Origin of the sequence: Nocardia otitidiscaviarum NBRC 14405 (genome assembly GCF_000308635.1) — a bacterium.
GTDB classification, from domain to species: Bacteria; Actinomycetota; Actinomycetes; order Mycobacteriales; family Mycobacteriaceae; genus Nocardia; species Nocardia otitidiscaviarum.
The window spans coordinates 1-57,671 of the sequence record NZ_BAGD01000037.1 but is presented as its reverse complement, the minus strand read 5'-3'; the positions used below and the strand labels follow the sequence as shown (position 1 = coordinate 57,671).

The 57,671-nt window shown below is 69.2% G+C and carries 51 protein-coding genes and 1 riboswitch (1 of these 52 running past the window's edge); of the genes, 19 read left to right on the top strand and 32 right to left on the bottom strand.

The window, feature by feature from the left end; translation table 11 throughout:
• Positions 1-663, bottom strand: the start of a protein-coding gene (locus tag ON31_RS06210; RefSeq protein WP_039810215.1) for a DHA2 family efflux MFS transporter permease subunit. It extends 849 nt beyond the left edge of the window; the window shows 663 of its 1,512 coding nt (coding positions 1-663); it begins with the start codon at positions 661-663; the stop codon falls past the left edge of the window.
• Between the two features lie 180 nt (positions 664-843).
• Between ON31_RS06210 and ON31_RS06205 the strand changes: the two genes are divergently transcribed.
• Both ON31_RS06205 and ON31_RS06200 read left to right on the top strand, forming a co-directional pair.
• Positions 844-1,518, top strand: coding sequence for a nuclear transport factor 2 family protein (locus ON31_RS06205; RefSeq protein ID WP_039810211.1), 675 nt, complete (start codon positions 844-846; stop codon positions 1,516-1,518).
• A gap of 144 nt (positions 1,519-1,662) precedes the next feature.
• Positions 1,663-3,042 carry a D-alanyl-D-alanine carboxypeptidase gene (locus tag ON31_RS06200; protein WP_081592259.1) on the top strand — a complete coding sequence of 460 codons (1,380 nt, stop codon included), beginning with the start codon at positions 1,663-1,665 and terminating at the stop codon, positions 3,040-3,042.
• A 30-nt stretch (positions 3,043-3,072) separates the two neighbouring features.
• Here ON31_RS06200 and yhjD read toward each other — a convergent pair whose 3' ends face one another.
• The 3 genes from yhjD to ON31_RS06185 all read right to left on the bottom strand — a co-directional run bounded on the left by yhjD (position 3,073) and on the right by ON31_RS06185 (position 6,203).
• Positions 3,073-4,092: an inner membrane protein YhjD gene (gene yhjD / locus ON31_RS06195; protein ID WP_029925552.1), complete on the bottom strand. Its 1,020-nt coding sequence runs from the start codon at positions 4,090-4,092 to the stop codon at positions 3,073-3,075.
• Positions 4,093-4,154: 62 nt separating this feature from the next.
• Positions 4,155-5,186 carry a tryptophan--tRNA ligase gene (trpS, locus tag ON31_RS06190; protein ID WP_029925550.1) on the bottom strand — a complete coding sequence of 344 codons (1,032 nt, stop codon included), beginning with the start codon at positions 5,184-5,186 and terminating at the stop codon, positions 4,155-4,157.
• 78 nt (positions 5,187-5,264) lie between these two features.
• Positions 5,265-6,203 (bottom strand): oxygenase MpaB family protein, encoded by a 939-nt coding sequence (locus ON31_RS06185; RefSeq protein ID WP_039810208.1) that lies wholly within the window; start codon positions 6,201-6,203, stop codon positions 5,265-5,267.
• A 107-nt stretch (positions 6,204-6,310) separates the two neighbouring features.
• Between ON31_RS06185 and ON31_RS06180 the strand changes: the two genes are divergently transcribed.
• Positions 6,311-6,946, top strand: coding sequence for a TetR/AcrR family transcriptional regulator (locus tag ON31_RS06180; protein ID WP_039810205.1), 636 nt, complete (start codon positions 6,311-6,313; stop codon positions 6,944-6,946).
• A 143-nt stretch (positions 6,947-7,089) separates the two neighbouring features.
• On the opposite strand, the gene ON31_RS06175 is transcribed toward ON31_RS06180, so the two are convergent.
• Genes ON31_RS06175 through ON31_RS06165 form a run of 3 tightly spaced genes read right to left on the bottom strand, consistent with a single transcriptional unit; the run spans position 7,090 to position 9,160 of the window.
• Positions 7,090-7,812 (bottom strand): barstar family protein, encoded by a 723-nt coding sequence (locus tag ON31_RS06175; RefSeq protein ID WP_081592258.1) that lies wholly within the window; start codon positions 7,810-7,812, stop codon positions 7,090-7,092.
• Positions 7,812-8,348 (bottom strand): guanyl-specific ribonuclease, encoded by a 537-nt coding sequence (locus ON31_RS06170; RefSeq protein WP_039810202.1) that lies wholly within the window; start codon positions 8,346-8,348, stop codon positions 7,812-7,814. The genes ON31_RS06175 and ON31_RS06170 overlap by 1 nt, the downstream gene beginning before the upstream one ends.
• Positions 8,345-9,160 (bottom strand): exodeoxyribonuclease III, encoded by an 816-nt coding sequence (locus ON31_RS06165; protein WP_039810296.1) that lies wholly within the window; start codon positions 9,158-9,160, stop codon positions 8,345-8,347. The genes ON31_RS06170 and ON31_RS06165 overlap by 4 nt, the downstream gene beginning before the upstream one ends.
• A 63-nt stretch (positions 9,161-9,223) precedes the next feature.
• Between ON31_RS06165 and ephH the strand changes: the two genes are divergently transcribed.
• On the top strand, positions 9,224-10,084 hold the full coding sequence (ephH, locus tag ON31_RS06160) for an epoxide hydrolase EphH (protein ID WP_255222000.1): 861 nt from the start codon (positions 9,224-9,226) through the stop codon (positions 10,082-10,084).
• 43 nt (positions 10,085-10,127) lie between these two features.
• Here the strand turns inward: ephH and ON31_RS06155 are convergent, their stop codons facing one another.
• The 7 genes from ON31_RS06155 to ON31_RS06125 all read right to left on the bottom strand — a co-directional run bounded on the left by ON31_RS06155 (position 10,128) and on the right by ON31_RS06125 (position 16,861).
• A complete protein-coding gene (locus ON31_RS06155) occupies positions 10,128-10,964 on the bottom strand; it encodes an SDR family oxidoreductase (protein WP_039810199.1) in 837 nt (278 codons plus the stop codon).
• 144 nt (positions 10,965-11,108) lie between these two features.
• Complete coding sequence (locus ON31_RS06150; RefSeq protein WP_051036915.1) at positions 11,109-11,984, bottom strand: alpha/beta fold hydrolase; 876 nt, start codon at positions 11,982-11,984, stop codon at positions 11,109-11,111.
• 88 nt (positions 11,985-12,072) lie between these two features.
• The gene (locus tag ON31_RS06145) at positions 12,073-13,335 is read right to left on the bottom strand and encodes an acyl-CoA dehydrogenase family protein (protein WP_039810196.1); all 1,263 of its coding nucleotides are present in this window, start codon (positions 13,333-13,335) and stop codon (positions 12,073-12,075) included.
• Positions 13,336-13,380: 45 nt separating this feature from the next.
• Positions 13,381-14,259 (bottom strand): SDR family oxidoreductase, encoded by an 879-nt coding sequence (locus ON31_RS06140; protein WP_039810193.1) that lies wholly within the window; start codon positions 14,257-14,259, stop codon positions 13,381-13,383.
• Positions 14,260-14,273: 14 nt separating this feature from the next.
• Positions 14,274-15,137: a MaoC/PaaZ C-terminal domain-containing protein gene (locus ON31_RS06135; protein WP_039810190.1), complete on the bottom strand. Its 864-nt coding sequence runs from the start codon at positions 15,135-15,137 to the stop codon at positions 14,274-14,276.
• A 1-nt stretch (position 15,138) separates the two neighbouring features.
• Positions 15,139-15,576, bottom strand: a complete 438-nt coding sequence (locus tag ON31_RS06130) for a type II toxin-antitoxin system Rv0910 family toxin (protein WP_039810187.1) — start codon at positions 15,574-15,576, stop codon at positions 15,139-15,141.
• A gap of 79 nt (positions 15,577-15,655) precedes the next feature.
• Positions 15,656-16,861 (bottom strand): lipid-transfer protein, encoded by a 1,206-nt coding sequence (locus ON31_RS06125; protein WP_039810183.1) that lies wholly within the window; start codon positions 16,859-16,861, stop codon positions 15,656-15,658.
• Positions 16,862-17,196: 335 nt separating this feature from the next.
• Between ON31_RS06125 and ON31_RS06120 the strand changes: the two genes are divergently transcribed.
• Positions 17,197-18,849, top strand: coding sequence for a purine-cytosine permease family protein (locus tag ON31_RS06120; protein WP_051036914.1), 1,653 nt, complete (start codon positions 17,197-17,199; stop codon positions 18,847-18,849).
• Between the two features lie 83 nt (positions 18,850-18,932).
• Here the strand turns inward: ON31_RS06120 and ON31_RS06115 are convergent, their stop codons facing one another.
• Both ON31_RS06115 and ON31_RS06110 read right to left on the bottom strand, forming a co-directional pair.
• Positions 18,933-19,577 (bottom strand): TetR/AcrR family transcriptional regulator, encoded by a 645-nt coding sequence (locus tag ON31_RS06115; protein WP_039810180.1) that lies wholly within the window; start codon positions 19,575-19,577, stop codon positions 18,933-18,935.
• Positions 19,578-19,849: 272 nt separating this feature from the next.
• On the bottom strand, positions 19,850-21,034 hold the full coding sequence (locus ON31_RS06110; RefSeq protein WP_255222003.1) for an MFS transporter: 1,185 nt from the start codon (positions 21,032-21,034) through the stop codon (positions 19,850-19,852).
• Between the two features lie 533 nt (positions 21,035-21,567).
• Between ON31_RS06110 and ON31_RS06105 the strand changes: the two genes are divergently transcribed.
• A complete protein-coding gene (locus ON31_RS06105; RefSeq protein WP_039810177.1) occupies positions 21,568-21,810 on the top strand; it encodes a hypothetical protein in 243 nt (80 codons plus the stop codon).
• 79 nt (positions 21,811-21,889) lie between these two features.
• On the opposite strand, the gene ON31_RS06100 is transcribed toward ON31_RS06105, so the two are convergent.
• The 3 genes from ON31_RS06100 to ON31_RS06090 all read right to left on the bottom strand — a co-directional run bounded on the left by ON31_RS06100 (position 21,890) and on the right by ON31_RS06090 (position 26,122).
• Positions 21,890-22,897, bottom strand: a complete 1,008-nt coding sequence (locus ON31_RS06100; protein WP_039810174.1) for a glycerophosphodiester phosphodiesterase family protein — start codon at positions 22,895-22,897, stop codon at positions 21,890-21,892.
• 239 nt (positions 22,898-23,136) lie between these two features.
• On the bottom strand, positions 23,137-24,354 hold the full coding sequence (locus ON31_RS06095; protein ID WP_039810171.1) for an NADP-dependent isocitrate dehydrogenase: 1,218 nt from the start codon (positions 24,352-24,354) through the stop codon (positions 23,137-23,139).
• A gap of 271 nt (positions 24,355-24,625) precedes the next feature.
• Positions 24,626-26,122 carry an MFS transporter gene (locus tag ON31_RS06090; RefSeq protein ID WP_039810168.1) on the bottom strand — a complete coding sequence of 499 codons (1,497 nt, stop codon included), beginning with the start codon at positions 26,120-26,122 and terminating at the stop codon, positions 24,626-24,628.
• 137 nt (positions 26,123-26,259) lie between these two features.
• Between ON31_RS06090 and ON31_RS06085 the strand changes: the two genes are divergently transcribed.
• The 3 genes from ON31_RS06085 to metX all read left to right on the top strand — a co-directional run bounded on the left by ON31_RS06085 (position 26,260) and on the right by metX (position 29,649).
• Positions 26,260-26,958, top strand: coding sequence for a TetR/AcrR family transcriptional regulator (locus ON31_RS06085; RefSeq protein ID WP_051036913.1), 699 nt, complete (start codon positions 26,260-26,262; stop codon positions 26,956-26,958).
• A gap of 12 nt (positions 26,959-26,970) precedes the next feature.
• A riboswitch (SAM riboswitch) is annotated at positions 26,971-27,081 on the top strand.
• Positions 27,082-27,175: 94 nt separating this feature from the next.
• Positions 27,176-28,501, top strand: coding sequence for a bifunctional o-acetylhomoserine/o-acetylserine sulfhydrylase (locus ON31_RS06080; RefSeq protein WP_039810165.1), 1,326 nt, complete (start codon positions 27,176-27,178; stop codon positions 28,499-28,501).
• Positions 28,498-29,649, top strand: coding sequence for a homoserine O-acetyltransferase MetX (gene metX / locus ON31_RS06075; RefSeq protein WP_172544794.1), 1,152 nt, complete (start codon positions 28,498-28,500; stop codon positions 29,647-29,649). Before ON31_RS06080 ends, metX begins: the two co-directional genes overlap by 4 nt.
• 96 nt (positions 29,650-29,745) lie before the next feature.
• On the opposite strand, the gene ON31_RS06070 is transcribed toward metX, so the two are convergent.
• The gene (locus ON31_RS06070; RefSeq protein ID WP_255221999.1) at positions 29,746-30,060 is read right to left on the bottom strand and encodes a DUF3017 domain-containing protein; all 315 of its coding nucleotides are present in this window, start codon (positions 30,058-30,060) and stop codon (positions 29,746-29,748) included.
• A 194-nt stretch (positions 30,061-30,254) separates the two neighbouring features.
• Here ON31_RS06070 and ON31_RS06065 point away from each other — a divergent pair, with 194 nt between their 5' ends.
• Positions 30,255-30,719 carry a tRNA (cytidine(34)-2'-O)-methyltransferase gene (locus ON31_RS06065; protein ID WP_029923806.1) on the top strand — a complete coding sequence of 155 codons (465 nt, stop codon included), beginning with the start codon at positions 30,255-30,257 and terminating at the stop codon, positions 30,717-30,719.
• Positions 30,720-30,836: 117 nt separating this feature from the next.
• Complete coding sequence (locus ON31_RS06060; RefSeq protein WP_039810277.1) at positions 30,837-31,493, top strand: Uma2 family endonuclease; 657 nt, start codon at positions 30,837-30,839, stop codon at positions 31,491-31,493.
• Positions 31,494-31,511: 18 nt separating this feature from the next.
• On the opposite strand, the gene ON31_RS06055 is transcribed toward ON31_RS06060, so the two are convergent.
• Both ON31_RS06055 and ON31_RS06050 read right to left on the bottom strand, forming a co-directional pair.
• Positions 31,512-31,742, bottom strand: a complete 231-nt coding sequence (locus ON31_RS06055) for a DUF167 domain-containing protein (protein WP_039810162.1) — start codon at positions 31,740-31,742, stop codon at positions 31,512-31,514.
• A gap of 236 nt (positions 31,743-31,978) precedes the next feature.
• Positions 31,979-35,380: an error-prone DNA polymerase gene (locus tag ON31_RS06050; RefSeq protein ID WP_039810160.1), complete on the bottom strand. Its 3,402-nt coding sequence runs from the start codon at positions 35,378-35,380 to the stop codon at positions 31,979-31,981.
• Positions 35,381-35,562: 182 nt separating this feature from the next.
• Here ON31_RS06050 and ON31_RS06045 point away from each other — a divergent pair, with 182 nt between their 5' ends.
• The gene (locus ON31_RS06045) at positions 35,563-36,531 is read left to right on the top strand and encodes an SDR family NAD(P)-dependent oxidoreductase (protein ID WP_039810158.1); all 969 of its coding nucleotides are present in this window, start codon (positions 35,563-35,565) and stop codon (positions 36,529-36,531) included.
• 68 nt (positions 36,532-36,599) lie between these two features.
• On the opposite strand, the gene ON31_RS06040 is transcribed toward ON31_RS06045, so the two are convergent.
• Both ON31_RS06040 and ON31_RS06035 read right to left on the bottom strand, forming a co-directional pair.
• On the bottom strand, positions 36,600-37,565 hold the full coding sequence (locus tag ON31_RS06040; RefSeq protein WP_039810156.1) for a ferredoxin family protein: 966 nt from the start codon (positions 37,563-37,565) through the stop codon (positions 36,600-36,602).
• The gene (locus ON31_RS06035; protein ID WP_029923801.1) at positions 37,562-38,122 is read right to left on the bottom strand and encodes a YdeI/OmpD-associated family protein; all 561 of its coding nucleotides are present in this window, start codon (positions 38,120-38,122) and stop codon (positions 37,562-37,564) included. Before ON31_RS06035 ends, ON31_RS06040 begins: the two co-directional genes overlap by 4 nt.
• A 107-nt stretch (positions 38,123-38,229) precedes the next feature.
• On the opposite strand from ON31_RS06035, the gene ON31_RS06030 reads away from it, so the two are divergent.
• The gene (locus ON31_RS06030) at positions 38,230-38,604 is read left to right on the top strand and encodes a nuclear transport factor 2 family protein (RefSeq protein ID WP_039810154.1); all 375 of its coding nucleotides are present in this window, start codon (positions 38,230-38,232) and stop codon (positions 38,602-38,604) included.
• A gap of 56 nt (positions 38,605-38,660) precedes the next feature.
• On the opposite strand, the gene ON31_RS06025 is transcribed toward ON31_RS06030, so the two are convergent.
• From ON31_RS06025 to imuA', 3 genes are all read right to left on the bottom strand, one after another.
• Positions 38,661-39,419 carry an alpha/beta fold hydrolase gene (locus ON31_RS06025; protein ID WP_039810274.1) on the bottom strand — a complete coding sequence of 253 codons (759 nt, stop codon included), beginning with the start codon at positions 39,417-39,419 and terminating at the stop codon, positions 38,661-38,663.
• A 170-nt stretch (positions 39,420-39,589) separates the two neighbouring features.
• Positions 39,590-41,176 carry a DNA polymerase Y family protein gene (locus tag ON31_RS06020; protein ID WP_039810271.1) on the bottom strand — a complete coding sequence of 529 codons (1,587 nt, stop codon included), beginning with the start codon at positions 41,174-41,176 and terminating at the stop codon, positions 39,590-39,592.
• 282 nt (positions 41,177-41,458) lie between these two features.
• Positions 41,459-42,247, bottom strand: a complete 789-nt coding sequence (imuA', locus tag ON31_RS06015; protein ID WP_370450403.1) for a DnaE2-dependent mutagenesis accessory factor ImuA' — start codon at positions 42,245-42,247, stop codon at positions 41,459-41,461.
• Positions 42,248-42,421: 174 nt separating this feature from the next.
• On the opposite strand from imuA', the gene ON31_RS06010 reads away from it, so the two are divergent.
• Complete coding sequence (locus ON31_RS06010) at positions 42,422-43,576, top strand: serine/threonine-protein kinase (RefSeq protein ID WP_029923796.1); 1,155 nt, start codon at positions 42,422-42,424, stop codon at positions 43,574-43,576.
• 82 nt (positions 43,577-43,658) lie between these two features.
• Here ON31_RS06010 and ON31_RS06005 read toward each other — a convergent pair whose 3' ends face one another.
• From ON31_RS06005 to ON31_RS05995, 3 genes are read right to left on the bottom strand one after another with little or no spacing between them, the layout of a single operon-like run.
• The gene (locus ON31_RS06005) at positions 43,659-44,663 is read right to left on the bottom strand and encodes a Rossmann-fold NAD(P)-binding domain-containing protein (RefSeq protein WP_039810152.1); all 1,005 of its coding nucleotides are present in this window, start codon (positions 44,661-44,663) and stop codon (positions 43,659-43,661) included.
• Positions 44,660-46,072, bottom strand: a complete 1,413-nt coding sequence (locus ON31_RS06000) for an aminotransferase class I/II-fold pyridoxal phosphate-dependent enzyme (protein ID WP_039810150.1) — start codon at positions 46,070-46,072, stop codon at positions 44,660-44,662. The genes ON31_RS06005 and ON31_RS06000 overlap by 4 nt, the downstream gene beginning before the upstream one ends.
• Positions 46,069-47,103 carry a helix-turn-helix domain-containing protein gene (locus tag ON31_RS05995; protein ID WP_039810148.1) on the bottom strand — a complete coding sequence of 345 codons (1,035 nt, stop codon included), beginning with the start codon at positions 47,101-47,103 and terminating at the stop codon, positions 46,069-46,071. The genes ON31_RS06000 and ON31_RS05995 overlap by 4 nt, the downstream gene beginning before the upstream one ends.
• A 426-nt stretch (positions 47,104-47,529) precedes the next feature.
• On the opposite strand from ON31_RS05995, the gene ON31_RS05990 reads away from it, so the two are divergent.
• Positions 47,530-47,973 (top strand): hypothetical protein, encoded by a 444-nt coding sequence (locus ON31_RS05990; protein WP_051036912.1) that lies wholly within the window; start codon positions 47,530-47,532, stop codon positions 47,971-47,973.
• On the opposite strand, the gene ON31_RS05985 is transcribed toward ON31_RS05990, so the two are convergent.
• Both ON31_RS05985 and ON31_RS05980 read right to left on the bottom strand, forming a co-directional pair.
• A complete protein-coding gene (locus tag ON31_RS05985) occupies positions 47,923-48,564 on the bottom strand; it encodes a response regulator (protein WP_039810146.1) in 642 nt (213 codons plus the stop codon). The genes ON31_RS05990 and ON31_RS05985 overlap by 51 nt on opposite strands.
• 70 nt (positions 48,565-48,634) lie before the next feature.
• The gene (locus ON31_RS05980; RefSeq protein WP_081592262.1) at positions 48,635-49,987 is read right to left on the bottom strand and encodes an ATP-binding protein; all 1,353 of its coding nucleotides are present in this window, start codon (positions 49,985-49,987) and stop codon (positions 48,635-48,637) included.
• 251 nt (positions 49,988-50,238) lie between these two features.
• Here ON31_RS05980 and ON31_RS05975 point away from each other — a divergent pair, with 251 nt between their 5' ends.
• From ON31_RS05975 to ON31_RS36515, 4 genes are all read left to right on the top strand, one after another.
• Positions 50,239-51,531 (top strand): lipase family protein, encoded by a 1,293-nt coding sequence (locus ON31_RS05975; protein ID WP_438804749.1) that lies wholly within the window; start codon positions 50,239-50,241, stop codon positions 51,529-51,531.
• A gap of 253 nt (positions 51,532-51,784) precedes the next feature.
• Entirely contained in the window at positions 51,785-52,435 is a 651-nt protein-coding gene (locus ON31_RS34505; protein WP_051036910.1) for an MspA family porin, read from the top strand.
• 81 nt (positions 52,436-52,516) lie between these two features.
• Positions 52,517-56,506, top strand: coding sequence for a WD40 repeat domain-containing protein (locus ON31_RS34500; protein ID WP_051036909.1), 3,990 nt, complete (start codon positions 52,517-52,519; stop codon positions 56,504-56,506).
• A gap of 72 nt (positions 56,507-56,578) precedes the next feature.
• Positions 56,579-57,671: PspC domain-containing protein (locus ON31_RS36515; protein ID WP_157533602.1), on the top strand; the 1,093-nt coding region annotated here is incomplete at its 3' end.

The following is a 57,671-nucleotide window of genomic DNA, read 5'->3' as shown; positions in this document are numbered from 1 at the left end:
GTCGCCGCAGCGGATGAAGCCGTAGGTGAGGCCGAGCATGCCGAGCACCGACAGCACCACACCGGGCAGGTCCATCCGAAACGCGTTGTCGCCGCGGGATTCCGGCAGCAGCAGCGGCACCGCGATCGCGCCCACGATCACCAGCGGCACATTGATCAGGAAGACCGAGCCCCACCAGAAGTGCTGGAGCAGCCAGCCGCCCACGATGGGGCCGAGCGGCAGGCCGATGGCGGTGGCCGTGATCCAGATGGTCAGGGCACGCTGCCGCTCGTCGGGGTCCGGGAACAGGCCGGGCAGCACCGCCATGGACAGCGGCATCATGGCCGCCGCGCCGACCCCGAGGGCGGCGCGGGCGGCGATGAGCTGGCCCGTGGTGGCCGCGAAGGCGCACGCCACCGAGGCGACGCCGAACAACAGCAGCGCGCCGAGCAGGAATCTGCGGCGGCCGTAGCGGTCGCCGAGCGCACCGGCGGGCAGCATGAGCGCGGCCAGCGCGAGGGTGTAGGCGCTGGTGAACCACTGCAGCGCGGCGGTGTCGGCGTGCAGGTCGACGGCCACGGTGGGCAGCGCCACGGTCAGCGCGGTGACATCGAGTCCGATGGTGAGCATGGCCACCGAGAGCGCGCCGAGGGCCAGCCAGCGGCGGGTGTCCGCAGCCTTCATGACAGCTCCGATCATTTACTAGTTACTATATTTTGATAGAGTCTCTCATTTGCTAGTTACTGTCAATAGCTGCCTCGTCGGCCGCGTTCGACGCGACGCCGCCCGCGTTCGCTGTTAGGTTCAACCGGTCCGAAACGAGATCGACTGACCCACATCGGGTCTGGACACAAGAGGCACGAAATGACGGTTGATACAACAGAATCCGAAGCCACCGAGACCCCGCTCCACCTGCAGGGCCGCGATGCCGTGATCGCCGCTGCGGCAGCGGAGGATTGGCGCGCGGAGGCTCCGGACTACCACCTGAGCAAGGAGGTCATGCCCAAGGAGCGCACCACCGACCACGCCCCCGGTTCCCTGGAGGCCATCGTCGAGGAGCTGGTGAAGGTCTTCGAGATGGAGGTGTCGCACAAGAAGGACCCGGCCACCTGGGTCTCCCTGGTCGCCGAGCACTACCGCGGCCGGGTCAACGGCGGTCCCTGGCAGAACGCCGAGGAGTTCGCCCGCATCGGCAGCTACAACATCCTGATCGGCGACAACCCCTACTACCCGGCGGGTGAGGACTTCGAGTCCTCGCACCACATCTTCCACACCGCCTTCCCGGGCGGATTCTTCTGGGAGGTGCTCGAAGTGCTGGCGGGACCACCCACCGTCACCTTCAAATGGCGGCACTGGGGCCGCTACACCGGTGCGTACCAGGGCCACGAGCCCACCGGTGAGCTCATCGAGATGACCGGCATCACCATCGCCAAGGTCAGCGAGGATCTGCGCATCCTCGAACTCGAGCACTTCTACGACAACAACAAGCTGCTCGGCCCGCTCGCGCACGGCTGCCCCGTGCGGAACAGCGCCGAATAGCGCCCTCCCCCAAGCGGTTTCGGCCGCTACGCCGACGTACGGGCTCGTCACCCGGTGGCGGCGACCACTCCGGGGGGAGATCTTCACGCGTCGTCGGCCTCCGCGCGGTCGGCGACGCGCCGGCCCCGGTTAAGCTCATCCGCGATGAGTATTCGCCGCGGGCCCGCACCCCACGATCACGCCGCCGGACCGTCCCAGCGCCGCTCGGACGCGCGCCGGGGCATTCGCGCCACCCGGCACCGCGCCCTCATCGCGACCCTGCTCACGGCCGGGCTCACGGCGCTGTCCACCACCGGACCGGCGTCCGATGCCGCCGCGCAGCCCGCCCCGACCGATCCGTCCGTCACCACGACGCCGTTCACCACTCCCAATACCGACTCCTGCCCGAACAAGAGCCAGCCGCCGCCACCCGTCGACACCTCGGAGGTGCCCGCCCCGGGACAGTCCACGCCCGCCGCGCTACCGATTCCGGCGAAACCCGTGGGCGGCGACAAGCTCGGCGGCTGCGGACTGGTGCTACCCCGGAACGCTCCGGCGGTGCCGGAGGGCATCTCCGCCACCGCGTGGGTGGTGTCGGACCTCGACACCGGCGCGGTACTCGCCGCCAAGGATCCACACGGCCGCTACCGCCCCGCCTCCACCATCAAGGTGCTGCTGGCGGCCGTGGCGCTGCGCACGCTCGACCTCGACACGGTAGTGATCGGCACCCAGGAGGACGCGAATATGGAGGGCACCCGGGTCGGCATCGGGCCGGGTGGCCGCTACACCAATCGGCAACTGTTCCAGGCGCTCATCATGGCCTCGGGCAATGACGCCGCGCACGCCATCGCCGCGCAACTCGGCGGCGACGAGGCGGCGGTGGCGAAGATGAACGCGCGAGCGAAGCAGTTGCGCGCCTTGGACACTCGTGCCGCCACCCCGTCGGGTCTGGACGGTCCGGGCATGAGCACCTCGGCCTACGACCTGGCGGTGCTGTTCCGCGACGCCATGGAGATCCCGCTGTTCGCCGAACTCATTCGCACCGAACAGGTGGACTTTCCGGGCTTCCCGGCGAATCCGCTGGTACCCGGCGACGAGGACCATCCCGGCTTCGCCATCGGAAACGACAACCACCTGCTCTTCAACTACGAGGGCGCGCTGGGCGGCAAGACCGGTTTCACCGACGATGCCCGGCAGACGTTCGTGGCCGCCGCCGAACGGGGCGGCCGCCGACTGGTGGTGACCCTGTTGCAGGCCGAGGTGCGCCCGCTGCGGCCGTGGGAACAGGCGGCCGGGCTGCTGGACTACGGTTTCGCCCTGCCGGACGGGGCGAGCGTCGGAGCACTGACGGGCACCGGATCCGAACCTTCCGAGAGCACCGATTCCGCTGTGGCCGTGGCAAGTCCACCGCTGGACGACGCCGGGGCGCTGTCGGCGCGCGGCCGGGATCACGACAACCTGCGGATCACCCTCATGGTCGGCGGCACCGTCCTGGTGCTCGTGCTGCTGGCCGGGGCGCGCCGCATCAGCCGCCGCCGCTACTGAAGCCGCCCCGCCACCGGTCGAGGCGGCGCTTCATCGTCGGCGGCGCAGCGTCGACAGCAGCCCGGCGGCAAGGGCTCCCGCGCCGAACAGGGCCGCCCCCGCCCCGGCGGTGAGCCCCGGACCGCTCACCCGCGGTTCGATGACCACCGGTCCCGGCGCCGGGATATCCGCCGGGACGTCGTTTTCCGAGGCGGTGGCCGCCCACGCGGTGGCGAACAGGATGATGCGCGCGGTGATGTAACTGAACACCATCAAGCCGAGGATCGGACCGAAGGCGACGCCGGCCGGACTGGTCGCCACCCGCTTGAGAACGAATGTGGCCAACTGCTTGAAGATCTCGAAGGCGATCGCCGCCATGAGGGCCGCGCGGGCCGCACTGCGCAGGGTCACCGCGTGTCTGGGCATGCGGGCGATGATCCAGACGAACAGCGCCCAGGTGGCCAACACCGCCAGCAGCAGCGACAGTGCGGTCAACACGGCGGTCGCGCCCGGAACATGGCCGAGGCCCACGGTTTCGAGCAGTTCCCCCGCGAGTCCGCTGCCCGCCAGCACCGACAGGCCCAGCGACACCACCGAGGCGAGTCCGAGACCGACGAGCGCGAGCAGGTCGGACCCCTTGGTCACGAACCAGTTCCGCTCCTCGGCCTTCTGCTCCCACTGCTCGGTGAGCGCCGCGCGCAGATTCGCCACCCACCCCAGTCCGGAGTAGAGGCCCGCCGCCAAGCCGATGATGCCGACCCCGGCGCGGGATTCGACGGCCTGGTCGATGAGGTCGTTGAGCTGCTCCCCCGCCGAGCCCGGAATGTTCTCGACGATCTTCTCCTGGATCTGGGTGAGCAGCTCCGGATTGTTGGCCAGCACGAAGCCCGCCACCGCGAAACCCACCATGAGCAGCGGAAACAGCGACAGCACAGTGAAATACGTAATGCCCGCCGCGTAGTAGTCGCCGCGCTGCCGCTGATATCGGCCGCCCGCGCGCACCATATGGTCCAGCCACGGGCGGGCCTGGATCCACCCCTCGATTCGCGCTTTGACCTTGTCGAGCACCATTCACCTCCGCCACGGCCCCGCGCGGGTGCGGCGGATATCGGCGCTGCGCCGACCCGGCCGAATCAGCTCGGCCGAGCCAGGAAGCCGACCCGGTCGTACACCTGCGCGAGGGTCTTGCCGGCGACCTCACGCGCCCGCTCCGCGCCCGCGGCGAGAATGCGGTCGAGTTCGCCCTGGTCAGCCATATACTCTCCCACCTTCGCCTGGAAGGGAGTGACAAATTCGATCAGCGCGTCGGCGGTATCGGCCTTGAGATCGCCGTAGCCCTTACCCGCGTAATCCTGCTCGAGGGTGACGATCGGGGTCTCGGTGAGCGCGCTGAGAATGGCCAGCAGGTTCGAGACGCCGGGCTTGTGCTCGGGGTCGTAGCGGATCTCGCGTTCGGTGTCGGTGACGGCCGAGCGGATCTTCTTGGCCGAGACCTTGGGATCGTCGAGCAGGTTGATCAGCCCGGAATCGCTGGCGGCCGACTTGCTCATCTTCGAGGTCGGATCCTGCAGGTCGTAGATCTTGGCGGTGCCGGACACGATATGCGCCTCGGGCACCACGAAGGTCTTCTTGAAGCGAGTGTTGAAGCGCTGCGCCAGATTTCGGGTGAGTTCCAGATGCTGGCGCTGATCCTCGCCGACCGGCACCTGATGCGCGCGGTAGAGCAGGATGTCGGCGGCCATGAGCACCGGATAGGTGAACAGACCCACGGTGGCGTTCTCCGCGCCCTGTTTGGCCGACTTGTCCTTGAACTGGGTCATCCGGCTGGCCTCGCCGAAACCGGTGATGCAGTTCAGCACCCAGGTCAGTTCGGCGTGCTCGGGTACGTGCGACTGCACGAACAGCGTCGACTTCTTGGGGTCGACGCCCACGGCGAGCAGCTGGGCGGCCGAGATCTTGGTGCGCTCGCGCAGCTGCTTGGGATCCTGCGTCACCGTGATGGCGTGCATATCCGGGATGAAGTAGAAGGCGTCGTAGTCCTCCTGCATGCCCACCCAATACTGCACCGCGCCAAGGTAGTTGCCGAGGTGGAAGGAACCGCTGGTCGGCTGGATCCCGGACAGGACCCGCTGCTTGCGATCGGGGGTGGGTGCAGGACTGGACATGCCCCGATCTTCCCATGCCGCGTCCAGCGGAATTTCGGGCCACCCCGCCCGGCCGCGCGCGGCTGCCCGCACCGCCCGTCAGGCGCCGAGCCGCGCCGCCAGCGGACGCGGATCCACCCCCGGCATGCTGGGCCGACCGGAGTTCACCAGCTGCTGTTCCCGGCGGGTGAGCAGGCGGTAGAGCGGATGGCTGGGACCGGAGAGCGGGCCGCGCAGCGGGGCGGGCACCAGCGGCGGGGCGATATGGGCGGTGCGGACGGCCCGGGCCAGGCCGCGGAAGGCGACCTCCTCGGGCAGGCCCCACCTCACCTCGTACATCTCCCGGATGCGGGGCGGCAGGCTGCCCTGCACGAGCAGCGAGAATCCCGACGCGGCCGACTGGAACGGCAGCGGCAGCGGGTAGGCGACCCGCTGCCCCATGAGATAGGAGCCGACCAGTTTGGCCTCGTCGGTGAGGTACAGCTCGTCGGAGGCCAGGTAGGCGTCGAAGGAGCGGCGGAACTCCCGGTAGTCGGCGGGGGCGGCCGAACGCGGCATGCCGAACAGTTCGCCCCAGCGCACGTAGTCCTGGTAGAGGCCCTCGCGCTCGGTCGCGGTCAGGCGGCGGACCAGCAGATCGTGCATGACCTCGGCGGAGTCGAAGGTGAACGCCATGGTCATGTACATCAGATGCGGATCGCGGGCGGAGTAGCGGGCTCCGGCCGGATGCTTGTCCCCCGCGGCCTCCGGCAGGCCGCCGCTCACCGGGGCGTGCCGCTTGCGGGTGAACGACAGCGCCCGGTCGGCCTCGGCCTTGCTGCCCAGGAAGACCGCCTCGAACAGACGTCCGGTCAGGGCGAGCCGGGTGTAGGGGGTGGTCCGGTGCTGGGTGTTCTCGGCGGTGCCGACGTACAGCAGCGGATTGACCGCGCCGATCACCAGCGCTCGCTGGCCGTAGGTGAGACCCACCGCCCGCTTGCGCATGACGCGGCGAATCATCGAATCGTCGGAGAAGTATCCGGGCTCGCGTGCGGGCATCGTTGCCTCCAGTCAGGGGACGCACGTCCATCTGGCAAGAGCATCCCCCAGAATCGCGATTCTGGCAAGGAGCCCTACCAAAAACGCGACCGTGCCAGAATCGATTCGTGACCGGGCAGCGAACCTACGGTGGCGTCTCCGCGGAACAACGACGCGCGGGACGCCGAGCGGCCCTGCTCGACGCCGCCCTGGACATCCTCGGCAGCGAGGGCCTGGAACGGCTCACCGTCGCCGGACTCTGCGCCCGCGCCGGACTCAACGAGCGCTACTACTACGAACAGTTCGACAGCCGCGACGCCGTACTCACCGCGCTGTTCGACGGCATCGCCGAGGAGTTGGCGGCGGCGGTGCTGCGCGCATTGCTCACCGCCCCCGGCGACACCCACGGCAAGGCGCACGCCGCCGTATCCGCCGGAATCGGCGTGCTCGCCGACGACCCACGCAAGACCCGGGTGGCGCTGCTGGTCAGCGCGGCCACCCCGGAACTGCGCTCCCGCACCCTGCACACCATCCGCACCTTCGCGAACCTGGTCGCCGCCGAGGGCATCGACTTCTACGGCCTCACCGAGGCCGACCCCGACCCGGCGATCGCCTTCCGCGCCACCTACCTGGTCGGCGGCCTGGTGCAGATCCTGGCCAGCTGGGCCGAAGGCGACCTCGCCATGACCCGCGACGAACTCATCGACCAGACCACCGACGTATTCGTGCTGCTGGCCGAGGACCTGGCGCAGCGCCTGCGCTGAACCTCGGTACGGCTCTCACGGCTCCGGCAACTCCACGGACAGGACACAGCACACGCCAACCCCGGCCAGGAACAGCAGGCGCGGGATTCGCTGCCGCATGCGATCCAGACCTCGGCGATGGCGCTACCCGGGTGCGCAGGAAGTCAGTCGTCGTCTCGCGTATCGAGTACCAGCGACACCATCGCGGAGCCGGTCGGCGCGGCACCCTGCAACACCACCCTGAAGACCACCCCGCGTCGTGCCCAGTAGTCCGCCGCATCGGTCATGGCGGATTCGAACCAGGACCACTGCCCGGGTTCGGCGGCGAGCAGTTCGTCCGCGTCGCGCACGGCGATCACGTAACCCCGCGCGGGGGCGAGGCAGTCGTCCAGGTCGCGCAGGCTGTCGTCGAAGGCGTCGAGGTTGCCGCCGAAGTAGTACGGGAACTGCAGTGCGGCGGCGAATTCGTCGAGCACACCGGCCACCGTGCGCATGCGGCGTCCCCGCACCTCGCGTGCGGTGTAGCCGTCCGGCACCGCGTAGCGGACACCGCCGAAGTCGGGGGCGCTCACATTCAGCGCGCCGAGCACGGGCGTTGGCGCTGCCGCGTCGCCTGTACGGGTCCGGTCGATCGGCCTCACCGGAGCGGTTGGACCCGGCTCGACCGCGCCTGTCCCCTCGGCCTTTTCGGCTCGCCCGGCCCCTGCCGCAGCCGATTCGGCCGCGCCCGACGCCCCGGCCGCGTCGCCGACCGACTCCGTCACACCCGGGTCGCGGGCAGAGTCGGCGGTCGAGTCGGTAACGCCCGACGTCGGGTCCGGGGCGGCCGATTCCGTCCGAGCGAAGTCGGCGGACAGGAAGCGGGACAGCGGGATCGGCCGGGGCATCAGCGCATCCTCGTGAAGGTGTCGTAGTGGTCGCCGGTGTAGTAGGCGGAGCCGTCGCTGCCGGTGACGATGCGTTCGGCGTCGCGGCCGCGGCCTCGCTGTTTGGGGTTGACGTCCCACTCCCGGTAGGTGATCGGAGCACCCGCGGCATCCTTGGTGGGGAGGGCTCGGGAGCGGTTGAAATACGTGTCGCCGCCGTGGGTTCCGGGGGCATTGGCGGAGTCCGGCCAGCGGCCCGCGTCGATCTCGACGAGGGTGCGGTAGGCGCGGTCGGGGACACCGGGGACGCGGCTCAGCGATGCCGCTGTCGACGGCGTGCCGCCGGTTCCGGTAGCGGGTCCGGGCTTCGGCGCGGTGGTCGCGGGCACCGCGTCGCGGTCGGCCGCGCTGGCCGAGGTGGCCGCGGGGCGAGTTCCGTTGGGCGAGCCCGCCTCTCGGTCGGAGTCGCCGCCGCGCGAGCCGAGCACCGCCACCGCCAGCGCCACCAGGGCGACTCCCAGCAGCAGCCAGGCGCGCAGCCGCGGCGAGATGGTCACCGGTACTGCACCGTGACGGGGGCGTGGTCGGACCAGCGCAGCGCGTAGGTCGGCGCCTTCTCCACCACCGCCTGCTTGGCCCGCCCGGAGATGTCACCGCGCGCCAGGTGGTAATCGATTCGCCAGCCAGCGTCATTGTCGTAGGCGCGGCCGCGGTAGGACCACCAGCTGTAGGGGCCGGGCACGCCCGGATGCAGTTCGCGCACCACGTCCACGTATCCGGCGGCCAGCATGCTCGACACCCAGGCCCGCTCCCCCGGCAGGAATCCCGCGTTCTTGACGTTGCCCTTCCAGTTCTTGATGTCGAGTTCGGTGTGGCCGATATTCCAGTCGCCGCAGATGACGAAATCGCCGGTGTGCGCGAGCATGCGGGCGCCCACCGCGTCCAGGAAGCGGTACTTCTCGTCCTGCATGGGCGTATCCGCCTCGCCGGTGTGGACGTACACGCTCGCCACGGTCACCTCATCGAAGTCGACCTCGATGTAGCGGCCGGTACCACCGAATTCGGTACTGGGAACCCAGGTTCCGTTGTCGTCGTGGCCGATGCCGACGCGCACCGCCCGCGGTTCCCGCCGCGACAGCACACCCACGCCCGCCCGACCCTTCACCCCCGGTTCGGCGTGGCTCAGGAACCATCCGGCGTCCAGGGCGGGAGCCAGCGCCTTACGCGTCTGCTCCTCGGTTGCTCGCGTCTCCTGCAGGCAGATGATGTCGGCCTCGGTGACGTTCAGCCACTCGAGCATCCCCTTCCCGGTCTTGCCGGTGGCCGCGCGGATCCCGTTGACGTTGATCGTTGAGATGATTGTCGCCACGGTACGACCGTACAATGCGGCTATCCCACTCTTCTCGTGGACATCGAGGTCCAGGAAGGGGTGATGACGATGACGTCAGGCACCACCCAGCCCACCACCCCGCTCGCGCCGATGAAGGCCCTCCACATGGGTTCCGGCGAACCGCTGCTCCTGCTGCACGGCTTCATGCTCTCCCCGCACTGCTGGGAGCAGGTGGCACAGCGGATGGCCGGCCACTGCGAGGTCTTCGCCCCCGCCTTCACCGGGCATTGGGGCGGACCGGATTTCGACGGCTGGTACCTGGACGTCAGCGCCCTGGCCGATCGGATCGAGGACCAGCTCGACGAGATGGGCTGGCGCTCCTGCCATATAGCCGGGAATTCGCTGGGCGGCTGGGTCGGTTTCGAACTGGCGCGGCGCGGCCGGGCCCGCACGCTCACCGCCATCGCTCCGGCGGGCGGCTGGCAAACCCCGTCCAGCCTGCAGATCCGGGTGGGTCTGAAATTCCTGTCCCTGGTGCCGGTGGTGGAGCTCGGCAAACGCCTGCCCGAGGTCGTCGCGTTCAGCACGCCGATCCGCCAGCTGGTCGCGGCCCTGCTCACCAAGAACTTCTCGGCCGCGCACCGGCGCGGTGTGGAGGCGGCCATCACCTCGGCCTTGAACTGCAAGGCCATGATCCCCATGCTGGTCAGCGGCCTGCGCGCGCCCTGCCTCGAGCATCTTGGCGATCTACCCACCCCGGTGCGCCTGCTGATGTGCGAGCACGACCACATCATCCCCAACCGGGTCTACGCCCGCCGCTTCCTGAAGGAGCTACCCGATACCGCGGACCGCATCATGATCCACGGCGTCGGCCACGTCCCCATGCTGGAAGCGCCGGACCGGATCGCGACCCTCATCGCCGAGCACGTCTACGCCAGCCGCACCCGCCTGCGCGCGGTGTGATCGCCGCCCCGAGCGGGTGCGTGGGCGGTGACCGCCGCCCGGGTCAGTTCTCGCCGCGGGCGCGCTGTTCGTAGGCGCGGCGCGCGTCCTGGTCGACCTCGTCGGTGAACACGTGCTCGAGCCCGAAGGCGCGGCCCAGGAACTCCTTGGCCGTGCGGGGCAGGAAGTACTGGAGGTGGACCAGTGCGCCCGCCACGCGGGTCACCGAGACCCGGTGGCGCGGTTTGGCGATGAGTCCGGCGACCGCGTCGGCGATATCCCGCGGCTCCGCGTTGCGCAATCCCTTCGCGCCCTGGGTACCGGCGATGAGTTCGGTATTGGTGAAGGTCGGAGCCACGGCGGAGAAGTGCACGCCGGAATCGCGATTCTCGAGCCGCAGCGCCTCGGTGAGCTGGAGTACCGCGGCCTTGCTGGCGCAGTAGGTGACCAGTCCCGGGGTCGGCGCTTCACCCGCCAGGGAGGCGATATTGATGATGTGGCCGCGCCCGCGCGGCAGCATGCGCTGAGCGGCGAGCTTGCTGCCCAGCACCACGCCGTACACATTGATGTCGAGAATGCGCCGGGTGACCCGGTCCGGTTCGTCCGCGAAGCGGCCCGCGGGCATGATCCCGGCGTTGTTGACCAGGACGTCGAGCGGGCCCAACCGCCGCTCGACCTCGTCCAGGAATGCGGTGAAGCTGTCGGGGTCGGTGACGTCGAGCGTGCCGTAGACCTCCAGGCCCAGGTCCGCACCCGACTCCTTCACCTTGGCCTCGTCCACATCACCGATGGCCACCAGGGCCCCGAGATCCCGGAGCGTGCGCGCGGTCGCGTACCCGATACCGCGCGCTCCTCCCGTAATCACCACGACCTTGCCCGCGATTGTCGCCGCCGTACTCATCTCGCCTCCAAGTCGGCATGAGGGAAACCGTCCGGCTCCATCCCCCACTCGGCCGGGAAATCGGCCGGATCACTGGTTCGATAATTCATCGCCCGCCGCTATCGCGCAGGCATTCGGACGAATCGTCCACACGGACTCGGGCGGTCATCCGGCGCGCTCCGCCGCGTGCGCCCGTTCCACCAGACCGAGCAGCAGGCGGGTCACGGTGTCGGGCTCGTCGAGTTGCGGGCAGTGCCCGGCGTGTGGCAGCACCACGAGTTCGCTGCCCGGCAGCAGGGCGTGCAGGGCGCGGCTGGCGGCGACCGGAATGATGCGGTCGCGTGCGCCGTGCACGATCAGCGCCGGACACGTCACCGCGAGATCGCCGTGGGTGAACCGGTTTTCGCGGGCGTAGCGTACCGCGTCACGGCCGCGCGCGGCGGCGGCCGCCATGGTCGGAACCGACCTGATGGCCGACTCGACGAAGGCCGGGTCGGGGCGCACCCCGGGCGCGTAGACGAATCGGGCGACACCGCGGCGCACGAACCAGTGCACCATCCGGTCCGGTACCGGCAGCGCGGCGGCCAGCTCAAACAGACGCGCGTACTCCCGCCACCGGGCCACCCGCGCCAGCCAGTGCCGGGCCAGAATCGGTTCGTCCAGGGTCATCACCCCGGCGACCCGGCCCGAACGGTCGCGTCCGGCGGCGCGCACCGCGGTGGCCGCGCCGAGCGAATTACCCACCAGCACAACGGGTCCGTGCGCCGTGACCAGCGCGTCGGCGAACACGTCGAACTGCGGACTCAACGGACCGGGCAGCCGGGTATCGGCCAGGCCGAAGCCCGGCAGATCCACCGCGACGGCCCGCCGCCCGGCCGCCGCCAGCCGCACCAGGACTCCGCGCCAGGTGTCGGCGCTGTCGCAGTAGCCGTGCAACAGCACGATGGTCGGCCCCGTCCCGCCGACCGCGAGTTCGCGGGTACGCACTCCGGCGTACTCGCGGGTGGATACCGTCACCGCACCGTGATCGGATGGCGTCATCGCCGGACTCCCTGCTGTCGCGCGGCAGCGCTGCCGCGTACCCACCGGAGCCGCCCGCCGCGCGCGGGCGACTCCGGACCGCCGCCCGCTACTGCGCGAGCAGCCCCTTGGCCACGTGGGTCACCTGAATCTCATTGCTACCGGCGTAGATCATGAGCGACTTGGCGTCCCGCGCCAACTGCTCCACCCGGTACTCGGTCATGTAGCCGTTGCCGCCGAACAGCTGCACCGCCTCCATGGCCACCTCGGTGGCGGCCTCCGATGCGTACAGTTTCATGGCCGAGGCTTCGGCGAGGGTGGGCTGCTTTCCGGCCCGGCCTCGCTCCAGCGCGCTGAACACCATGTTCTGCACATTGATTCGCGCCACCTCCATCTTGGCCAGCTTGAGCTGCACCAGCTGGAAGCGGCCGATCTCCTGGCCCCACAGCTTGCGGTTCTTGGCGTAATCGATACAGAGCCGGTGACATTCGTTGATGATGCCCAGCGCCATGAAGGCGACGCCGACCCGCTCGGCGGTGAAACTCGAACGGGCGCTGTCGCGTCCGTCGCCGCCCTTGTGCTCCTCGGTCTCGCCGAGCAGCCGATCCTTCGACAGCCGCACGTTGTCGAAGAACAGTTCGCCGGTGGGCGAGGAGTGCAGGCCCATCTTCTTGAACGGCTTGCCCTGGGTGAAGCCCTCCATGCCCTTGTCCAGCACGAAGGTCAACACCTTGCGATCCCGCTTCTCCGCACCGTCGCCCTCGTCGAGCTTGGCGTAGACCACCACCACATCGGCGTACGGGCCATTGGTGATGAAGGTCTTCTGCCCGTTGAGGATGTAGTCCTCACCGTCGCGCTTGACGTAGGTCTTCATGCCGCCGAAAGCGTCCGAACCCGAATCGGGTTCGGTGATCGCCCAGGCCGCGACCTTCTTCATGGTCACGATATCGGGCAGCCACCGCTCCTTCTGGGCGAGCGTGCCCCGCGACATGATGGTGGTGGCCCCGAGACCGATGGAGACGCCCATGGCGCTCACCAAACCCATGCAGACACCGGACAGTTCGCCGATGAGCACGGCCATCAGCGATTCCTGACCGCTGAACGGGCTGCCGCCGGACTCCTTCTTCGGCTTCTCCGGCAGCGGCTCCCCGGCGGCGAGCGCCTCCTCCCGCGCCCGCTGCTTGGCCAGCATCTTGGTGACCATCTCGCCGGTCATGACGTCGATGCCGAACTCGCTGAACAGCTTGCGAATCACCGGGTACGGCGACATCTCGCCGCTGTCCAGGGCGTCCAGGTTGGGACGGACCTCCTTGTCGATGAACGCGCGGACCGCGCCGCGGATCATCTCATCGGTCTCGGACCACTCGAACATCGTTGTTCTCCTCGATCTTTCGCCAGATCTATCGGGTCGGTAGGGTCAGGGCAGCCGGTTGGCGATATCGTCTACGGCCCACGGACCTTCGGTCTCGATGGTCTTCACGTCGTGCCAGCCCGCCAGCTCGGAGATGGCACCGCCCTGCACCGCGAACACCTTGCCGGTGATCGGGCACTTCTCGGTGGCCAGGTAGGCCACCAGCGGCGAGATGTTGGCGGGGCTGAAGGCGTCGAATCCACCCTCCTCCACCGCATCCGCCTCGGCCGCCATCATCGCGCCCATACCCGGGGTGGCCAGGGTGAGGCGGGTGCGGGCGATCGGGGCGATGGCGTTCACGCGCACGCCGTAGCGGGCCAGCTCGTCGGCGGCCACCAGGGTGAGCGCGGCGATACCCGCCTTGGCCGCACCGTAATTCGCCTGACCGGCGTTCGGCACCGTGGTGCCCGAGGCCGAGGCGGTGTTGATGACCGCGGCGGCGGGCTGGTTGCCCGCCTTGGACTGGTCCTTCCAGTACGCGGCGGCATGGCGCAGTACCGCGGCATGGCCCTTGAGATGGACGGCGATGACCGCGTCCCACTGCGATTCATCCATGCCCGCGATGAAGCTGTCGCGCAGGATGCCCGCGTTGTTGACCACGACATCGAGGCGGCCGAACTCCGAAACCGCCTGATCGACCAGATTTTTCGCGCCCTGCCAGTCGGCGACGCTGTCGGTGTTCGCTACCGCTCGCCCCCCTGCGGCGACGATCTCGTTCACGACCTCCTGTGCCGGGCCCGCATCGGAGCCCTCACCGGCATTGCTGCCGCCCAGATCGTTCACGACGACGGCCGCGCCCTCGCGGGCGAACAGCAGCGCGTGTTCCCGGCCGATGCCGCGACCGGCGCCGGTGATGACGGCCACCCGGCCCTCGAGTGCACCCATGGAAATCTTTCCTTTCAGTCGGCGACCACGGCCAGGCCGTCGGTCAGCACCAGGTCGTCACCGCGCGCGGTCACGAATGCGTAGGTGGTGAGCCCGTTCTCACTGTCGGCCTGCCAGATCCGGGTCTCCAGATCGTCATCGGGGAAGACCATCTTCGAGAAGCGCACCGCGAACCGCTTCAGCCGGTGCACATCCGAGCCCGCCACCGCGGTGAGCACACCCCACGACGACATGGCCATGGTGCACAGGCCGTGCGCGATGATGCCCGGCAGTCCGGCGTCCTTGGCGACCTGCTCGTCCAGGTGGATCGGCACCGGATCACCGGAGGCCGGTGCGTAGCGGTAGGTCTGGTCGGCGTCGACGTGCGCGGCGACCGTGGCCAGCGGCTCCCGCTCCGCCAGCGCCGGATCGAACTTGTGTGCCGGGGCGGTGTCGCCCACGCGCGGCCCGGCGTCGAGGTTGCGGAAGAACGCGGTCAGGTACTGCTCGTTGACCAGCTCGCCGTCCTCGGCGCGGCATTCGATGAGCACGGTGATGGTGGAGCCGTTGTCTCGGCCCTCGTAGCCGATGACCTTGGCGCGTGACGACAGCTTGTCACCGGGGCGGATGGGCCGATGGAAGTGGAAGTCCTGCTCGCCGTGCACGACCCGGCCGAAGACGTCCATCGGAACCACGTCGATGATCGGCACCATCATGGCGTCGAACACCGGCACGATCCCGAAGATCGGCGGCGCGACATCGCCGCTGCGATGCGCTTCGATGGGATCGTTGGTGGCGGCGGCATATTCGGCGATCCGCTCCCGCGTGACCTCGAAGGGCTCCTCGTCGCTCCAGACGTCGAGCCCTTTGGGGTCGAATTCGACTGCGGTACTCGGCATCTCAGGCCGCCGTGGCGAGGGTGTCGAGCTGCGCGAGAGTCTTGTCCAGCTGGGTCAGGCCGTCCTTCTCGACCGCCTTGCCGAGTGCGCCCTTGATGAGCGCGCCCTCGAAGTCACCGGAGACGGCGAACTTGGTGCCGTCGCCCTCGGCCGTGATGTCGAAGGTGAACTGCACCTTCACCCCGGCCATGCCGGTGCCGCTGAGCACCATCTTGTTGGGCGCCTCGACGCTCTCCACCACCCACTCGATCTTGTTCGCCATACCGAGCATGACGATCTTGGCGACCAGCTTGGCGCCGGGGGCCAGGGTGGCGGGCGGCTCCTCCATCCACCGCTCGTGGATGGAGAACCACTTGTCCCAGGTCTGCGGGTCGGAGACGACCGCCCACAGGGCGTCCGGGGTGGCGTTGAGGGTCTTGCTGGCTTCGATGTGGCCCATGATGAAACTCCTGTGCTGTTGCCCGCTCCCCCGGCGTTGCCGAGCGCGGGACCTGGGTGAAATGGGAAGGTCGGCTGCCTCAGCGCTCGGCGCGCTGGTAGGCGGTGACGACGGCCGCGCCGCCCAAGCCGATGTTGTGCTGGAGTGCGGCGGTCACGTTGTCCACCTGGCGCTTGTCGGCTGTGCCGCGCAGCTGCCAGGTCAGTTCCGAGCACTGCGCCAGACCGGTCGCGCCCAGCGGGTGCCCCTTGGAGATGAGCCCGCCGGAGGGGTTCACCACCCACTTGCCGCCGTAGGTGGTCTGGTTCGCGTCGATGAGCTTCCCGGCCTCGCCCTCGCCGCACAGGCCCAGGGCCTCGTACAGCAGTAGCTCATTGGCGGAGAAGCAGTCGTGCAGTTCGATGACCTGGAAGTCCTCCGGGCCCAGCCCGGCCTGGTCGTACACGCTGCGCGCGGCCTGGACGTTCATGTCGTAGCCGATGATGTTCTTGGCGGTGCCGTCGAAGGTGGAGGCGAAGTCGGTGGTCATGGCCTGCCCGACGATCTCCACCGCCTGTCCGGCGAGGCCGTGCTTGTCCACGAACGCCTCACTGGCCAGGATGACCGCGCCGGAACCGTCGGAGGTGGGCGAGCACTGGAGTTTGGTCAGCGGGTCGTAGATCATGCGCGCGCCCAGGATGTCGTCGAGCGAATACTCGTCCTGGAACTGCGAATACGGGTTGTTGACCGAGTGCTTGTGGTTCTTGTAGCCGATCTTGGCGAAGTGTTCGGCGGTGGTGCCGTACTGCTTCATATGCTCCCGCCCGGCCGCGCCGAACATCCACGGGGCCACCGGGAACAGCACCTCGGAGATCTCGGCGAGCGCGAGAATGTGCTTGCCCATGGGCTGTTCGCGGTCGTCCCAGGTGGACTCCAGCGACCCCGGCTTCATACGCTCGAAGCCCAGGGCAAGGGTGCAGTCCGCGAGACCGCCCCGAATCGCCTGCGCCGCAAGGTAGAGCGCTGTCGAACCGGTCGAGCAGTTGTTGTTCACATTGACGATCGGGATGCCGGTCATGCCGAGTTCGTAGACGGCGCGCTGGCCCGAGGTGGACTCGCCGTACACGTAGCCGACGTACGCCTGCTGCACTTCCCGATAGTCGATCCCGGCGTCCGCGAGAGCCTTGGTACCGGACTCCCGCGCCATATCGGGGTAATCCCAGTCGCTGCCGTCCTCGTTCTTGCGGCGGCCCGGCTTCTCGAACTTCGTCATGCCGACGCCGACGACGTAGACCCTGTTCGTCATCGAACTCCTCACATTCGCGATCCGTGCGGATCGAACTGGCCACAAACATACAGCTCTGTACGTAACTAGACAAGAGTCATCTGACCCAGCGAGGAATCCAGGACGAAAACAGCAGTTGAAACGCCGGATATCACACATACAGCCAGAGGTGTATGTGCACTGCTTCGCGGGCACACGCGTAGCCGATATGCCAGCCGATAGCCAAACTCTGTGATCCACGCCACCGGTGAGGATGACGTAACGGCCGCGTAATGGATCGGAAATTGCCCGTGCACATCCCTGTACGAAGTTCACATGGTTGCTGTGCACGCTGAGAGGTTTGACGGGAGTAGCACGTGGTCGATATCGATACCCGCGCGACCGATTCGGATGGAATAGCCGCCGCCAAGGAGACCTTGGAGGACTACACCCTCCGATTCGCCCCGCGCAGCTATCGCAAATGGAGTCCGGCGGTGGTCGGCGTCTCCGCCCTCGGCGGCATCGCCTACCTGGCCGACTTCGCCATCGGAGCGAATATCGGAATCGCGCACGGAACCGGAAACGCGCTGCTGGGCATCGGTATTTTCGCGATCGTGGTGATGCTCACCGGATTTCCGCTGGCCTACTACGCCGCGCGGTACAACCTCGATCTCGATCTCATCACGCGCGGTAGCGGATTCGGTTATTACGGCTCGATCGTGACGAATGTGGTGTTCGCGTCGTTCACCTTCATCTTCTTCGCGCTCGAGGGCTCCATCATGGCGCAGGGCCTGGAATTGGGCCTGGGCGTACCGCTCTGGCTGGGTTATCTGGTGTCCACGCTCATCATCTTCCCGCTGGTCATCTACGGCATGAACACGCTCGCGAAATTGCAGGTGTGGACGACGCCGCTGTGGTTGCTGCTGATGGTGCTGCCCTTCGGATTCCTGCTGGTGCGCCATCCGGATTCGGTGTCGGCGTTCTTCGCCTACGGCGGCGAGGACGGTGCGGGCGTGAGCCTGTCGGGCACCCTGCTGGCCGCGGGCGTCTGCCTGTCGCTCATCGCGCAGATCGCCGAGCAGATCGACTATCTGCGCTTCATGCCGCCGCGGACGCCGGAGAACGCGCGCCGCTGGTGGACGTGGATGCTGCTGGCCGGACCGGGCTGGGTGGTCTTCGGCGCGCTCAAGCAGGTGGTCGGCCTGTTCCTGGCGGTCTACCTGATCGCGAATCTGCCTGCCGCGCAGGGCATCGCGAATCAGCCGGTGCACCAGTTCCTGGAGATCTACAAGGATATGGTGCCGGGCTGGCTGGCCATGACCCTGGCGGTGGTGCTGGTGGTCATCTCGCAGATCAAGATCAACGTGACCAATGCCTACTCGGGCTCGCTGGCTTGGACCAACTCCTACACCCGGGTCACCAAGACCTACCCGGGCCGCCTGGTCTTCCTGGTGGTGAACCTGGCCATCGCGCTGGTGCTCATGGAAGCCAACATGTTCGACTTCCTGAACAACATCCTGGGCTTCTACGCCAACTGCGGTATCGCCTGGATCGTCACCGTGGCAACGGATATCGCGATCAACAAGTACGTGCTGAAGCTCTCGCCCAAGGTGCCGGAGTTCCGCCGCGGCATGCTCTACGACTTCAACCCGGTGGGCCTGGTGGGCTTCGGCCTCTCGACGGTGCTGTCCATCGCCACCTTCTTCGGCCTCTTCGGCGACCTGCTGAAGCCGTATTCGCCGCTGGTCGCCATCGTGGTCGCCTTCGTCGCGACGCCGGTCATGGCCCTCGCCACGAAGGGCCGGTACTACCTGCGCCGCGACGACGACGGCATCGACGCGCCGATGTTCGACGAGCACGGCAACCCATCGGGTGAAACGCTGCCGTGCGTGGTCACCGGCATGGAGTTCGAGCGGCCCGACATGATCGCCTCGGCGGTGCCGGGTCCGGAAGGCGAGATCCAGTACATCAGCTCACTGGCGCTGTCCACGGACAAGGCGGGCATCCACCTGCTACCGCGTCAGCACTGAGTTCGGTCGGGGCCGTCGCGGCCCGAAAGCGACCGCGGCCCGGCACCTTCGGGTGCCGGGCCGCGCCGTGCGACACAGCGGATCTAGTCGGTGAGCCGGATGCCCGGCAGTGCCACCTGGGCGGCGGTGCGCAGGTGTTCGGAGGCGCGCTGCCAGCGCCGGTGCGCGCGTTCGGTGCCCGGGTCCACGAAGCTGGAGACCAGGATGCCGCGCAGCGCGTCCATGGCCGTGTACACGAAATCGCGGGCGTCCTTGCGCTCCACCTCGTCCGGCACGTACCGGCTCAGCGCCATGAGCACCGCGTTGTTGACGAACGGCTCCACCTTGCGCACCTCGGCCGCCAACTCCGGATCGGTGCGCCCCGCCACCCACAGCTCCATGGCCGCGATGAACAGCGGCCCCTGATGCAGCTCCCACAGCGATTCCAGCACCGTGGCAATGGGATCCGGCCCCGACTTGATCTTCCCGAGCTCCTGCATGGCCGCCTCGGTCCGCCGCTGCGCCAGATGGTTCACCGCCGCGACCACCAGATCGTTCTTGGACCCGAAGTGGTGCACCTGCGCACCCCGCGTGACCCCGGCCCGCTCCGCCACCCGCGGCGTGGTGGTCCCCGCGTACCCGTACTCGACGAGGCAGTCGATGGTGGCGTCGAGTAACCTCGTCCGCATCTCACTACTGCGCTGCTCCTGCGTGCGGCGCGGCGGCTTCGAGACTGCGGAGCTGGTCATTCCGACGATTCTACACTTACATGCAGATCTGTACGTAACTGACCGCCGCGCGATCCGCCTTCCCCGCCACCGGCGGCCCGGCGCGACGACCTGCGATGATCACGCCGGACCCAGCACTCGAACCTGGTCCACCCCGACCACCCGCGATCGGTCAACAGTTCCGTCATACGACACACCGGCGCGGCGGCGTCCCGAGCGAGGCTGTCCCGGATGATCCGCGCGATCTCCGGGGGCATGGGTCACGACCAGCCCGTGATCGGCGTCGAGCCAGGTCATGGCGATGTCTGGGCGCGGCGGGCCAGCGCTACCGTCACCGCGAACAGCAGCACACCCAGCGTCGCCAATCCGGCTCCGACCGCAGCCGGCGCGGTGTAGCCCAAACCCGCCGCAATCACCACGCCGCCCAGCCAGGCTCCGGCGGCATTGGCGATATTCAGCGCGGCATGGTTCAGGGCGGCGGCCAGGGTTTGGGCTTCGTGGGCCACGTCCATGAGGCGGGTTTGCAGGGCCGGGGCCAGGGCCGCGCCCGAGGCGCCGACCAGGAAGGCGCCGAGGCCCGCGGTGACGGGGTTGTGAGCGGCCGCGATGAAGGCGGCGAGGATGACCACCATGGACAGCAGGGCGGCGAAGACGGCGCGGTTGACGCCGCGGTCGGTGAGGACGCCGCCGATGATATTGCCCGCGACCATGCCGAGGCCGAAGAGCATGAGCACGATGGGGACGAAGCCCAGGCGCATGCCCGCCACATCGGTGAGGGTGGTGGTGATGTAGGTGTAGACGGCGAACATGCCGCCGAAGCCGACCGCGCCGACCAGCAGCGTCAGCAACACCTGGGATTTGCCGAGCGCGCCGAGTTCGGTGCGCGGGTCGGTCATGCGAATGCCGGTGAGTTCCGGCACGAACCGCGCGATGGCGGCGACGGTGGCCACGCCGATCACGGCGACCACTACGTAGGCGTCCCGCCAGCCGAGGTGCTGGCCCATCCAGGTGGCGGCGGGAACGCCGACAACATTGGCGGCGCTCAAACCCAGCATAACCGCGGCAACCGCCTTGGCGCGCTGCCCCACCGGTGCGAGCGTCGCTGCCGCCAAGGAGGCCACACCGAAATACGCCCCGTGCGGCAGACCGGATACGAAGCGCGCCGCCACGAACGTCCCGAATGACGGTGCGAGCACCGACGCCGCATTGCCCAGCGTGAACGCCGCCATGAGCGCCATCAGCAAGCGCTTGCGCGGCACCCGCGCGCACAACGCCGCGATCACCGGAGCCCCGACCACCACACCCAGCGCGTACGCCGACACCGCATGACCCGCAGCGGGTTCGGAAACCTTCATGCCCCACGCGATATCCGGCAGCAAACCCATGGTGACGAATTCCGTGGTGCCGATGCCGAAACCGCCCAGCGCCAGCGCGAGCATGGCGGGGATATGCCAACCGCTCCCGGATGCCGCGGGCATATCCGCGCCGGGTTCGGGCCGGGCACGGCCGTCCGGTGCGCAGGCCCGCGCGTCACCGGCCGGTGTGGGCACGCCGGATGCCTGCGCGGGCACCGCGCTCACCTCGGTCGCGGTGGCGGGCGTCTGGGCGGCCATCCCGGATTCGGTCACAGTCCATGGCAACACCGCCGCGAACCCGACTGCCACCCGAAGCTCGGGTGATCTCGCTCACGGCCCGGTGCACATCACCACCGCCGATCGGAACATGTTGGCCCGCACAGGCTTCCGCTTAGCGCACGGCAGCCCCCCACGCCGCGTGATCCCACTCACGCAACGTCGCGGTTCCGGCCGGCATACGGCGGATATCGAGGCAACGCTGTTACGGATGGCGGCACACTCCCCCCACCACCGGGCAGACTTCCCGTCTCGACGATGCCGCACCGGACCGGAGAACTGGGGGCTCGCAAGCGCTGCCGCCCTCGTGCATTGTCGAAACTCCCTGAACCGCAAGCATTCACGGGAAACACGTTGCATTCGACCAGGAGGTATTGCGCATGAAGAACACTCTGCGGATCGGCATCGCGACCGCGGCCGTGGCCGCAGCACTCACCGCGACGACCGGCGGCGCCATGGCGGCGCCGCTGGAGTTGGAGCCGATGTCCACCGGCGACGCCCATTCGCCCGCGGCAGCTATCGACGGCGCCGTCGGCACGGGCAGCAGTGATCTGCTTGCGGTGCCGTTCTCGTTGATCCACACCCTCAGCGGCCCCCCTTGCGGGAACCCGATGTTCTGCTGATCACCGACCGCCGCGATGGTTCCGGCCGGGACGGTGGTCCCGGCCGCCATCGTTCGCCGCGGCGCGCTGTTCACGTGCGTCAGCGCAGCAGCGGCGCGACGACATCCACCCGGTTCGTCCACACCAGGCCGGTGAACCCGTCCGGAATCCGCTCCAGCGATTCCGGCGTGTCGAATCCCTCGGAGAATCCGCCGTCCCCGGCGACCAGCACCACGCGGGCGTCGGTGGCGGCCATCCGCTCCACGAACCGGTCGGGCCAGCCCCACAGGAAGCGGGTGTAGCCCTCGGGAATGTGCAGCTGGGTATTGCGGCAGGTGGCGGGGGCGGTGCCGGTCCAGCCGATGGCGGCGTACGCGCCGAGGCATTCCAGCATGATCTGCTTGGACATCACCCGCACCGCGGGCAGCGCCGCCCGGAGGGCCGCGATCGGCTTGTCACCGCCGTACACGGTGAGCGCGTTCAGTCGTTCGGCCGGTTCGGCGGCCAGCCGGGCGGCCAGGGCCTCACCTTCGGCCGGGTCATTGCTCTTGATGTGGATCAACAGCGACCGGGTGGGGAAGGCGGTCAGCACCTCCTCCAAGGTGGGCATGAGCCCGACGCCCTTACCTCGGAACGGATAGGTCTTGCCGCCGTCGGCGGTGTAGCCGTAGCCGATGTCGAGGCCGCGCAGTTCCGCCATGGTGTGGTCGCGGGTGGTGCCGGTGCCGTCGGTGCGGCAGTCCAGTTCCCAGTCGTGGAAGACGGCGAACTGGTCGTCGGCGGTCCAGTGCACGTCGAATTCGACCTGGTCGGCTCCGGCGTCGAAGGCGGCCCGCATCCCGGAGATCGTGTTCTCCAGATATCCGTGCTCGGGCGAGTGGATGCGCTCGGCGGTGCAGGTGTCGGCCTCGATCCCGTCCGGATCGAAGGTCTGACCCAGACCGCGATGTGCGAGCACCAGCGGCCCGGCCTCGGAATCGGCGGCGGCCGGAGCCGGATCGATGCAGCCGAATCCGGCGAGCAGCAGGGCGACCAGGAGCGGGACCGCCCAGCGGCGCTGCCGTCGACCGGATCCGAGGGAACGCGAAAGGCGTTGTGTCGCAGACATCGTCCTGCATCCTGACATGTCCACCGCGATTCGGGTAGACGCGTCCGTAAAACAGTTCGGGCACCCGCTCCACCGGTGAGTGGGGGCAGGTGCCCGGCATGTGTCGCGGCGATGGCTCCGGCCGGGACGGTGGTCCCGGCCGCCATCGTTCGCCGCGGCGCGCTGTTCACGTGCGTCAGCGCTGTGCCCATCCGCGCAACGCGGAGGAGCGGGTCGGGCGTGGGTACGCCCGGGATTGCTCAGCGCAGTTCGCGCGCCAGGTTGGCGTCCAGCACACCGAGGAATTCCTCGGTGGTCAGGTAGCCCTGATCCCCGCCGACCAGCAGCGCGAGGTCCTTGGTCATCTGGCCGTCCTCGACGGTCTTGATGACGACGTCCTCGAGGGCCTGGGCGAAGCCGATGACCTCGGGGGTGTTGTCCAGCTTGCCGCGGTGGGCCAGGCCACGGGTCCACGCGAAGATCGAGGCGATCGGGTTGGTGGAGGTGGGCTTGCCCTGCTGGTGCTGGCGGTAGTGCCGGGTGACGGTGCCGTGCGCGGCCTCCGCCTCACAGGTCCTGCCGTCCGGGGTGAGCAGCACCGAGGTCATCAGACCCAGCGAGCCGAAGCCCTGCGCCACGGTGTCGGACTGCACGTCGCCGTCGTAGTTCTTGCAGGCCCAGACGTAGCCGCCCTCCCACTTCAGCGCGGAGGCGACCATATCGTCGATGAGGCGGTGCTCGTAGGTGAGACCGGCCGCGTCGAACTCCTCCTTGAACTCGGTCTCGTACACCTCCTGGAAGGTGTCCTTGAACATGCCGTCGTACGCCTTGAGGATGGTGTTCTTGGTCGACATGTACACCGGGTAGTTCTGCTGCAGGCCGTAGTTCAGCGAGGCCCGCGCGAAGTCCCGGATGGACTCCTGGAAGTTGTACATGCCCATGATGACGCCGCCGTCCTCGGGCATCTTCACGACCTCGTGGACGATCGGCTCGGAGCCGTCCTCCGGGGTGAAGGTGAGGGTGACGGTGCCCGCCTGGTGCACCTTGAAGTCGGTGGCGCGGTACTGGTCACCGAAGGCGTGGCGGCCGATGATGATCGGCTTGGTCCAGCCCGGAACCAGGCGCGGGACGTTGGAGATGATGATCGGCGCGCGGAAGATGGTGCCGCCGAGGATGTTGCGGATGGTGCCGTTGGGCGACCGCCACATCTTCTTCAGACCGAATTCCTTGACGCGGGCCTCATCGGGGGTGATCGTCGCGCACTTGACGCCGACGCCGTGCTTCTTGATGGCGTTGGCCGCGTCGATCGTGACCTGATCGTCGGTCTTGTCGCGGTACTCGATGCCGAGGTCGTAGTACTCGAGGTTCACATCGAGATACGGATTGATCAGCTTGTCTTTGATGAACTGCCAGATAATCCGGGTCATCTCATCGCCGTCGAGCTCGACGACGGTGCCTTCAACCTTGATCTTGGACATGGATCTTCGTGTCCTCCTAGGAAGGTGGTGCTCCCATTGCACGGCCGGTGAGCACCGCTTGTAGCGGACCCCAGCTGTTCAACAGACAACGTATACGCATGGCGCGCGGCACGGGGCCTGTGGTGCCAGGTCCACGTACGCTGTGGCGTCAAGCAAGACAAGCGTACTGCTGCTATGAACCTCACCGCGCGGTTGCCCCCCGCTGTGCGGGAACAGCGGAGGGCTACTCGCAAGTAGGAAACACGCGGCCTATGAGTCGAGGATACGAGGATCAGACGCCCACGTGAACCGGCTTCTCCGCGCCCTCGAGCAGGTTCTCCGGCTTGTCGCGGATCATCAGCGCGATGATGGGCAGGGCGATGAGGAAGAAGCCCGCACCGATGTAGAACGCCACGTCGTAGCTGTGGATGGCGGCCCGGGCCATGACATTGTCGATGGTCGGATTGTCGGCCACGTACCGCTGCGCGACCTGCACCGAGATGGTGGTCAGCAGGGCCGTGCCGATGGAACCGCCGACCTGCTGCGCGGCATTGAGCAGCGCGCTGGCCACCCCGGAATCGGCCTCGTCCACCTGATGCAGCGCGGTGGTCTGCATGGCCACGAAGACGCCACCCATACCGAGTGCGATGAGCGTCATGGCGGGCAGCACCGACGCCGCGTAGCCGTCACCGAAATCGAGCTGGGCCAGATAGAGCAGCCCCAGCATGCCCAGCGCGGTCCCGGCCAGCAGCACCGGGCGCGGACCCAGCTTCGGCAGTACCGCGCTGGCGATACCCGCCGACACCACGATGCCGATGGGGAACGGCAGGAAGGCGACACCGGCCTTCAGCGCCGAGTACCCGAGGGTGATCTGCAGGTAGTAGCTGAGGTTCAGGAACATGGCGAACATGGCGATTGGGATGAGCAGCGCCACCAGGAACGAGCCGCCCCGGTTGATCTCCCCCGGGATGCGCAACGGCAGCAGCGGATTCGCGGACCGGTGTTCGATGACCACGAAGGCGACCAGCAGGGCCGCGCCCGCGGCCAGCAGCCCGAGGGTGGATGCCGCGCCCCAGCCGTTCTCGGCCGCGCGGGTGAAGCCGTAGACGATGGCGATGAGCCCGAGGGTGCCGGTGATCGCGCCCGGCAGGTCGTAGCCGCCGGTGCGCGGCGCGGGCTCGTCCCTGACGACGAAGGCGTACGCCCCGACCAGTGCCAGCAGTGCGACGGGGGTGTTGACCAGCAGGCACCAGCGCCAGTCGGCGTACTCGGTGAGCGCGCCGCCCGCGATCAGCCCGATGGCCGCGCCGCCCGCCGAGACGCCCGCGAAGACACCGAACGCCTTGGCCCGCTCGGTGACCTCGGTGAAGGTGATCGACACCAGTGACAGCGCCGCGGGTGCCAGCAGCGCCGCGAACGCACCCTGCAGGCCGCGCCCGGCGAACAGCTGTCCGGCGTTCTGCGCGAGCCCGGCCAGCGCGGAGGCGGCGGCGAAGCCGACCAGGCCGATCAGGAAGATGCGGCGTCGGCCGAGGTAGTCGGCGAGGCGGCCGCCGAGCAGCAGCAGGCCGCCGAAGATGAGGGTGTAGGCCGTCAGCATCCACTGCTTGTCGGCCTCGCTGATGTGCAGATCCTGCTGCGCGAAGGGCAGCGAGATCGTGACGATGGTGGCGTCCAGCACCACCATGAGCTGCGCCAGGGCGAGTGCGCCCAGGGCCAGCCAGCGCTTGGAAGCGCTTGTCTGTCTGGATATTTCGTCGGGTTCGCGAGTCGCGGTCGCAGTGGTCACGTCGTTCTCCTCAGGGCATTCCGAACAACCCGGACCATACTGGCACCCACCGACAAATGACGTCAAGCGAAAAATGTCGCACTCAGACAGATGGCTGTTAATGACACAATTCGGCCCGATAGCGATAGACTGAGGCAATGTCCGAGTCGTCAACGCCTGCCGATCTCCTGGAACGCCGTCGACCGGGACTGCGCGAACGCAAGAAGCAGCAGACCCGCGAACGCATCATCGATGTGGCACTCGAGCTGTGCGACGCCCAGGGTTTCGACGCCACCACCGTCGAACAGATCGCCGACGCGGCCGACGTCTCACCACGCACCGTGAACCGGTACTTCGAGAGCAAGGAAGAGATCGTCATCGCCCCCATCGAGGTATGGGGGCAGGCCATGGCCGAGTATCTGCGGGCGCAGCCGCCGCACGACAACGAGCTGCAGGCGATGCTGGACGGCTTCCTGGCCCTGACCGACCGCATCATCGAAGCCGATGAACCGGTGCCGTTCCGCTGGTTCCAGCAGATGCAGAACATCATCCGCGGCAGCGCCGCGGTGCGTGCCCGCAGTCTCGACGCGGGCGAGCACAAGACCCAGCAGATGTGCGACGTGCTCGCCGAGCGCATCGGCCAGCCCGCGGACAGCCTGCCGGTGCGTTTGCTGCTGGGTACCTGGCACACGATCATGCGGGTCGGCACCGAGGTCGAGGCCGTCGACGGCAACTGCGCCACCTCCGCCCGGGGCATGGCCGACGCCGTGGTCGCGGCCTATCGCGAATTCCTGCGTATCTGCGGAAACGTCTGTGTGTCCAGCCCCACTTCGGACTCCGACCCCTCCGCCCGCTAGAATCTCGCATCAGGTCAAGAGCATCAGCGTCAAGCCCCGGCTTGCTGATCGGCAACCCTCCAGCTGCGGTGGGGTGCTCCGGGTGAGGACCGGGCGCTCGAAGGCCGAGCGCAAGCGCACTGTAGGAGGTCTACCGAAATGTGTTGTTGTCGAAGCCCATTCGCCTTCCGATAACGTCAGACTTCCCGCCATTCGGCGACTTTTCTTGGAGCAGGACATGAGTGACTCGACCGCGCCCATCGAACCGGCCAACTGGTCTTTCGAGACCAAGCAGGTGCACGCCGGACAGGCTCCCGACGCCACCACCGGGGCCCGCGCGCTGCCGATCTACCAGACCACCTCGTACGCCTTCCGCGACACCGAACACGCCGCCGCACTGTTCGGACTGGCCGAGCCGGGCAATATCTACACCCGGATCATGAACCCCACCCAGGACGTGGTGGAGCAGCGCATCGCCGCCCTGGAGGGCGGCGTCGCGGCGCTGCTGCTGGCGTCCGGACAGGCCGCCGAAACTTTCGCCATCCTCAATCTGGCCGCCGCCGGGGATCACATCGTCGCCAGCCCGCACCTCTACGGCGGCACCTACAACCTCTTCCGCTACTCGCTGCCCAAGCTGGGCATCGAGGTCGGCTTCGTCGACGATCCCGACGACCTGGAGCAGTGGCGGGCGGCGGTGCGACCCAACACCAAGGCGTTCTACGGCGAGACCGTGGCCAACCCCAGCAGCGCGCTGCTGGACATCCCGGGCGTCGCCGAGATCGCCCACGCCGCCGGGGTGCCGCTCATCGTGGACAACACCGTGGCGACGCCGTACCTGATCCAGCCGCTGCGCCACGGGGCCGACATCGTGGTGCATTCGGCCACCAAATACCTTGGCGGACATGGCTCCGCGGTCGCGGGCGTGATCGTCGACGGCGGCGGATTCGACTGGACCGGGCGCGACGAATCCGGCGCGGCGCGGTTCCCGGGCTTCACCACCCCCGATCCGAGCTACCACGGCGTGGTGTACGCGGATCTGGGTGCGCCCGCCTTCGCACTCAAGGCGCGGGTGCAGCTGCTGCGCGACCTCGGCTCGGCCGTCTCGCCGTTCAACGCCTTCCTCATCGCCCAGGGCATCGAGACGCTGAGCCTGCGGGTGGAGCGGCACGTGGCCAACGCGCAGGCGGTCGCGGAGTTCCTGGCCCAGCGGCCGGAGGTGCTGTCGGTGTCCTACGCCGGGCTGCCGTCCTCCCCCTGGTATGAGCGTGGCAAACAGCTGGCACCGAAGGGTGTGGGCGCGATCGTGTCCTTCGAGCTCGCCGGGGGCGTCGATGCGGGCAAGAAGTTCGTGGACGCGCTGGAGCTGCACAGCCATGTCGCTAACATCGGGGATGTGCGTTCCCTCGTCATCCATCCGGCCTCCACCACGCATTCGCAGCTGACGCCGGAAGAGCAGCTGGCCTCCGGCGTCACACCGGGGCTGGTGCGGTTGGCCGTGGGTATCGAGGGTATCGACGACATCCTGGCCGATCTCACGGCCGGACTGACGGCGGCGGCACGTTGACCGTGAACATCGAATCGAGCACGTCCCGGGAGACGGTGGAGGCGCTGCTTCCACCGTCCGACGGGACGCTCGGCAGTATTGCCATCGGGGACGTCGAACTCGAGAACGGGGCGGTCGTCACCGACGTGACGCTGGCCGTACAACGCTGGGGCGAACTCTCGGCGAATCTGGACAACGTGGTGCTGGTCGAGCACGCGCTGACCGGTGACTCCCATGTGGTCGGGTCGGCGGGTTCGCCGCCCGGCTGGTGGGAGGGCACCGTCGGACCCGGTGCGCCCATCGACACCCGGGAGTGGTGTGTCATCGCCACCAATGTGCTCGGCGGCTGTCAGGGCTCGACCGGACCCGCCTCCCTGGCCCCCGACGGAAAGCCTTGGGGCTCACGATTTCCCGATATCTCCATCCGTGATCAGGTGACCGCCGAGGTGCGGCTGTTCGATCTGCTCGGGATCGAACGGCTGGCCGCGGTGGTCGGCGGCTCCATGGGCGGCATGCGGGTGCTGGAATGGATGATCGGCCATCCCGACCGCGTCGGCTCCGCCCTGGTGCTGGCCGTCGGCCCGCGCGCCACCGCCGACCAGATCGGCACCCAGACCACCCAGATCGCCGCCATCACCGCCGATCCGGACTGGCAGGGCGGCGACTACCACGGCACCGGGCGCGCGCCCATGACCGGCATGCGCATCGCCCGCCGTATCGCGCACCTGAGCTACCGCACCGAATTCGAACTCGACCACCGCTTCGAGAACCACGCCCAGGGTGACGAGAACCCTTGGGACGGTGGTCGTTACGCGGTGCAGAGCTACCTGGAATATCAGGCCGACAAACTCGTCTCCCGCTTCGACCCCGGCACCTACATCCTGCTCACCGAGGCCATGAACCGGCACGACGTGGGCCGCGGCCGCGGCGGGATCGCCACCGCCCTGACCTCCACCCCGGTCCCCTGCATCGTCGGCGGCGTCGACTCCGACCGCCTGTACCCGCTGCGCACCCAACAGGAACTGGCCGACCTGCTACCCGGCTGCAAGGGCCTGGAGATCGTCCGCTCCCGCGACGGCCACGACGGCTTCCTCACCGAAACCGAGGCGGTCGGCAAACTCCTCACCGAAACCATGGACCTGGCCCGCGCGGCCCGCGACAACCGCTGACGGCCGCGACGGCACCCGGCCTCCCGCACCACACGCGGCAACCACGGACGGCCGCGCCACGGCAGCCCGGCGGTCATACGCGGATCTCCGCCCGATCTAGGTGATGCCGAGCGGGTTGACCGTGGCGGCCAGCACGATGATGGCCGAGCCCAGCGCGGTCAGGGCGACCACGTCGAACCATTTGCCGCGCACCGCGAGCAGGCCGACCTGTTCGGCGGGCAGCAGCATGCGGAAGGCCGCGGCCAGCAGGGCCGCGCCGCCGATGAACACGGCACCGCGTCGCCAGCGGTCCCAGGCCAGGAAGACGACCGCCACCACCAGCACCGCGGCCACCAGGATGAGCGGCAGATGGGTGCGGACGGATGCGCCGATGCGGCTGCTGCGGCTCTCGGGGGCGGCGTGGGCACTCACGCGCCGCAGTCTAGCGGCGGGGCGGTTTCCACCGATACGGCCCGGTCGAATCCACCCGGCAACGCCACACCGCCCCGCAACGCCACCGCCACACCGGTCGGCTACCCCACCACCCAGCAACGCCACATGGCCCGGCAACGGCCGCGCCGCCGGTCCGGCACAGCGGCGCGACCCCCGTCTGGTTGACTGGCGGGGTGTTCCATCTGGTGTTCTACGAGCCCCGCATCCCGCCGAATACCGGCAACGCCATCCGGCTGGCCGCCGGGACCGGATGCCGACTACACCTGATCGAACCGCTCGGCTTCGACCTATCCGAGCCCAAGTTGCGGCGGGCCGGATTGGACTACCACGACCTCGCCTCGGTCACCGTGCACAAGGATCTGGCCGCCGCCTGGGACGCCATCCGCCCCGAACGCGTCTTCGCCTTCACCGCCCAGGCCACCACGCACAGCACCGCCGTCGCCTACCGCGAGCACGACACCTTGCTCTTCGGCCCCGAACCCACCGGCCTACCCGCCGAGGTCCTCGCCGACCCGCACGTCACCACCCAGGTGCGCATCCCCATGCTCCCGGGCCGTCGCTCCATGAACCTCTCCAACGCCGCCGCCGTCGCCGTCTACGAAGCCTGGCGACAACTGGGCTTCCCGGGCGCGGTGTAGTGACAGACGCGCGCCGACACGGTCTACTGGCACTGACAACACCTGACATCGCGGACGAAACCGTCTGCTTCTCGTGAATCCGGGAAGGCCGTGGACATGGCGAAATATCCTGAGGACATGTCCGTACCCCACCTCGAGCAGCCCGATATCCCCGAGTACATGACGTGGGAGGAGCTCGAGCGGCTACCGGAGGAGATCGCCGAGCAGATCGAGCTGTGGAACGGGCGGGTGATGTGGATGCGACGTGGCCCGGCCGAGCATCAGACGTTCACGAATCTGCTCTGGAGCGCACTGCGCCGATGCGCACGCTCGGATGTGACCCGCCATCCCGATCACTGCTGGCGCGTCACCACCGAGACGAACGTCTTCTTCGGCGCCAGCGGAAAATCCGACTTCGTGACACCGGACTTCCTGATCCACCGCTGCCTCGAAACCCCGTACCAGGATGTCCGCGCCGCCGATGTCCACCTCGTCGGCGAAGTGCTGTCTCCCGGCAACACCGCATCCGATATCGAGGCGAAGAAGGCACGCTACGCGCGGGCAGGTATTCCGCTGTACTGGGAGGTGACGCTCGCCCGCGAGGCCAGCGTCATCGAGAAGGTGCGCGCCTTCGCGCTGCAAACCGAACCCGGCCATCTGGTTCCGGCGGGCGTACACCTGCTGCACACCGCCAACTACCTCATGGCTGCCGAGTGGACCGCGGCCGACACCGACGGCATCGAGTTCGACTTCCCCTTCCCCATTCGCATTCCGTGGGAAGAGCTGGCGTTCTGATCTCGGTCGTCGGCTGCCTCAGTCGTCGATATCGAAGCGTTTGAAGCGGGAGGTCGCGCCCGCGGTGAGGCGGACGGCGGATTTGGGCACGCCGTAGTGGGCGGCGAGGAGTTCGCAGGCGGCCCTGTTGGCCTTGCCCTCCACGGCGGGGGCGCGGACGTAGAGCTGGAGGGTGCCGTCGGGAAGGGTTTCCACCAGCGGCCCCTTCTTGCTGTTCGGTTTGATCGTCGCGCGGACCACGGTCGGCACTGAGACTCCCTTCGACGCGCACCATTCTCCCCGCGAGCACTCCCGCACCGAACCCGGACCGCTCCGGCGGGTGGCTCTCGCGGGTGCCGCACCGGCGGCGGGCGCGACTGGCGATAGAACGGTCAGCGTTGCGGAGGCAGCGTGATGGAGCCGACCACCACGCCGTCCGAGGACGTCGGGGCGGCAGTCCGCTGCGAATCCAGTAGCCATCGCGGCGTGAGCAGTAGCGTCGGCGCTCAGCGGAAGTCGCGGGACTTCGCCTCGATGCGCAGGTCCATGCGTTGCAGGTGGTCGGCGACCACCGTGATCGCCCCCTCGGCGTTCTGTACGCGCCCGCGGATCAGCAGGGCGGGCGCGCTCTGGGCGAGGCGGCGGTAGCGGGCCCAGAGGCCCACCGAGCAGACCACGTTCACCATGCCGGTCTCGTCCTCCAGGTTGAGGAAGGTGACGCCGCCCGCCGTGGCGGGGCGCTGCCGGTGCGTGACCGCGCCGCCCACCAGCACCCGCGTGCCGTCGCGAATATCGGCGAGGTGGGCGGCGGGCACCACTCCCAGCGCATCCAGTCGCGGGCGCAGGAACTCGGTGGGATAGCTGCCGGGTGAGACGCCGGTGGCCCAGACGTCGGCGGCGGCCAACTCCAGCTCGCTCATACCTGGCAGGGCGGGCGCGGCGGTGGCCGCGCCCGTGCCGGGAAGGCGATCCGGACGTTCCCCCGCCGCGGCCCCGGCGGCCCACAGGGCTTGGCGGCGGGTGATGTCGAGACTGCCGAGCGCACCCGCCGTGGCCAGCGATTCCGCCTGCGGGACAGTCAGTTCCACGCGGTTGGTGAGGTCGAGGAAGGACCGGTAGGGGCCGACGGACAGGCGGGCGGCGACGATCCGCTCGGCCAGTTCGTCGCCGATGTGCCGCACCGCGGCCAGCCCCAGCCGGATCTCCATCCCCCGCCGTTCCAGCGTCGCTTCGGCGAGACTGTGATTGATATCCGGCCCGTGCACCACCACCCCGTGCCGCCGGGCGTCCGCCACCAGCGACTGCGGCGAGTAGAACCCCATCGGCTGCGCCCGCAGCAGGCCCGCGCAGAATGCCGCCGGATGATGCAGCTTGAACCACGCCGAATAGAACACCAGCGAGGCGAAGCTCTGCGAATGGCTTTCCGGGAAACCGAAATTCGCGAAGGCGTAGACCTTCTCGTAGATGCGGTCGGCCACCTCGCCGGTAATGCCGTGCAGTTCCCGCATACCCCGATAGAAGCGTTCCCGCAGCCGCTCCATCTTCTCCGGTGACCGCTTGGAGCCCATGGCGCGGCGCAGCTGATCGGCCTCGGCGGCGGTGAATCCGGCGACGTCGACGGCCATCTGCATGAGCTGCTCCTGGAACAGCGGGATGCCGAGGGTGCGTTCCAGCGCGTTCGCCAGCGCCGGATGGTCGTAGGTGACCGGCTCCAGCCTGTTGCGACGGCGGATGTAGGGGTGCACGGAGCCGCCCTGGATGGGCCCGGGACGGATCAGGGCCACCTCCACCACCAGGTCGTAGAAGTTCCGCGGCCGCAGCCGCGGCAGGGTCGCCATCTGCGCGCGCGACTCCACCTGGAACACGCCCACCGAGTCGGCGCGCGAAAGCATGTCGTACACAGCGGTTTCGGTGAGGTCCAACCGGTGCAACTCCACGGTCTCCCCCTTGTGCTCACGCACCAGGTCGATCATGTAGCGCAGGGCGGAGAGCATGCCGAGACCGAGCAGATCGAATTTCACCAGCCCGGCGGCGGCGCAGTCGTCCTTGTCCCACTGCAACACACTGCGTCCCGGCATGCGCGCCCATTCGGTGGGGCACACATCGGCGATGGGGCGATCGCAGATCACCATGCCGCCGGAGTGGATGCCCAGATGCCTGGGCAATCCCTCCAATTCACCGGCCAGGGCGAGGACGTCGTCGGGAATGTCGGTGTGCTCCTCCTTCGCGACACCCGTCCAGCGGCTCACCTGCTTGCTCCAGACGTCCTGCTGTCCGGACGAGAAGCCCAGTGCGCGTGCGGCATCGCGCACCGCGGACTTACCCCGATAGGTGATGACATTGGCCACCTGCGCCGCGTACTCGCGCCCGTACTTGGCATAGACGTGCTGGATGGCCTCCTCGCGGCGGTCCGATTCGATGTCCACGTCGATATCGGGCGGGCCGTCGCGCTCGGGCGCGAGGAAGCGTTCGAACAGCAACTGATTGGCGACCGGATCCACATTGGTGATGCCGATGGCGTAGCAGACGGCCGAGTTGGCGGCGGAACCCCTGCCCTGGCACAGGATGTCGTTGTCGTGGCAGAAGCTGACGATGTCGTGCACCACCAGGAAGTAGCCCGGGAACCGCAACCGCTCGATCACCTCGAGTTCGTGCTCGAGTTGCCGGTACGCCTGGGGGTTGTGCGCGGGGGGACCGTAGCGGCGGGCGGCCCCCCGGTAGGTGAGTTCGCGCAGCCACGAGGTCTCGTCGTGCCCCTCCGGCACGTCGAAGGGTGGCAGCCGCGGGGCGATCAGGCGCAGGTCGAAAGCGCATTCCCGGGCCAGTTCGGCGGCATTGGCCACCGCCTGCGGGCAGGCCGCGAACAGCCGCGCCATCTCGGCTCCCGACCGCAGATGCGCGCCGCCGGTGGGGGCGAGCCAGCCCGCCATTTCGTCGAGACTCTGCCGGGCCCGGATGGCGGCCAGCGCCATGGCCCGGCGGCGCTGTGGTGGCGCGGCGAAATGCGCTCCGGTGGAGGCGATCACCGGCAGGCCGAGCCGGTCGGCCAGGGCGAGCAGCCGGGCATTGCGCTCGTCGTCGGTGGGTATGCCGTGGTGGGTGAGCTCCACGCTCACCCGGTCCGGTCCGAATCGTTCCATCAGATCCCGCAGTGCCGCTTCGGCTTCCGCGTCGCCCCGCCGCAGCGCCTGCCGCACATGCCCTTTCCGGCAGCCGGTCAGCACCTGCCAGTGTCCGCCCGCCGCCGCGGTGAGCCGGTCCAGGTCGTAGCGCAGAATGCCCTTCTCGCCCGCCGCCATGTGTGCCGCCGCCATCTCCCGGGACAGCCGCCGGTACCCTTCCTGCCCGCGCGCCAGGATCAGCAGATGCGGTCCGGCGGGATCGGGTGCGCCGGTGCGGGGCTCGGAATCGCTCGGCACGGGCGAATCGGCTGGGCGTCCGCGCGTCCGAGCTCTGCCACCGGACGCGGTCGGGTAGCTCGAGGCGGGCCGGCCGCCGCGCGGGGCGAGGTGGGCGCCGGGGCGAGCGGCGCTGCCGAGGGAGAGTTCCGCACCGAAGACGGTGGGCATACCCCATTCGCGGGCGGCCTCGGCGAAGCGCACGACACCGTAGAAGCCGTCGTGGTCGGTGAGGGCGAGGGCCTCGAGGCCGAGGCGGACGGCCTCCTCGACCAGTTCCTCCGGCTGGCTGGCTCCATCGAGGAAGCTGTAGGCGGAGTGGGCGTGCAGTTCGGCGTAGGGGACGGTGGGTTCGTCGGGGCGGTGCAGCGGTGCGGCGCGGTAGGGCTCGCGCTTGCGAGACCAGGCCGGGCTGTCGCCGCCGTCGCCCGCGGGGACGGTTCGGTTCGGGCGTCCGGAGAGCACCCGTTCCAGCTCCGACCAGGTCGGCGGTCCGTTGTGCCAGCCCACGACACCTCCTCCGCACGCACTTCAGGAATCGAACTCGTGTTCGATAGTCAGCGACTGTACACGCATTCCAACCGGGCGGTTTGTATTAACTCGAGCCCATCAAGCCAACCTCGGAACTCACCCTGGCATTGGAACTTACTTTGGAGTAAGTTCGAGCCAATCCGACCTGCAAAGGAGCAGTCATGAGCGAAACGACAGGCGACGGCTACCGGGCCCGTCGACGCGCTCGCCGGGACCTGTCCGGCAGACACGTCATCATCACCGGCGCGTCCTCCGGCATCGGCCGCGCGGCCGCCTCGGCCGTGGCCGAGAAGGGAGCGACAGTCTTCCTGCTCGCCCGCCGCGCCGAGGAACTGGCCGTGGTGGTCGAGAAGATCCGGGCCGAGGGCGGCGACGCCTACGCCTACCAGTGCGATGTCACCGACGAGGACTCCGTCGAGAAGGCCGTGACCCAGATCCTCGACGCCCACGGTCACGTGGACATGCTGGTCAACAATGCCGGGCGCTCCATCCGCCGCGCCGTACACCGCTCCACCGACCGCATGCACGACTTCGAGCGCACCATGGCGGTCAACTACTTCGGCGCGGTGCGCATGACCCTGGCCCTGCTACCGCAGATGCGCGAGCGCAAATTCGGCCACATCGTGAACATCTCCAGCGCCGGAGTGCAGGTCGCCACGCCGCGCTTCGCCGCCTACCTGGCCTCCAAGGCCGCCCTCGACAAGTTCGCCGAGGTGACCGCGATCGAGATGCTGGCCGACAACATCACTTTCACCACCATCCACATGCCGCTGGTGCGCACCCCCATGATCGCCCCGAGCGGCAATCAGGGCCCCTCGGAATCCCCCGAATGGGCAGCCGCCACCATCGTCCGCGCCCTCACCGACCGTCCCAAGCGCATCGACGTCCCGCTGGGCACCCTCGCCGAATACGGCAGCCTCATCACCCCGCGCATCAAGGACCGCATCCTGCACCGCTACTACCGCGCCCTCCCCGACTCCCCCGCCGCCAAAGGCGAGAAGCCCGAGGAGACAACACAACTGGAAATCCTCCCCCCGAAACGCCACCGCCGCGAAGTGCCCCCCGCCGTCCGAGCCACCGGCACCGCCCTCCGCCGCGCCGCCCGCCTCGTCCCCGGCACCCACTGGTAGCACCGCGAGGGGGGAACCGGTGGCGGAGCGCTCTCGCACGATGCCGCCACCAGTTCCCCTCGCGGGGGCTACGCCAGCTGGTGGAGTTGGGCGGGGTGTAGTGCTTTGACCGGTTTGGGGGCGGCTCCGCAGCTGGCTTGGCGGGGTGCGTAGGCGGAGGTGTGGACGGTGACCTGCCAGCGGCGGCCGTCGCGGTGGGTGACCTGCGCCGCGCCCGCGAAGGTGGCGGGGTCGGCGGGTGCCGTCTCATCGCCGAGCCGGGCGGCAACCGTTTCCGGGTCCGGGACGGTCGCCACGGTGAGGGCGTTCAGGGCCACGGCGGTGTCGTCGCCGATATCGCGCAGGTGTTCGCGGACGGTGATCTCGGCTACCTGCTCCACCGGGGAATGGCCGCTGCGGCCGCGGAAGCCGGTCAGGGACAGCGTGTTCCGGTCGGCGGCGGCGAGTGTTTCGAGGGCGGTGTCGGCGGTCAGGCGGCCGTAGGTGAGGCCGGACGGGAGCAGCACCACGGCGGGGGCGAAGCGGTGGCCGCCGGTGTGGGAGCACTCCCAGACGCGGCCGGGATATTCGGCGGCGAGGCGGGCGGCGATGGGGCGGCCGAGGCGGGCACAGCACTGGTCGCGCTTGCCGTGGGCGCAGACCAGCACCGGTGGATCGGCGACGGGTGCACCGATTCCCGGGGGCGGGCCGTTGAGCAGGTGCGGGTCGAAGTCGAGCAGCTGGTTCAGGTCGGTGATCTCGAAACGTTCGCACCAGGGACGCTCGGGGTGCGAGCTGACGAGCAATACCGTTCGGACACCGGTGAACTCGTGGCGGCCCGGTCTGCGGATGAGCGTCGGACGCACACGGGCGGCCTTGGTGCGGGCGGCCAGTCCGGCGGTGATATCGGGGCCGAGCACCTCGTCGCCGATCACATCGCGCCCCCACGCCCCGGGCTGCTCGACACACAGCCAGCCGGTGACGTGGGTGGCGCTGCCGGGTAGCGGCACCTCCCACGCCGCCGTCGTACACGGCAGACCCACGAATGCCGTCACAGCGGCTGCCCGTCGATGAGTTTGCGAATCATCTGATCCAACCGCCGCGCCCGGGTCTCCGGCCGCACCGCGCTGCCGAGCTGCTGGCCGATCTCGACACTGATCTGATCGGGCAGTGTCTCGAAGAACGCCGCCGCCTCCGGATGCTTCGCCAGCTCGTCCAGGAAATCCTGCGGCAGTTCCCGCCCGTAGGCATTGTCCCAGCGGCCGTCGGACTTGGCGCGGTCGATCTCGGCCTGCCCGGCCGGATGCATGAGTCCCTGTTCGATCAATTCCTCGGCGTAGCCCACATTGCGCTGCGACCACGAGCTGCGCGGCCGCCGCGGTGTGAAACTCTGTAGATAGAACTCGTCGTCGAGCCGCCGCGCCTGCCCGTCGATCCAGCCGAAGCACAGCGCCTGACGCAGCGCACCGGCGTAGTCGAGTGATATGTAGCCGGTGCCCCGCTTCGCGAATTTCAGCCAAACCCCGTCCATGGCGGCGTGATTGGCCATCAGCCATTCCCGAAACTCCGCCTCCCCGGCGAAGAACAGGATCGGGCGATCTGATGCGGACACGATCTCACTGTAGAAAACGCCGCCGACACGTGGCGCAAACGGGCCACCCGTCCTGCCCCGGACAGCGTCGTACCGGCGGAAATCGGACGCGCTCGTAGGGTGGAGGCATGACCGATAAGGAATTACTGAACGAACTCCTCGCGGTCGAGCGTCGAGGCTGGGACGCGCTGTGCACCAGCACCGGGGCGGACTTCTACGGCTCGCTCATGACCGAGGACGCGGTGATGGTGCTCGCCAACGGCATGGTGCTGGACCGCGACGGCGTCATCGACTCGCTGAAGAACGCTCCACCGTGGCGGACCTTCGAGTTGGAGAGTCCGCGCCTGGTGGACGCCGGAGACAGCACGATCCTGGTCTACACCGGCATCGCGTACCGCGAGGGTGCCGAGCCCGCCTTCCGGGGCATCATGACCAGCGTCTACGTCCGCGTCGACGGGGACTGGCGGCTGGCCTGCTACCAGCAGACGCCGATTCCGGACTGACGTCACCCGCCAGGACCGCGGCCGGGCGATGCCGCCGGCGAGCCGCCCCTGCGTGGTCAGTGCCGGAGGAACGGCAGGACCGCTGCCTCGAACTCGTGGTAGCGGTCACGGTGGATGCTGTGTCCGCAGCGGAAGGTGTGCACGGTGCAGTCGGGGATGCTGACGCGCAACTGCTCGACCTTGTCCGGGTCGACCATGCCGCCGGGGCCGCCGCGCAGGAACAGCGTCGGCGCGGCGATATCCGCGAGACCCTCCCACCATTCCGGATACGGCTTGCGGAACTGCTCCAGGGCGGTGCGGGTCATGGAGCGGTCGAAGGCCAGCACGGCGCGCGGATGGCGCAGCAGGCTGGTGGTGGCGTGCCACAGCTCCGGCACCGAGGGCAGCCGTCGGGTCAGGGTCACCTGTTCGTCACCGGAGCGCAGCGGTAGCGGTTGCTCCTCGATCACCAAGCGGCGCACCAGTTCCGGACGTCGCATGGCCAGCCACGACACCGCGTAGCCGCCCAGCGAATGGCCCACGAAATCCGCCGATTCGAGACCGAGCCGATCGCACAGCCGCAGCAGGTCGCCGCCGAATTCGGCGAACAGGTACGAGTCGGCGTGCGCGCTGCGCCCGTGCCCACGCAGATCCGGAACGATCACCCGCCGCCCACGCCGCGCCAACTGCCGCGCGAACCGATCCCAGGTGTGACCATCCCCGCCCATACCGTGCACCAGCACCACCGGCACCGTGTTCGCGGCCCGCTCCGCCCCGGAATCCCGATAGGCGATGAGCACGTCCTCGAACGCGACCCGCGTGACCGTCGACTCCACGATCAGCCAGCCTACGGGGCGCGCCCGCACCGCGCCGCCGGTTGTGCGCGGCACCATACTGCTGGCGACCATCGAGTACTTGTCGAGCCACCCCGAAGGCGTTCCGCCGCCGCCTCGTGCAGATCGCGGTCAGGCTCGATCCGCCGCGTCCGGTGTGAACGGGTCGGCCGTCACTCGTAGAGGCCCTCCACATGCCAGGCGTGGTCGTAGGCGAGCAGGAGCAGGGCGCGGGTGTCGCCGTCCAGCAGCACCTGGGCGCGGGCCACGTAACCCTGTGGGCTCCGGGGGGTCCACCAGCGATCGTCGAGGGGCCAGGGTCCGGCCCAGCCGAGCAGCCGCCAACTGCGGGAACCCCAGTGCAGATGCGTCGGATCGGTGGTGAAGAGACCACGGTCGGTGACCCAGACCGGGGTGCCGTCGGCCGCCTCGAGCCGGACCCGCGGGCGGTGCGCCAGGATGACGGCGGGGGCGGGTTCGGGCAGTCGCCCCGGCCACGGTTGCGCCGGATCGGCCGCGGGCACCAACTCCTCGCCCAGGGTCACCATGGTGATCCGCTCCTCGGGACCGCGCCCACCACTGAGCACCCCCACCCGGACCGCCTCCCCGCCCAGCAGCCCCTGCACCCGAGCCAGCGCCCGCCGTGCCCGCGCCTCCTCCTCCCCGACCCCGCCCCACAGGCCCAGCTGGAGCGCCCCCGCCGACACCACCTCGACGGGTTCCAGCCGCAGCAGGGTGATGGGGGCGGTGGGCGCGGGCGGATCCGCCCGACCGCCGCGGCGGGTGAGCCAGCCGTCGAGCTGCCAGCGGATGCGGTCGGCGGTGCTGTCGGGAGTGAGGGGTTCGGCGCAGCGCCAGGTGCGGGAGAGGTGTTCTCCGGCAGCGGTTTCCGCCTGGATCGACAGGCGGGTGCAGGCCACCGCGGCGGCGGCGAGGAGTTCGTGCAGCTGGGCGGCGAGCATGCGGCCCGCGAAGGCGGCGGCGTCCACGCGGTCGATGGGCGGGTCGCAGCGGTATTCCACGGTGAGGTCGGCGGCGGACGGCCGGGTGCCGGGTCGGCGTTCGGGTCGGGCGAGCGCGCAGCGGTGTGCGGCGATGGCGTCCGCGCCGAAACGGGAGGACACCTCGGCGGGAGTGAGCGCCGCGAAGTCGCCGATGCGGCGTAATCCCAAGCGGTGCAGCAGATCCACCAGGTCCGCGCGTTCCGGTGCGGACAGGGCGGGTTCCACCGCGAGTTCGCCGATCGGCAGCGGCGCGAGGAAGGCCGCGCCGCCGCCGGGCGGCACCAGGGTGGCGCGCCGCGCGGCGAACACCGCCGTCGACAACTCGTCGGCGATCCCGATCTGGCATTCCACCCCTACCGCCGCCACCGCGTCCACCAACCGCTCCGCCGCCGCCTCCTCCGACCCGAAATACCGCGCCGCGCCCCGAGCCGCCAGCACCAGCAGCCCCGGCCGCAACACCTCCACCCCCGGCACCGTCGCATCCACGGCCGCCACCACCGGCTCGAACGCCCGCGCATCCCGATCCGGATCATCCTGCACCACAAGCAGTTCCGGACACCGAGCCTGCGCCTCCCGCCGCCGCAACCCGCGCCGCACCCCCTCGGCCCGCGCCACCGCCGTACAGGCCACCACCCGATTCGCCGAGAACACCGCCACCGGCCGGGTCACCGGCACCCCCGCCACGGCCGCCGCCGCCACCGCGGGCCAATCCGGACACCACACCGCCAACACCCGAGATGTGGACCGCCCGCTCACGTCGACCACCCGAGCGCTCCCTGCCCGTCGACCGGCCACGAGGTTCGCGCCGTCCCGATGTCGTGACAGCGCGCTGTCGAATCGCTCCGCACTGTCGTCTGGAGCTGCCCAGGCTCAGGACGTTTCGCCGCTACGCGGGTGACAAACGCCGCGGCACAACCGGGCCGGTGCGAACAGGCCGCCCGTTCGGGCCACCACGCATTCGTTTCCGCCATGGCGACAGCGGTACGGGCCGACCGACCGTGGCTCGGCGGCGGCGCGGCCGCGCCGGGTCCCGCCGGTTCAGGAGGCGGCATGGCGGGCGAGAGGTTCGGCGCGGGCGTGGGAAGACGCGGTGGGGTGGGCGGGGTCGCTGTGGGCGGGGCGGAGGGTTTCGACGGGCGTGTGCTCCCATTCGACGCGGCCGTTGCGGGGGAAGGTGGCGAGGCTGCCGTGGCGGGGTGGGAGGGAGCGGCCGCGGACGGAGACGTCGAGGCGGACGGTGCGCAGGCGGCCGCAGCCGCGGCCGAGACCGTCGTAACCGGTGACCTTGGTGTCGATGTGCAGGGAGGGGCCGGACCAGGAGCCGCCGGTGACCACGAGGGTGGAGCTGCGGGCGCGAGCGCGGGCGGAGAGCACGCGGGCGCGCGACGGCGGCACGGCGGCCCCGTCGAGGCCGAGGACGACCAGGTCCAAGCCGTCCAGCAGGACCGAGGCCACCTCCAGGCGGTCGGGGCCGGGGTCCGCCACGACCGCCAGGCGGCCCAGCTGGGCTCCCATTTCGGCGGCGGCCAGCAGACCGAGACGGGGGAGACCGACCGCGGCGGCGTGCCCTCCGGCACCGGTCACGGCGGCCAGCAGACCGGAGAGCAGGGAGCTGGCTCCGGTGTAGGCGACCACCGATCCCTTGGCCAGCCCGCCCTCGGGCAGCAGCTCCACCAGCGCGGGTGGGACGGGCAGCGCTTCCCGTCGAAGCGCACCGGACGCCGCGGCTCGTCCGGCCGGATCCGCGCCGCGGGCCGGGATCGCGGCCATCCGCCGCCGCAGCTGCTCGAGCTGCTGCCCCCGCACCTGCCCCGCCGAACCCATCATCGACCACCTCTCCCACCGATGGATCCGCCGCTACCGGATCCCGAATACCCAGCACCGATCCAGCTACCCACAAAATTCGAATATACGTTCGAGTGCAATCCAGTAGAACCCGGCACCTCGGTCACGTCAAGGGGGAGTGGCGCAAACGACGAGTTTCGAAGCAGGCCCGTCGGGATGGTTTTCCGCTACCCTGCACCCGTGACCGAACGCGCCCGTCCCATCGTCGGCCCCGATTACCTGGTGGCCGGCCGCTACCGCCTGCAGTCCAAAATCGGCGGCGGCGGCATGGGCGCGGTGTGGCTGGCAACCGACCGCCTACTCCACCGCGACGTCGCCATCAAACAGGTGCTCACCACCGCCGGACTGAGCGAGGAGCAGGCCGAGGCGGTGCGCAACCAGATCGTCCACGAGGGCCGGGTGGCGGCCAAGCTCTCGCACGAGCACGCCATCGCCGTGTACGACGTGGTGCTCGAGGCCGGTGAGCCGTGGCTGGTCATGGAGTACCTGCCCTCGCGCAGCGTGGCCAAGGCACTGGCGCTGGTGGACCGGCTCTCCCCCATCGAGGTGGCGCAGATCGGCGCGCAGGTGGCCGACGCGCTCGCGGCCGCGCACGCCGCCGGAATCACGCACCGCGATATCAAGCCCGGCAATATCCTCGTCGCCGACCGCGGCGACGAGGTGGGCATGGTGAAGCTCAGCGACTTCGGCATCTCACGCGGTGTCGGCGACGGCATGGACGATCCCGATGTCATCACCGGCACTCCCGCCTACCTGCCGCCGGAGGTGGCGCGCGGGGCGCAGCCGACCAGCGCCAGCGATGTGTTCTCCCTCGGCGCGACGCTGTACACCGCCATCGAGGGCCAGCCGCCCTACGGCTTCTCCGACGACAGCGACGCGGTGGTGCAGCGGGCCGCCATGGCACAGATCATTCCGCCGGAGCGCACCGGACCGCTCACCCAGGCCCTGCTGCACATGATGGAGCCGGCACCGCAGCGCCGCCCCACCATGACCGAGGCCCGCAACGAGATCCTCACGGCCGCATTCGGTCCCGGCACCGCCCCCTACATTCTCGGCGCGCCCGTGCGCACCGAGGACGGCACCATCCCCGCCTGGGCCGCTCGCAACTCCGCCGCGGGCCTGCGCAGCCCGCACTCCACCCCGCTCCCCCGCCCGCCACGCACCCAAACCGCCGCTCCCGCAGCGGCACAGCGCAAGCCGAAGGGCATCGACTTCGCCAACCTCGGGCCGAACGCAGGCCCCCTCGCGGTGGCCATCGGCCTGCTCATCGGCCTGCTGATCATCATCGTGATCCTCGTGGCGGTGATGTAGCCCCTGCACAACGGTGCCGTGCTCGGTCAGCACGGCACGCGCGGGCGGTGGCCGCTACGACCAGGCATCCCGGCGACCGGTCCTAGAGGTGCGGGGCGGAGCCCAGGAGTCGCAGGATCATGGCGGAGGTGGCCGCGCCGTACGCCACGCTGGCCGCGCGGGGCTGTGCGGCCGGGTAGTTCGAACGGTGGGTGACCACAACGCCATTGGCGAGAGTGGTCGTGGTGTCCACACGGGTCGCGACGCAGTTGCCGCCCGCCTTCGCCGCGAGATCGACCACCACAGCACCCGCACCCGCACCCGCACCCGCACCCGCACCCGCACCCGCACCCGCACCGAGAGCGTCCAACGCGTCGGCATCGAGCAGCAAGGGCGCGCGGTCACCACGGTGTACGGCCGCGCAGCAGATCAGGTCCGGGGCTTCGCGTTCGATGTGGTCGCGGATGCGGTCCGGGCTCGTGTCCGGCACGAATACCCCTGCGCCGCAGGCGAAGGCGGCGGCCCCCTGCTCGGCGCGGTTGCCGAAGACCGTCGGCTTCTCGTCACCGTGGTCGACGGCCGCGGCGACGGCGGCCAGCCCGGCCTGCCCGCAACCCAGGATCAGGACACGCAACGGCCGGTCCCGGGGCGACAGCAGTTCCCGCCCTTCGGCATAGGCGAGCCGCCCGGCGAAACGGCTCATGGCGGAGAGCGCGTCGTGGGAGGCGGGCGGGTCGATGCGCGGTACGAGTTCGAAAGCCACCGAGTCGATTCCGCGCCCCCGCAGGGCGTCGATCTCGTCCCGGCGGGCGATCGGATCCTGGAATCCGACCAGCCGCATACCCGGACGCAGCGGCATCGAATCCAGTTCGAAGGCGGGCTTTTTCACCCAGGCGACCACGTCGCAACGACCGAAGATCGCCTGCCGGTCGGCCACGACGCCCGCACCGGCCGCCGCGTAGTCGGCGTCCGCGAACCCGGCCCCGAGTCCGGCCGAGCGCTCCACGACCACCGCGACGCCTGCCGCCACCAACCCCCGAATATCGTGGGGAGTCAGCGCGACCCGCCGTTCCCGGGAAGCCGTCTCGCGCGGTACGCCGACGATCACGATGCCGCCGCGAACTCGGGCAGCTCGGGCAGCCCGCGCCCGGCCAGCACCTGCCCGTAGGTCAGCCCGGCCACCATATCCAGCACCAAACGCTCGATCCGGTCGAACAATTCGTCCAGCAGGTCGGCGGACTCACTGCCGGGAGCCTTGCGCGGCGCGAGCACATTGAGCCGCACCCCCAGCCGCGGCGACCCGGTGCGGTCCAGGGCCACGCTGTCGATTCCGGCGGCGGCCAACAGCACGTCCTCGAGCTGCGCACTGCTGTGCACCCCGGCCGATTCCAGGATCGCGCGGTCGAAGACCACGCTGAGGAACATGCCCTGCAAACTGCCGAGCGGACGCAGCACCGGCACGCCGACCCGGGCGTTGAGTCCCTCGATCCGCACCCGCGCCCGCTCCAGTTGCGCCCGCATTCGCGCCCGGTTGGCCGTGAAGTACTCCTCCCCCGTGTGTTCGAGGGTGGCGCGCACCAGATGGGTGGTCTCCCGCTGGAAGGCGATGGTCAGCCGCTCCCTGACCTCCCGCAGCCACACCGCGTCACCGGTGCAGGCCGCGCCGAACTTGCAGGGCCCGAAGGCGTTGTAGCCCTTGGAATTACCGGTGACGGTCAGCACCCGGTCGTACATCCGCCGCACTCCGTCCGCGCCCGCGACCCGCACCGCCGCCAGCGGGATGTGCTCCACCAGCCGGTCGAAGGCCATATCGCAGATGACGGGCACGTCGCGCTCCAGCAGCACCCGCCCGATCTCGCCCAGCTGCTCGGCCGAGTAGTCGGCGACGACCGGATTCCCGGGCAGCGTGAGCAGCACGCCGCACAGCCGCCCCTGCGCCGCGTAACTGTCCAGGCAGCGCGCCAGCGCCTCCGGGTCGATCCGGAACGCGTCGTCGGCGGTGGCGGGGCAGGTCACGATGGCCAGCCCGTACTTCTCCACATGGATGCTGGAGCTCTTGTAGAACCCCTCGGGACAGACGATCACCCCGCCGGGCCGCGCCAGCGTGGCCACGGCCTCCTCCAGCAGCACCGTGCTCGAATAGGGGCAGACCACGACCTCTTCGGGCCGCACCCGCACCCCGGCCACCTCGGCTGTGGGCTGCCACAACCGCCCGAACAACTTGTCGGCGGCCAACTCTCGCAGAATCATGGGCTGGCGTTTGTCGTACAGCACCCCGTCGCGGTACTCCGCCGGGCGTTCCAGCCGCAGCAGCTCGTTCCACGCGCGGTCCAGCGCCGCGACGGCCTTGGCGTCCGGGGCCAGCCCCGTCTCCCCGTGGTAGGCGTCGATGACCTCCGGATAGATCCGCCCCTCGGTTCCCGGAAACCACTGCGCCGCACCCAGATACCGCCGCACCTCGCGCTTGCGCTCCTCCGAGCGGCTGGTGCGGGCACCCAGTTCGAACCGGTGGTTCACCACCGATCACCCCGCGGCGCTTCTCCGGGTGCGGGTAGCTCACGCCATTGCCGTTCCAGCGCTTCCCGGAACAGCTCACGGCAGCCGTCGTCGGTGAGCCGCTCGTAGCGGGCCAGCTCCGGGGTGGCGACGATATCGTTGACGGTGATGGCCGACCCTTCCCGGGCGAGGTCGTAGAGCTTCTCGAACCGCTTCACCGCGAATTCCACATCGTGTTTGAGCGCGGAGAAGCGGGTGGCGACGCGCGCCTGCCGGGAGTAGTCGTATTCCCCCACGGCCACATAGCGTTCGTCGACCACCAGCATGCTCTGCGCGTTGCGGGCGTGTTCGCGCTTGACCAGGATGCTCACCACGCCGGCGCGCGCCTGCCGCCAGAGCTTGTCCTCGTAGGGCACCACATCGTCGATGCCGTCGAGCACGTACATGCGCCGCACATCCCGTCCGGCGTCGGCGAGCCGCAGAATGGCCTGGTGGTAGTCGTCGCCGACGTCGCCGCCGATGGTGCCCAGATCCGCGGTGTGGATGGCGCGCACGGAGTGGACGGCCTGGTCGAGAATGGTGAGCCAGTCCAGCACCGTGTTCCACTCCCACACGGTGGCGCTGCGTGAGGGTATCTGCGCCAGAATCTCTTCCGCGCGTTCCAGTTGCCGGTCGGCGATGAGGCGCAGCGGTTCGATGTCGTCGCGCGCGCCCGCCGCGTCGATGAGGCGCTGGGCGATGCCGAGGGCGCGCTCCACCAGTTGCGGATCCTTGCCGAGCAGCACGTTGAACCGCATGCGCAGCTCGTAGTACTCGCTGCCGACGGCCTCGCCGGGCTCGGCCGGGCCGGACATCGGAAGTTCCTCTCCCAGTGCCAGACTCAGCCGCTCCCGCAGCGGTAGCGGCGGGATGCGGGTGCCGTTCTCGATCTGCTGGATGAGGCTGCGCGAACAGTCGGCCTTGGCCGCCAGGGACGCCTGGGTATAGCCGCGTTCGATACGCAGGCGGCGTACCAGCTCGCCAATCCGCTCGCTGTCCGAGGGCCGGGTCATCGGGCGCCTCCTGTCGGTCGCCCGGAATTCGCGTGCACACAGAGTGTCACGAGGCGACATTCTAATCACGATGTGTCATCGGTTGTCGAGTGATGGATGTTATGCCCTCTCACCTGGAACTTCGTGCGGCACACCGCCGTAGCCCCCGATATGGGTGACACGCGATGCACGGTAGCTCACCCGGCTTTCGGCGGTGTTCTTCCGCTCCCGCGCGCTGCGCACCGGACAATTGACAGCCTACTCGCGCCGAAATCCATTCCTATTGCCTAAATTCGAGCAGAAATGCTTATCAAATATCATCACAAGTCACTAAAGCTTTATTGACGTCCCGAAGTGGCGACTCTTAGCATTTAGGTACGGCCCCACCCGCGAAACATCCACGCCAACAAGCCAAGTCACGAGCACCTTGAGCAGGAGGCGAGCACCATGACACTCCGGATCACCGACTGGTCGATCACCAGCGACCTCACCCCGGAAATCGCGATCTACGATCCGCGCGGCAACGGCTGGACCCTGAGCTGGTTGCCCGGCCGCTTCCTGACCAAGGTGCAGGCGATGAGCGGAATGGCGCTCGACGAATTCCTGGGCGACTTCGATCTGGCCACGGCGGCCGCCGGAGACACGCCGACCGAGGACGTGCTGCTCGCCTTCGAACTGGCCGCGGCCCGCGCCGAACACCTCGGAATCAGCCTGGAGGAGGCCGTCGTTCGGCTCAGCACCCAGATAGTCCAGCGGGATCGGCGGCACCACGCCACCGGTTCGCGCAGCATCCTGCCCGCCGAGCGGAGGGGACCCGGCGGGCAGGATGGCGCGTGCCGCTCAGTCGATGCGCCGACGATGCGCCCAGCGGGTGAGGGCGTTGCGGTTTGACTGCTGCGTCTTGCGCAGCACATTGGAGGCGTGCGTCTCCACGGTCTTCACCGAGATGAACAGATTCTCGGCGATCTCCCGATAGGTGTAGCCGCGCGCCAACAGGCGCAGCACCTCCAGCTCACGCGGGGTGAGCGAATCCAGTTCCGGATCCAGCGGCGGCTCCGGAACCTGGGACCGGCCGGTGAAGGAGTCCAGCACGAATCCGGCCAGCCGCGGACTGAACACCGCGTCGCCCCCGGCCACCCGGCGAATCCCGTCGGCCAGTTCCGGCCCCGAGATGGTCTTGGTCACATAGCCGCGCGCCCCCGCCCGAATCACCGCGATCACGTCCTCGGCCGCATCGGAGACGCTGAGCGCCAAGCACACCGGCCCCGCCTCGATCCCCTGCAACACCGCGACACCGCCGCCGTCGGGCATATGCACATCCAGCAGCACCACATCCGGGGTGCTGGCCTTGATTCCGGCGATCGCCTCGGCCACGCCACCGGCCTCGCCGACCACCTGCATATCGGTTTCCCGGCTCAGCTCCGCACGCACCCCGGACCGGAACACGGCGTGATCGTCGACCAGAAAAACCCGGACACTCACTGCATCTCCTCACGCTGCCAGCGGATCGAACCCACCCACATCCGTACCACACGCTGCGCCGATGCGGCGGTCAGCGCCGACCCTCCACGGTCGCGTCATAGACCACCCGGCCGTTCGGCGACTCGGCCTCCGGCTCCGCGCCCGATACCGGCTCCTCGGTGCGAACGACCAACCGCTCGTCGGCGCCGTCCTTGCGCGGCATGAAGATTCGCACCTCGGTCCCGCGGCCGGGCGCGGATTTCACCTCGACGGTGCCGCCGCGCCGCTCGATCCGGCCGTGAATGGATTTCGCCAGGCCCTGCCGGTCGGCGGAGACGCCGTCCGGGTCGAACCCCTTGCCGCGGTCACGCACGAAGACGCTCACCTGATGCGGTTCGACCTCCGCGAACAGGTCGATGGCCGGGACGCCCGCGTGTTTGGCGGCATTGACCAGTGCCTCCCGGGTGGCCCCCAGAATGGCGGTGAAATGCTCCTTGGGCAGCCCGCTGCCGCTGTCGTCGAGATCCATGGTGACATCGCCGACGGTCACCGGCGTGACCTTCACACCGTGCTGGTCCTCCACCTCACCGGCGATGGTGCGCAGCGCCGCGGCCAGGCTGGAATGTGCGGGCCCGGTGTCGTCGAACAGCCATTTGCGCAGCTCTCGCTCCTGGCTGCGGGCCAGCCGCACCACCTCCTGCGGATTGTCGGCCTGCCGCTGGATCAGGGCCAGGGTCTGCAATACCGAATCGTGCAGATGCGAGGCGATCTCCTCACGCTCCTCATTGCGAATGCGGGCGGAGCGCTCGTCGTTGAGCGCGCGCATCATGCGCAGCCACAGCGGCACCGTGAGCAGTCCTGCGCCGATCAGGGTGACCGCCACCGCCAGCAGCGCCGAACCGAGCGAACTCAGATCGATGCGCGCCAACACCACCACGCCGAGACCGACGACGATGAGGGTGGCCCCGCCGACGATGCGCGCCCAGGTCACCACCGACGCCTTGGCGGGCAGGCCGAGGACCGAGCGCGGCCCGTCCTCGTCGAATTCGCGCCACACCAGCGCCGCGCCGACGGCGACCACGATGATCGGCCCGATCACCTGGGCGGCGGTCCCACTGAACACCCACGCCATGGCCACCGACAGCGCCAGCCCGAGCAGCGCCAACCCGATCCCCTGCCGCCGCTCCCGCGCCGACGGCGGAGTGTCGTCCCCGCCGCCCGGGGTGAAGATCCACAGCAGTCCGTACGCCAGGATCCCGGCCCCGGCCAGCGCGGACAACAGCACGAACGCCATCCGCACCTTGAACACGTCGACACCGAGGTGATCGGCGAGCCCACCGGCCACCCCGCCGACGATCCGCCCACCGGAGCGCCGCATCAGCCGCGGCACATGCGCGACGGGCTGCCCCTGGGCAGGGTCGAAGAAAGGCACCGGCGGGTACATGCCTTCGATACTGGCACGCACACCCGACACCACGACATCCGGAAACACCCGGATTCACACCCTGAGGCCGGGGGGCTTGTGCACATGCACAGTCGGATCCGTCCACCCTCGGCGGTCTGCCGATAGCGCATTGCTGTCATTTGCTGTGAGCTGGCAACTGACCGCCGAGTAAGTGTGATCGGCGATACGAGCAACGACGCTGGAGGACCCAAGTGAGCAAGGCGCGCCTGCGCCGACTCGCCGTGATGGCGATGTCGGGGCTAGTGGCGGTGAGTGCGGCGGGGACGGCGGTCGCCGAACCCGGATATCCGACCTTCCCGCCCGACCAGAATCAGCTGCCGCAGCTGCCGTCCGAACCGGAGCTGTACGACCTGCTGCCGATTCCGGTGCCGGAGGAGGATCCCTGGTACGACGATCCGGCGGATATCGCCTCCTACCAGCCCGGACAGATCGTGCGCTCGCGCGAGGTGCAGACCCGGATCCTGGGGATTCCGTTCCCGGTCTACACCAAGCAGCTGCTGTACCGGTCCAACGACGTGCACGACAATCCGATCGTCACCGCCACCACCGTGATCGTCCCCGGCATTCCGTGGGTCGGCAGCCCGCGCCCGGTGGTGTCCTTCCAGGAGGCGATCGACTCCACCGACTCCTCCTGCAATCCGTCCTACACGCTGCGGACCGGGACCATGAAGGAGGCCGCGCTCGCCCAGTACTGGCTGGCGCAGGGCTTCGCCATCAACGTGCCCGACTTCGACGGCAAGTTCAACACCTTCAACACCTATGCCGAGGGCAAGATGGTGCTGGACAGCCTGCGTGCCATGAAGAACGATCCGGGCCTGGGCCTGACCGATTCCGGCATCGCGCTCTACGGCTACTCCGGCGGCGGTTCCGGTTCCATCCGCGCGGCGGAACTGCGCGCCACCTACGCACCGGATGTGCGGATTCTCGGCACCACCATCGGCGGCACCCCGGCCGATCTGGTGGGCATCGCGCGCTACGCCACCCAACCGCAGCCGGGATTGACCGGCACCAGCAACTTCACCATGTGGCTCGGCATGGCCAGCCTGGCCCGCGAATACCCCGACGTGTTCGACCCGAAGGAGCTGCTCACCGAGGAGGGGCAGCGGCTGCTCGCGGACTTCCAGGACCGCTGCTACGCCACCATCGCATTGACCGGCTCGTACCGCCCGATCAGCGCCTACTACCAGCCGGGCAAGTCGCTGGAGAATTCGCCCGCGGTGCTGGAGGTGCTGCGGGACAACAGCCTCGGCAAGTACATCCCCGATACGCCGGTGCTGTGGTGGCACGGCCTGTGGGACGAGCTGATCCCGCCGTCGGTGGTGATCCCCACCGTGAACTCGTACTGGGAACGCGGCGCGGACCTGCGCTTCTACACCGTGCCCGTCCCCGAGCACATCACCAACGCCGTGACCGGATGGATTCCCGCGGTCGCCTGGACCAGCGCACTGCTGCGCGGCCTGCCGCCGGGCCCGAAGTTCAAGGCCGATTTCCAGCCGCTGCCGCCCGGCTTCCCCGGAGGCTAGCGCACACCGCGGCGTGAATCGCCACCCTCAGGCGGCGAGGGTGGCACAGCGGTTGCACGCCGGATTCACTCGACCCCGAAGCGATCCTGTCCGGTCCGGACAACTCATTCCGCCTCTCCCATCAGGGGTTTCACAGTCCGGACCGTAGCCGACCACAGCATCGCCCCAGGCTCCCTCCCTACGTTCTTCTCAGAGCCACAACGGCTCCGGCACTCGCGGATCGCCACGGGTGCAACAGGTTCGGGGAGGAACCATGAATATCGAGTCCGTACTCATCGCCGCCGTCATCGCGACCGGAGTCACCGTCGCCGGGCCGTTCGCGGCCACCGCCGGAGCCGGGGGGCTGGCGCCGCACGAGAAGACCACCGCCGTACCCGATGGCATGAGCGTCACCGTCGGACACACCGACAGCTGGTTCCATCCGGTGGCGCCGCTGAACGGCATGCCGACCAACCGCGAGGTGTACCTCACGAACACCTCCTACGGGCGGGTCGAGGGCGGCACCGGAACCATCCACACCGGGTGGCTCGTCGGCTGCGCGGTCGACCTGGACGTGACCTTCGACATCGACGCGAGCGCAGGCGTGGACGCCGACCTCGGCATCGGAGTCAGCGCCAACGCCCTCACCGGGGTGACCCCGCACGCCAGCGCGGGCATCACCCCGCGCATCGGCGGTGGCATGGGACTGCATCTGTCCATCACCCCGGGCGAGATCGTCACGGTGGAGCGCGGTTCCAAGGAATTGCCGCCGGGCAGCACAGGCTACATCGTCGACCGCGACTACCGCCTGACCGTACAGAACTGCGGCGGTCCACTGACCGTGCAGTCGTACACCATCGTCGAGGCCACCTCACCGGAGGCCGATGCGGCCGACTGGGTCACCGGCGACCCGATCGTGCTCTGACCGGCTACGCCGGGGGCGGCGGCGCGGTATCCGCGCCGCCGCTCCTCGCCGATTCCGCTGAACGACAGTTACATTGACTCCATGCTCGTGGGGGATCGATCGAACGGCGGCGGGACCGGCACCGATCCGGAGATCCGGTCACCACGAGCACTGTTCGCACATCGATTCGCCGAATTGTACGAGGCGGCAGGCAATCCGACGCTGCGTCGAGTCGCCGCCGCCAGCGAGGCCCGCATGCGCGCCGCCCAGGGCCGTCGCGGGGGCGGCGTGTCCGCCCAGCGCATCAGCGATTGGAAGGCGGGCCGCAATGTTCCGGCCCGCTTCGAATCCCTGCTCCCGGTGGTGCTCACCCTCATCGACCAGGCCCGCGCATCCGGTGCGCCACTGCCCCAGCCGCTGGCTGACCCCAAGGAATGGCAGCGGCTGTGGCGCGCGGCGACCACCTGGAATCCGGAAGACGAGGCCGAAACCTCCTGCCCTTATCCGGGATTGACCTCCTACAGCCTCGCGAACCGTGGGCTGTTCTTCGGCCGCGCCCGCGCCACCGCCGAACTCGTCGAACTGGTGCGCACCCACCCGGACCTGATCGTGGTGGTGGGCGCCTCCGGAGCCGGGAAGTCGTCCCTGCTAGCGGCCGGTCTCGTTCCCACACTCGACGATTGGGAGATCACCACCCTCACCCCGGGGCCACACCCGCTCACCGTGCTGCGCGAAGCGCTCGACACGCTCCCGACCACCGGTACGGCGGCGGCCGAGTGCGCATCGAATCACGCAGCGTCCGAACCAGTTCCGGAACCACCCGCGTCGGACCGCACGACACCGCGGCACCTGCTGGTCGTGGACCAGTTCGAAGAGGTGTTCACCACCTGCGCCAGCGAATCCGAACGCCAGGAGTTTCTCGACGCCCTCGCCGACCGGGCCGGACACGGCACAACGGTGGTGGCGCTGCGCGCCGACTTCTACGCGCACTGCCTCAGCTACCCCGTCCTGCAGGACGCGCTGGAGCAGCGCGGCTACCTGCTGGGGCCGATGCGGCTCGACGAACTCGCCCAGGCCGTCACCGGACCCGCCCGCGCTGCCGGGCTGGAACTGGAGCCCGGCCTGGAGGAACTGGTCATCACCGAACTGTGCGGCGTCGGCGAGCACGACCGCCGGCGCGGCTACGATCCGGGCGCACTGCCCCTGCTCTCCCACGTCATGGCCGCCACCTGGCAGCACCGTGAGGGCCGCAAACTCACCGTCACCGGGTACCGCAAGGCGGGCGGTGTAGTCGGCTCGGTCGCCGCCACCGCCGAAGACGCTTGGCGGGAGCTGTCCGAACCGCAGCGGCACGCCGCCAAGGACATCCTGCTGGGTCTGGTCACGGTGGGCCAGGACGCGCACGACACCCGCCGCCCCGCCCGGCGCCCGGAACTGCTGGCCCGGGCGGCCGACCGCGAAGACGCCACAGCCGCACTGGAACTCCTCTCCCGGACCCGCCTGATCACCCTCGACGCCGACGCGGTCACCCTCACCCACGAGATCGTCCTCACCGCCTGGCCCCGCCTGCACGCCTGGATCGACGAGGACCGCGTCGGCTACCTGATCCGCCAGCGTCTGGAGTCCGATGCCGCGGAATGGGCGGCCCAGCATCGGGATTCCTCGCTGCTCTACCGGGGCACCCGCCTCCGGCACGCACTCGACAATGCCGACCCACCGCCCGTCGGCGACCTCGCCCGCGAATTCCTCACCGCGTCCGAGGTCTCCCGCGCACACTCCCGCCTGCGGACCACTCGCACCAAAGCCGCGCTGGCCGTGCTGGGCGTCGTGCTGCTGGTGGTCGGGTTCGCGGCGTACACCCAGATGCGCCTGGCCGATCAGCAGCGCGATGAGAAGAACTTCGCCGCCGTGCTGGCCGAGGCCGACCGGCAGTTCTCCCTGGACCCGTCATTGGCCGCCCAATTATCACTGGTGGCACGACAATTGCGCCCGAATGACGCCGGGGTGGGCACCCGCCTGCTGCGGACTCAGGACCTGCCGTTGGTGACCGTCAGCCCGGCTGCCGACAGCCTCCTGGTGAAGCAGGTGCGGTACCGCCCCGGCGACTCGGCGCTGGCCTCGCTCGACGCGGCCGGGGTGCTGCGTTTCTGGGACGCCACCGAACAGCAGCGCCCCCGGCCGACGGCGCGCACGATCGAGCAGGTCTCCGGCTTCACGTTCAGCCCCGACGGCGCGCTCATGCTCACCACGGCCGAGACCGCACCGGCGCGTCTGTGGGATGTCGACGGACCCGGCGCACCTCGTGAAATCGGCGTTCTCCCCGACACCAAGGGTCGGATACTCGCGGCCGAGTTCGTCGGCGACGGCCGCACCGTGGCCATCCTCACCCCCTACGACCTCGAACTCTGGGATGTGGCGGATGCCGCGCTCGCCGTTCGGAAGTCGGTCCTGCCGTTGGGCACCGGGCGCTACGGCTCCATTCAGCAGTTGCTGCGCTACGGCCCCGGCAGCCGCATCCTGGCGACGGTGAATCTGGAAGAAGGCGACCAGCTCGTCCGGCTCTGGGATACGACCGGCTCGGGCCGTGCGGTGCCGGTAGGTGAGTTCCGAGGCGCGACACTGACCGTCACCGACCTCGCCTTCGATCCGACCGGCACCGTCATCGCGGTCGGCGGCTACGACGCGGTACCCGATACCGGCGGACACACCGCCACCGTCCGGCTGTGGGACATCGGCGATCCAGCACACCCGCGAGCCCTCGGCCTGCCCCTCGATATCGAGGACGACACCGTCAACGCGCTGGCCTTCAGTCCCGACGGCCGCACGCTGGCGACCGCCGGCATGGAAGGCACCGTGCTGTGGAACGTCACCGCCGCCGCATCGCCGATCCGATATCCGCACCGTCTCGTCTCGAACACCACCAGCTGCCGGTATCGCGAGGTGTCGACGCCCTGTGTCGACGGCCCCACCGACATCGTCTTCGCCCCCGATGGCCGCACCCTGGCGACCGGCGCGGTCGGGCGCATCGAGACCTGGTCCTTGCCACCGGCCCGGCTCGACGGGCATGCGGGCGTGGTCGCTCCGCCGCTGTTCGATGCCTCGGGCGATCGGATGGTGAGCGTCTCGGCCGACGGACGGATCCAGGTCTGGGACATGCGGGACGGACAGCCGCCCGCGTACCGCGGCGACAGCAGGCTCGACGGCCGCGACTTCGACGCCGCGCTCACTCCGGACGGCCGCACCCTGTTGGTCACCTCGTTCTTCCCCCCGGCGGGCTACGCCATCGACATCTCCGATCCCGCGCGCATCGGACGGCCGGTACCCTGGCGAATGCCGGATCCACTCTACGACCTGGCGCTCTCCCGCGATGGGAAGATCATGGCGTCGGGTGAGGGGGAACGGATCCGGTTGTGGGATCTGGCCGAGCGCTTCCACCCCGTCCCCTTCGATCGAGCCATACCGAGCGGAAACAATGCGAGCTCGATGGACTTCAGTCCGGATGGCACGACACTGCTGCTCCAGCATCCGCCGGTCTCGGTCGACGGTGACTTCACCATCGGCCGGTGGGACGTCAGCGATCCCGCCCGACCTCGATACCTGGACGATATGGTCCGGCAGCACGCCGGAATGTCCAACTTCGCCAGCTATTCCCCCGACTTCCAGCTCATGGCGACCACCGACTCCGAATCCGTGCAACTGTGGGATATCAGTGACCTCGCGAAACCGGTCCGGATCGGCGAACCGTTCGTCGCCCATCCGCTCTCGACCCGCACCATCGACTTCTCGGCCGACGGGCGCACCATGATCACCAGTGATTTCCGAGGTGCGATCCAGCTGTGGGAGCTGAGCGATCCCGCGCACCCCCGACGCCTGGGCGAACCGCTCGTCGAATCGGGCCAGCCCTGGCTCAGCTCCCTGCACCCGAGCGGCCGTTTCGCCGTCGCGACCGATGAGGACGGCGCACTTCGCGTCTGGGACTTGGATATCGAGCATGCCGTGGATCGCGTCTGCGCGGTCACCGGTGAGCTGTGGACCCCGGAACTCTGGCAGCGGTACCTGCCGCAGCTGCCCTACGACCCGCCCTGTGCCTGATCCGGGAGTTCAGGCCCTTTTTCAGGGTGAACCCCGATGCGGCTGAGCGGCGGGCGGCGCGACGATGGGACCATGAACTCAGCGAGCGACTGGTCCAGTGGCGCCGGACGGGGCAGCTTCAGCGATCAGCTTCATCATCTCTGGCAGACCCGGCCGGTGCGAATGCCGCGGCAGGGGCCGATCGCGGGCGTGGCCGCCGGATTCGGGCGGCGGTACAACGTCGATCCGGTACTGGTGCGGGTCGCCTTCGTGATCTCGGCCTTCTTCGGCGGCGCGGGCATCGTGCTGTACCTCGCGAGCTGGGTGCTCATGCGGCAGGAGGGGGACGAGGCATCGGCCGCCGAATCGCTGTTCGGGAAGGGTCGCAGTTCGCAGTCGCACACCAAGACCATCGTGTTGATGGTGGCGCTGGGTATCGCGATCATGACCGCCGGACCGGTCGGCACCGGGCTGGGCGGCTCCGGACTGATCAGCTTCGCGCTCATGCTGGGCGGCTGGTGGCTGCTGTACCAGCGGCAACCGGAACCGCCGGTGGGGAGCCTGGATTCGGGATTCGCCGCCACGGGGTACCCGACGAGCACCGGATACCCGGGGACCGCCTTCCCCGGCTCGCCGCAGTGGACCGGATATCCGGGCACCACCTCACCGTACGGGCCGTACACCACACTGCCCGACCACTACGAGCCCGACCCGGCGCGGCAGGCCGCCGAACTGCGCACGGAACCGCCGGTGCGCGAAGATGATTCGACCGCCACCGACGTGCTGCCCAGGCCCGCCGGGAACACCGGGCCCGGACAGCCCGAGGCGGACCGGACGCCCTCGGCAGCCGACGGCGACCCGACCCCGACCGTCGAGTTGTCCAAGGGCGGCCCCACACCCACCGCGAAACTACCCACCGCGGATTCGACTGTGCCCGAGGGCGATCCGGCACCGGCCGAGGCCCGCACCGAGGTGCTGCACGTCGACGGCGACGTGGTGGAATCGGTCATCCTGCGGAAGGAGGGCGCGACCGTCACCGACGAGCCCGCGAACCCGGATGATTCGACCCCGCGCGCAGACCGGGACGACACACCCGGTCCGCGTCCGGCCGACGACCCTGCCCTGCACCGGATTCCGTCCGCCTCGGAGCCCGAACGTCGCGTCTACGGTCCCGCCCCCATCTCCC

Coding starts and splice junctions, on each gene's coding strand:
- ON31_RS06205 (WP_039810211.1), top strand. CDS start 844: ATGACGGTTGATACAACAGAATCCGAAGCCACCGAGACCCCGCTCCAC.
- ON31_RS06200 (WP_081592259.1), top strand. CDS start 1,663: ATGAGTATTCGCCGCGGGCCCGCACCCCACGATCACGCCGCCGGACCG.
- yhjD (WP_029925552.1), bottom strand. CDS start 4,092: ATGGTGCTCGACAAGGTCAAAGCGCGAATCGAGGGGTGGATCCAGGCC.
- trpS (WP_029925550.1), bottom strand. CDS start 5,186: ATGTCCAGTCCTGCACCCACCCCCGATCGCAAGCAGCGGGTCCTGTCC.
- ON31_RS06185 (WP_039810208.1), bottom strand. CDS start 6,203: ATGCCCGCACGCGAGCCCGGATACTTCTCCGACGATTCGATGATTCGC.
- ON31_RS06175 (WP_081592258.1), bottom strand. CDS start 7,812: ATGCCCCGGCCGATCCCGCTGTCCCGCTTCCTGTCCGCCGACTTCGCT.
- ephH (WP_255222000.1), top strand. CDS start 9,224: ATGACGATGACGTCAGGCACCACCCAGCCCACCACCCCGCTCGCGCCG.
- ON31_RS06155 (WP_039810199.1), bottom strand. CDS start 10,964: ATGAGTACGGCGGCGACAATCGCGGGCAAGGTCGTGGTGATTACGGGA.
- ON31_RS06150 (WP_051036915.1), bottom strand. CDS start 11,984: ATGACGCCATCCGATCACGGTGCGGTGACGGTATCCACCCGCGAGTAC.
- ON31_RS06145 (WP_039810196.1), bottom strand. CDS start 13,335: ATGTTCGAGTGGTCCGAGACCGATGAGATGATCCGCGGCGCGGTCCGC.
- ON31_RS06140 (WP_039810193.1), bottom strand. CDS start 14,259: ATGGGTGCACTCGAGGGCCGGGTGGCCGTCATCACCGGCGCCGGTCGC.
- ON31_RS06135 (WP_039810190.1), bottom strand. CDS start 15,137: ATGCCGAGTACCGCAGTCGAATTCGACCCCAAAGGGCTCGACGTCTGG.
- ON31_RS06130 (WP_039810187.1), bottom strand. CDS start 15,576: ATGGGCCACATCGAAGCCAGCAAGACCCTCAACGCCACCCCGGACGCC.
- ON31_RS06125 (WP_039810183.1), bottom strand. CDS start 16,861: ATGACGAACAGGGTCTACGTCGTCGGCGTCGGCATGACGAAGTTCGAG.
- ON31_RS06115 (WP_039810180.1), bottom strand. CDS start 19,577: ATGACCAGCTCCGCAGTCTCGAAGCCGCCGCGCCGCACGCAGGAGCAG.
- ON31_RS06110 (WP_255222003.1), bottom strand. CDS start 21,034: ATGCCCGCGGCATCCGGGAGCGGTTGGCATATCCCCGCCATGCTCGCG.
- ON31_RS06105 (WP_039810177.1), top strand. CDS start 21,568: ATGAAGAACACTCTGCGGATCGGCATCGCGACCGCGGCCGTGGCCGCA.
- ON31_RS06100 (WP_039810174.1), bottom strand. CDS start 22,897: ATGTCTGCGACACAACGCCTTTCGCGTTCCCTCGGATCCGGTCGACGG.
- ON31_RS06095 (WP_039810171.1), bottom strand. CDS start 24,354: ATGTCCAAGATCAAGGTTGAAGGCACCGTCGTCGAGCTCGACGGCGAT.
- ON31_RS06085 (WP_051036913.1), top strand. CDS start 26,260: ATGTCCGAGTCGTCAACGCCTGCCGATCTCCTGGAACGCCGTCGACCG.
- ON31_RS06080 (WP_039810165.1), top strand. CDS start 27,176: ATGAGTGACTCGACCGCGCCCATCGAACCGGCCAACTGGTCTTTCGAG.
- ON31_RS06060 (WP_039810277.1), top strand. CDS start 30,837: ATGTCCGTACCCCACCTCGAGCAGCCCGATATCCCCGAGTACATGACG.
- ON31_RS06045 (WP_039810158.1), top strand. CDS start 35,563: ATGAGCGAAACGACAGGCGACGGCTACCGGGCCCGTCGACGCGCTCGC.
- ON31_RS06030 (WP_039810154.1), top strand. CDS start 38,230: ATGACCGATAAGGAATTACTGAACGAACTCCTCGCGGTCGAGCGTCGA.
- imuA' (WP_370450403.1), bottom strand. CDS start 42,247: ATGATGGGTTCGGCGGGGCAGGTGCGGGGGCAGCAGCTCGAGCAGCTG.
- ON31_RS06010 (WP_029923796.1), top strand. CDS start 42,422: ATGGTTTTCCGCTACCCTGCACCCGTGACCGAACGCGCCCGTCCCATC.
- ON31_RS05995 (WP_039810148.1), bottom strand. CDS start 47,103: ATGACCCGGCCCTCGGACAGCGAGCGGATTGGCGAGCTGGTACGCCGC.
- ON31_RS05990 (WP_051036912.1), top strand. CDS start 47,530: ATGACACTCCGGATCACCGACTGGTCGATCACCAGCGACCTCACCCCG.
- ON31_RS05980 (WP_081592262.1), bottom strand. CDS start 49,987: ATGTACCCGCCGGTGCCTTTCTTCGACCCTGCCCAGGGGCAGCCCGTC.
- ON31_RS05975 (WP_438804749.1), top strand. CDS start 50,239: ATGTCGGGGCTAGTGGCGGTGAGTGCGGCGGGGACGGCGGTCGCCGAA.
- ON31_RS34505 (WP_051036910.1), top strand. CDS start 51,785: ATGAATATCGAGTCCGTACTCATCGCCGCCGTCATCGCGACCGGAGTC.
- ON31_RS34500 (WP_051036909.1), top strand. CDS start 52,517: ATGCTCGTGGGGGATCGATCGAACGGCGGCGGGACCGGCACCGATCCG.